Source organism: Paraflavitalea pollutisoli (genome assembly GCF_029360705.1).
Classification (GTDB): Bacteria; Bacteroidota; Bacteroidia; order Chitinophagales; family Chitinophagaceae; genus Paraflavitalea; species Paraflavitalea pollutisoli.
This window is the reverse complement of record NZ_JARKMX010000008.1, coordinates 3,883,178-3,940,848: the sequence shown is the minus strand read 5'-3', so window position 1 is coordinate 3,940,848 and position 57,671 is coordinate 3,883,178. Positions and strand designations below refer to the sequence as shown.

Sequence of the window (57,671 nt, the reverse complement as noted above, 5' to 3'; positions counted from 1 at the left end):
AAGGCAAGGAGTACTTCCTCGATGCAACCGAGAAATATGTGCCGTTTGGCGAGAATGCTTACCGTATTCAGGGTAAAGAGGCAATGGTGGCAAATGGCGATAAGTTTGATATCAAGAAAGTGCCGATGACCACGGGTGACGAGCATAAGATATTTACCAAGGCTGATTTTTCACTGGCCAACGACTTGTTGAGCGGAAAAATTCAGGTAACGCTGACCGGCAATGAGCGGAAGGATTTTCACCAGATGTACCAGGATCTGCCCAATACAAGCCGGGAGAAGTTCTTAAATGGCTACCTGGAGTTTGATAATGACAACGTACAGGCTTCCAATGTGAAGACCAGCGATCTCAATAACCGGGATATTCCGATCCAAATATCGGGTAATGTGGAATTGGCCAACTATGTACAGGTGATTGCTGGCGATAAATATGTAAACCTCGATTTCTTCCCCAAGACGCTCAGTCGGTACATGCCGGATGAAAAAAGGAAGAGTGGGTATGACTTCGATTATGTATTGAGCTTTGAAGATGAGTTTTCGCTGACCATCCCATCGGGCAAGTTTGCGGATATTCCGGAAAAGCTGGAGCTAAAGTTCGACGGTTATGAATTCCGGGGGCAATACGTTGTAACCGGTAATAAGATCGTTCTGAAGAAATACCTGGTGTTGAAGAATAGTACGATCCCCCAGTCTGATTTTGCGAACTGGAAGAAGTTCCTGGAGTCCATCAAATCTTTCAGCAGCTATTTCTTCAGCATCACTTCTAAATAACCCGCACCATGACGACCCAACTACTTCGACTATATTTTACTGCTACGCTGGTTTTGTTGTTTTCCTGCATGGCTACGAACCTGCAGGCGCAAAGCTATATCGATGAAGATTTTATCGAGATCCTCGAAAAGAATGCTCGTTTTATGTTGCAGGACGTGCCTGCGGCTTTCAAGGAAACCAATACACCTGCTAAATGGGATAAGGAGTCAGCCGTGCTGATTGGTGTGTCGCGCAATGTGGTATTTGACCGGAAAAGCAGTGGTGGTTTCTTCACCCGCCGCGAACGGAGCCTTTACTTTTTCGAGAAGAGCCGCATGCGGGTAAAGCTCAATGACAACAACGCGGTGAAGGCTTTTTCGGAGATCTATTTCCGGTACGGCTCCAAGGAAGACGGATTTATTGCCCGCATCATCAAGCCCGGGGATACGGCCATCAATATCGATCTGAAGAGTGCGGTGGCGGTGGAGCGGGGGACTGATATTCCAGACCTTTTTAATAGTTTTTTCGATCAGGTTGCCGGTGCGGGTTACCAATATTACAAAGTGCCCGTGAGCGACCTGGAACCGGGCGATATCCTGGAGTATGTTACGACCACCAAAAGCAAACTGGATGTTACGCGTTCCGGGTATGTTGAGTTCAGTCCTATTTATGAGGTTTGCAGTAAACATTATCCTGTCCTGCACAATGAGATTGCGATAGAGACGGACGATAAATCGTTCTTTAAATCGCTTTCGCTGAACGGTGCACCCATCTTTAAAAAAGAACCGGCATCTGACGGTTTTTTCCGGTATGTATTTGTCGACAAGAACCGGGATACGGAAAAGGATATCAATTTCATCAGTCCTTTTATTCAATACCCCATTGTGAAGTTTCAGGTTATCTATTCCAACAATGACCAGGCCAAGGGGGCATTGATCGGGGAGAAGGGAGAACTGAAAAGCAGTTTTAGCAAAGAAGAGCTGGCCCGCAAGGCCTGGGAGGATTATGAGCAGGTGAGTAGTGCTCCTTTTGCCGGATCGCAGTTCTTTACGGTACAGCAATTTATCGATGGTTGCTATTCCGAACTGGTGAAACTGGGTGCCAAGAGCTGGAATGAGCAGGAGTATATCAATAAGGCTTACTACCTGGTACGTAATAAGATCCTTTTTCAGCAGGGGTATTTAAGTGATAAGAAGTTTGCCCATATTTTCGGTTCGCTGCTCTACCAGCGCGATATCAAATCGGAGATAATCATTACAGCATCGAACAATATCGGGCGTTTGAAGGATATCCTGTTTGAAGAAGAGATCAGGTATATCATCAAGATTGGCGATAAATTGTATTTCAATGTGACCGACTATTCAAATCCGGGAGAGCTGGATGAAAGCCTGATCGACAATGAGGCCTATATCATTTACGCACCGGCAAAAAAAGGAGGCGCGCAGGAGATCAAGCCGTTTACCCTGCCGGGTACAGTAGCGCTTGATAACAGTTCATTGTACCAGTACACTACCGAGCTGACGCCTGATATGAAAGGGTTGAAGGTGAGCAGGACCTCCCATTATAAAGGGATTCAAAAGGCGAAGAATACGGTGAATGCCTTGCGGTATACAACTTTTATGCTCGACGATTATAAAAACTATGGCGGTAACAACCCTACGGATAAAATGAAGGCGCGGGAGTCGGAGGAGTATGATAAGTCTGTGCGTTCGCTGACCGATGAGTTCAAAAAGCAGAAGCCGGAGTATGTAAAAGACAGGTTGGAGTCGGAGTTTGAGCAGCCTGTGAACAATGTCAAATTTACGCTGGTGACCGATGGTCGTACGCAAAAGAAAAATGTGTTGAGCTTCCGCGAAGAGTTTGAACTGCCTGATTTTGTCCGGAAGGCGGGAAAAAAATACCTGGTCAACCTGACTGGCCTGGTGGGATCACAATTGCAGATCAAGAAGGAAGAACGAGAACGTAAAAATGATATCGACAATCGTTATCCCCGCACGTTTACCTGGAGCATTCAGTTCAAAATACCAGATGGATACAAGGCCGAGGGCTTGACTGAGCTGAACAAGATGGTCGACAATGAAACTGGCGCCTTCAAGTTAATCGCCAAGGAGGAAAATGGGATGGTGCTGATCGATATTCAGAAGGTCTACAAACTAAAAGGTTTTTCCGCTGCCAAGTGGAGTGATATGCTTGCCTTTATCGATGCGGCTTACAACAATACGTACAAGTATATCCTGTTAACCCCTAAACAATAATAGCTCTTCATGAAAAAGTTTTCATTCACCCTATTACTGTTCACGTTGTATGCGGGCACATTTGCGCAGTACAAGAAGGCCAGTTTCTTCGAGAAGGCAGGCCGTACGTATGCCCTGGGTTCCCGACTGAATGCGCTGGGTGACGGCAAAGGCGGCCCCATAGGATTTTACATTTCTTTTGGCCGTGACCAGGATGGCAAACGTTTGTTTACCAATTGGGATTTGCAATACATTCCGGGGTTTAAATTCTCCAAGAACGTTTTGGATGAAGATAAGGCTGTGCGCACGATTCGGGGAAAGTCCAGGGCTCAGTTTATCTATGGATACAACTGGGGTTATCACCTGATCAAGGGAGAAGGAGAGACGCCCAGGATCCAGCCATACCTGACTGCTGGTTTCAATTTTGTGATCAGCGGTGGCGTTAAGGAATGGGATGATTATTATACCAACACCGATCCTTATATTTCCGAACGGTCGTTTGGTGTAGGTATAGGCGGTGGTGCCGGAGCGGTATTTAATCTTAGCTCCTGGTTTGGTCTCAACCTGGCTGCCGGATATAATTTACAGGGCAATATTGCCACCGATGGTGACTATGCCCAGAAGGCTTATCACATGTATACAAGCCATCCCTATGTATCGGCGGGTGTGCGCTTCAGGATATCCAGCGATGACTAGTACAAGATGAACTTTTGATAGAAAAGCCAGGTGCAAGCCTGGCTTTTTTGTGTGCGGTTTGATCAGCTGAGGTACTGGCCAATTGGTGTACAGGGTATTTCTCGTGTAAGTGCTTAGTTGCCAGTAGTTTGACTTGAGCGGCGGGGTTAATTATCTGTTAAATGCCCTGGCTTTCAATCAATTCCCGCTCATATGTTGTTATATGGATGTCAGCGCCGAAATGGCAGCCGGAAGATCAAGTAGGAGCCACTATTATTAGCAAAATACCGCCCGGGATGTAATGCGATTTAATCCTGATATGACATTTATTCTTCTCTAATCTCCAGTTTAGCGCTGCCTGGAATCTTATTTTGAGCCCTATGTAATATTATGTACTTGAATTACATTTGCAGCTTAGCATTCAAAACGAACATTGTATGAGTCTTTACAACGAATATCTTAAGGAAATCGAAGAAAGAAGAGTTCAGGACCTTCATCCAAAGCCGATCGACGGTGCCGAATTGCTTAGCGAAATCATCGCACAGATCAAAGATGTCAAGCATATAGACAGGAAGGAATCCCTTCATTTCTTCATTTACAATGTGTTGCCAGGTACTACCCCTGCTGCCGGCGTGAAAGCTACTTTTTTAAAGGAAATTATCCAGGGTACGGCTGTCGTGGCGGAAATCACGCCAGCTTTTGCTTTTGAACTGTTGTCGCATATGAAGGGTGGTCCGTCGATTGGCGTACTGCTGGATCTGGCGCTGGGTAATGACGCGGTGATTGCGCAGCAAGCCGCAGAAGTACTGAAAACACAGGTGTTCCTGTATGATGCAGACACCGATCGTTTGAAAGAAGCTTTCAAGAACGACAATGTAATCGCCAGGGAAATATTTGAAAGTTACGCGCAGGCTGAGTTTTTTACGAAACTTCCCGACCTGCCAGAAGAAATAAAGATCGTTACGTTTATCGCCGGCGAAGGCGATATCTCTACTGATTTGCTTTCTCCGGGTAATCAGGCGCACTCCAGGTCTGACCGTGAGCTGCATGGTAAATGTATGATCACGCCTCAGGCACAAGCCGAGATCAGGGCTTTGCAGGCGCAGCATCCTGATAAGAGCGTGATGCTGATTGCCGAGAAGGGTACCATGGGCGTAGGTTCTTCCCGGATGTCTGGTGTCAACAATGTGGCGCTGTGGACAGGTAAACAGGCCAGCCCCTATATTCCCTTCGTCAACATTGCGCCTATCGTAGGTGGTACCAATGGTATTTCCCCCATTTTTCTGACTACTGTCGATGTTACCGGTGGTATCGGTATCGACCTGAAGAACTGGGTGAAGAAGGTGGATGAAAATGGCAAGGTGATCCGCAACGAAAGTGGTGAGCCCATTCTTGAGGAAGTGTATTCCGTAGCTACTGGCACAGTGCTTACGATCAATACCAAGACGAAGAAACTTTATCATGGTGACAAGGAGTTGATCGATATTTCTAAGGCACTTACGCCGCAGAAAAAAGAATTCATCAGAGCTGGTGGATCTTATGCGATCGTATTTGGTAAAAAGATCCAGACGATCGCTGCCAAGGTGCTCAACATCGAGCCTGCTCCGGTATTTGCGCCTTCGAAAGAGATTTCAAATGAAGGACAGGGGCTTACTGCTGTCGAGAAGATATTTAACAAAAATGCTGTTGGCGCTACACCCGGTAAGGTATTACATGCCGGTTCGGATGTGCGTGTTGAAGTAAATATTGTAGGATCTCAGGATACTACCGGCCTGATGACTGCCCAGGAGCTGGAGTCGATGGCTGCTACCGTCATTTCTCCCATTGTGGACGGTGCCTACCAATCTGGTTGTCACACCGCTTCTGTATGGGACAAAAAGGCGCAGGCGAATATTCCCAAGCTCATGAAATTCATGAACGAGTTTGGTCTGATCACTGCCCGTGACCCGCTGGGTGAATATCATTCCATGACCGACGTGATTCACAAGGTACTCAACGATATTACGGTAGATGAGTGGGCCATCATCATTGGTGGTGACTCGCATACCCGGATGTCGAAAGGTGTTGCGTTTGGTGCGGATTCTGGTACCGTTGCGTTGGCACTTGCCACCGGTGAAGCTTCTATGCCGATCCCTGAATCGGTGAAAGTGACCTTCAAAGGTTCTATGAAGGATCACATGGATTTCCGGGATGTAGTACATGCTACCCAGGCACAGATGCTACAGAAATTCGGTGGCGAGAATGTTTTCCAGGGTAGGGTGATCGAAGTGCACATTGGTACGCTTCCCGCCGACCAGGCTTTCACGTTTACTGACTGGACGGCTGAAATGAAAGCCAAGGCTTCCATCAATATCTCTGAAGATGATACCCTGATCGAATCGCTGGAAATTGCGAAAGGCAGGATTCAGATCATGATCGACAAGGGCATGGATAACCACAAGCAGGTACTGCAGGGGTTGATCAACAGGGCCGACAAGCGGATCGCTGAGATCAAATCTGGTGAAAAGCCCGCCTTGACGCCAGATGCGAATGCGAAGTACTATGCTGAAGTAGTGATCGACCTGGATGTGATCGAGGAGCCCATGATCGCAGATCCTGATGTCAACAATGAAGATGTTTCCAAACGATATACCCACGATACCATTCGGACGCTTTCTTACTACGGCGACGAGAAGAAAGTAGACCTTGGTTTTGTTGGCTCCTGTATGGTACACAAGGGCGATTTGAAGATTGTATCACAAATGCTCCGTAACCTGGAAAAACAGCAGGGTAAAGTAGAGTTCCACGCACCGCTGGTAGTGGCAGCGCCAACTTACAATATCATCGATGAGCTGAAAGCGGAAGGTGACTGGGAAATTCTGCAGAAGTATTCCGGTTTTGAATTTGATGATGCGGCTCCGAAGTCTGCTGCACGTACGCAATACGAGAATATGATGTACCTCGAGCGCCCCGGTTGTAACCTCTGTATGGGTAACCAGGAGAAGGCTGCAAAAGGTGATACCGTACTGGCTACTTCCACCCGTTTGTTTCAGGGTAGGGTGGTAGAAGATTCTGATCGTAAAAAAGGAGAATCTCTGTTGGCCTCAACACCAGTAGTGGTGCTGTCCGCCATCCTGGGAAGAATTCCTAATATGACTGAATACAAGGATGCGGTTGAAGGTATCAACCTGACCAAGTTTGCGCCTCCGCTAAAGAACCTGACTACAGCGCGGAAGGATAATGTTTCTTACTAGAAGTTTTATTTAGCGTAAATAGCAATGGCTTCGCCGATCGGCGAAGCCATTACTATTTATATGATGTTGGGTGACCGTGCGATGTGGGCTACCTACCCTTGATCTTCGCTTTTCCGGATCTTTATCTCGAATGTATGCTGCGGCTGTTTTATGTCTACTTCCTGCGTCGCATTGAATTGCAGCACAACGCCAGCATCGTCTTTGACAGTGAAAGCAGTTTTCATCGTATATGTGCCGAACGGAATATCTTTTCCGGTAAAGTTGTGGCCCTTATCGTCGGTCGGCGCAACCAGTGTGATATCATTGCCGCCTGCCTTCGGCGTCAACGTGATCGTTGCCTGTTTAAAACCTGCCTGGGCAATATCCTTTTGCTGCTGATCTGTGAGGCCGGTGGGATCGAGCAAGAGATTGACGCCGACTGCTGCGACCTTGGAACCCTTACCGGATTTTGTGGAAATTTTGCTCTCAGATTCAATGCCCGGTAGTAAAAACTCTTTCAGCCGGTCGAGGAAGTTCATGGTACGGCCAGAATAGAAGCCGGCCAGGAAAGCAAATACGATCATGCCTTTACCGGCATCGATGTCTACCAGGTTTTCCCCGGCAATCATGCTGTAACCCAACACAAGCACCAGTGTCGCCAGCGGCGCGTAGAACATTTTAGCCTTCTGATACGGGATTTGGGCTGGGTCAAATTCTTCATCTTTTTTTCTTTCGGCATCGCTCACATAGTACAGTAAGCTGGCCAGCACCCCGAACAGTGACCAGAAGATCACCTCGAGATAAACGAGCGGTCCCGCGAGATAGAAGAATGCATCGACTTTGTAGCGGGTATCTGTCAGGAATGCGACGATCTCACGCGGTTCATTGCGGAACTGGCAGATGTAATTTTTTATGTCTCTCTCCTGGGTAGCGGCTAATGCCCCTATTTCTATGCGTAGAAAACTGATAACGGGATTCTCAGAGTCGCAAATCTCCTCTTCTATAGGTTTTCGGGTCTCGCTGCCCTTTGGGGTAGTGTCGGTTTTTATAGGCGGTCTTACTATTACCCCAGTATCAGCTGTCGCCGAATCACCATTCTTATTATCGGGGGATGTTTTTTGGGGCTTTTTGCCTTTGTGGTCTTCGGTTGTTTTTTTAGACAGCGCGTCTTTTTTAGTCGTGTCGGCAGATAGCAATAGGCTGCTTATGCGCTGTACTTGTTTTGCATTCAACTTGAAATATTCCTGTCCTTTGTTGTGGATAAGGTGCAGGACTACGTAGACAAGTATTATGCTAAGTAGAATGTAGGTAAGGCGTTTCAGCCATTGTTCTGCTGTCCAGGAATCGGCAGAGGGAGTAGCAGGGGTAGTGTCATTTCCCATATAGAAACAAGCATTAGGTTGTTAATAAATAAGTGCGTACCTGTTCACTGGCAGTAAGACATATTCTTGACCATGCTGTTGTTTCATTGGATGCCCTTTTAGTTGGCGTCGGACGGTGGGAGTGTCACTGCCATTGAAAGATTAAATGTAGACTGGTGGCCGATTTTGTAAAAGGGTCAATACACCTATTTTGAAACGGTGTAAAACCGAAACCATTTGCTACGGTTGCATCCGATGGTCGATTGGTACAGGGCGCGTGGAAGTTAACAATATGATACTATTTGGGTAATGAGTCGAAACGCCTATGCATTTCCTTTGCGGCTTAATACCAGGAAACATGCAAAGAAGAAGTGTACTCAAGACGATTGGTGGCTTCGTGACTACTAGTTCTAAAAAGAGAATATAATGGAAGTCTTCACATTTTTGTGTAGCCTTTTCTTTTTATAGGAGTTGATCAGTCTTCGCAGTTAGCCGCTGACCGCTGGGCAACAAAAAAAGCCCCACATCGCTGCGGAGCTTTTAAAGCTGTGGAGAATACCGGAGTCGAACCGGTGACCTCTTGCATGCCATGCAAGCGCTCTAGCCAACTGAGCTAATTCCCCATCTCACACAAAATCAAATCAGTAGCTGTTTTGATTTCGGACGGCAAAGATAACTGCCTGGTTATTTGCTTCCAAATAAAAATAGAAAAAGAAAGATAATCGCTGCCAGACGATCAGGATAGAGGTGGTAGCATGTCCAAAACCTGCCTTCGATTGACCGCCGCAGCCCGCATCCCACCGCCAGGGAGACAGCATTGACTCTAGCGAGTGCTAGGGTAATAGCTTGAATGTCAGCTCTGCGCCGGGGCCTTGTAAACGATCTGGCGCAAGCCGTACAAAGGCGGATTTGGTAATCATGGAAATTCTTCGCTAATTTCATTGCCGATACCTGAACGACGAAACGATTGCACATGAGCGACACTACCCAACTACTACAGGCCGTTGCTGCTGGCGATGAGCAGGCCTTCAAACTGCTTTTTGACCAGCATTACGGCAAGCTGTTCAATTACCTGCTCCGGGTTACCAAAGCCCGCGAGATCGCCGAAGAGATCGCCATCGATATCTTCGTCAAATTGTGGGTAGGGCGCGAACTCATCCAGGATATCCGCCACCTCGACGCATTTCTGCAAAAAGTAGCCCATAACAAAGCACTCGACTTTTTCAAAGTGGCCGCCCGCGACGCCCGCCTCCATAAACTCGTTCGCAAAGAAATGGAAGCCAGCCGCGAACAGGAAGCCGATCACAAACTCCTCGACAGCGAATACCAGCACCTCATTCACCAGGCCATCGACCAGCTTTCGCCCCAACGCAAAATGGTGTTCTCCATGAGCCGGGTAGAGGGGCTTACCCATGACGAGATCGCCCAGCGGCTGCAACTGTCCCGCAATACTGTCCGCAACACGATTGCCGAATCTCTCAAGTCCATCCGCCAGTTCCTCCAGCACCACGATGTATCGGGTGTTATTGTGCTGGGCCTCCTGATGCAACTGTAAATAGTATCTACTCACCGGCGCCGGAAAAAATATCCGGACCTCCAATAGTACTACCCCCTTTCGGGCGTCGTCTTATATGGTTAACAACGATGCCATATGTCGTCCAATCCCATTCGCTTAAAATACCTGTTTCATAAATACCTCGCCAACAATTGTTCCCGCGAAGAACTGGAAGAGTTCTGGCAACTCATGTCCGAGCTGTCTGAAAATGACCTGGTACACCAGGAACTGCAGGCGCTATGGCACCAGGAAGAAGAACTGCCGTCACCCGCCCAGGAAGAACTCGACCGCGTTTTTGCCCGCGTACAACAACGCGCAGCGCCTTACGAAACCAGTTACCAGCCGCCCGTTCGCCGCATGCGTACCACGATCCGCTATGCCCTGGTGGCCGCCTCCCTGCTATTGTGTGTGGCCCTTGGCTGGTGGTATTTCAGCGGCACCCGTCAACGACCTGCTTCTGAACCTGGTCTGCTGGCCGACAATCAACGCCGCACCATCACGTTGCCCGATGGTTCAGTCGTTGTACTCAACAAGAAGAGTCATCTCGACTACCCGTCTGCATTCAGCGATTCTGTACGGGAAGTATACCTCACGGGAGAAGCTTTTTTCGATATTCAACACAATCCTTCCAAACCTTTCATAGTACATAGCGGCGCTTATGTAACCCGCGTATTGGGTACTGCCTTCAATATCCGGGCGTACGACCGGGACAGCCTTGTTGCCATCACGGTAGAGCGCGGAAAAGTGCAGGTGCAACGATCGGGAGAAGAGAAAGCGCTCAGTGTATTGACTGCCGGTGACCAATTGGTGATCGATAAAAAAACGACTGCACCGCATATGGCCAAAGCGGATGTGAAGATGGTGACCCAATGGAAAACCAGTGACCTGGTATTTGATGACCTACGGTTTGAAGAAGCGGCTGCGATCATCAACCGTCAGTTCAATATCACCTTGCTGTTTGACCAGGAAGCCCTGCGCAACTGCCGGTTTACGGTAGATGTGACCGGGAAAGAGCTGGATGAAATGCTCGATATTCTTACGCAGTTGACCAGGTCGAAATGGATACAGCTTGATGAGCATACGATCAGGCTGGAAGGAGAAGGATGTAAAAATTAAGAAATACACCACTGTATGATAAAAGTGGCTGCCCTAAGTAGAAGTTAGAGCAGCCTGGGTCTTAAATATTGCCTAACATTTAAAACTTTCTAAAGGTATGAGATTTCTTGCCAGGAATGGGCGTTTTTGTGCCCGTTACCGACTGACCGTTTCACAAAAATGGCTGTTCATTATGAAACTTAACTGCCTCATCATTGCCACCCTGCTGAGTACCGCCAATCTATTGGTGGCCAGTCCGGGCAATGCGCAAATCCTCAAGGATACCAAGGTGGCTGTTGGCTTGCGCGATGAGTCGCTCAAAAATGCTTTTGCCCAAATCGAAAAGCAAACCTCTTTCCGGTTCGCCTTTGTAGAGTCGCAGATCGCTCCCTATAAAAAGGTAACGATGCCGATGCGCTCACGCTCGTTGCTGACCACCCTCGAAATCTTATTCGACAACACCTTATTGGAATACGCCGTACGCAACAATACCATTATCGTCATGGAAAAGTTGCCCGATGAATTGACTGCCGATGATGTTCCGGTAAAGATCAACTGGCGGCAGGACACCGAGACACCCAAACAAGACCTGACCGTAAACGGTATTGTGACCGACGCTAAAAAACAACCCCTTGCCGGTGTCACCATCGTAGAAAAAGGCACCGACCATGGCGTGAGTACCAAGGCAGATGGCTCCTTCTCGATACGGATATCCAATGAATCGGCTGTATTGGTGTTCAGTTATATCGGCTTCCGGCCGCTGGAAGAAGCTGTCAACAAAAGGACCTCGTTGTCCATCACCCTGCAGGAAGAAGTGCGTAACCTGAACGAAGTGGTAGTGGTGGGTTATGGTACGGTACGTAAACGAGATCTTACAGGGTCGGTAGCCCAGGTCAGCGGCAAAGAAGTAAATACCTTTCCTACCACCAATGTGATGCAGGCCATGCAGGGCCGCGCCACCGGTGTGCAGGTATTGCAGAATAACGGTTCTCCGGGCGGAAGCGTTAGCGTCCGTATCCGGGGAACCAATTCGATCCTCGGCGGTAATGAACCACTGTATGTGGTAGATGGTTTCCCGGTATCGGGCAATCCTACCTTTCTGCAGAATGCCGATATCGAATCGATCGACGTGTTGAAAGATGCTTCCTCCATTGCGATCTACGGTGCCCGCGGTGCCAACGGTGTGGTGATGATCACTACGCGCAGTGGTAAGAAAGGTGGCAGAACGTACGTAGATTATGAAGCTGCCTATACGCACCAGCAGCCGATCAATAAACTCAAATTGATGAATGCGCAGCAATATGCGCTGTTTTACAATGAGCAGATGCGCAACGACAATCAAACACCTTACTTCACCGATCAGCAGATCGCTGATTTTGGGAAGGCACCTGGCACCAACTGGCAGGACCTGATCATGCGCAATGCGCCCATCTATTCTACTAACCTTAATGTAAGCGGTGGCAATGATAAAACCCAATTCTCCCTGTCTACCGGCGCTTATCTACAGGACGGTATTATCCGCAACAGCGATTTCGATCGCTATTCGGTGCGTACCAATATCAACCATGAGATCAGTAAGATCTTCAGTGTATCGTCCAACCTGTCGTTGGTCAAGATCAAAAGCAACCGGCAGAACTCGGGCCGTGGCAACCGCGGTAGTGACCTCATCTCCGCTATGCTCGGCGCACCGCCCACCTTGTCTCCTTACACCGAGACCGGAGCGTACCGCCGCTTGAACACTGCTTACCCTTTTATATCGAACGCCATCAATAATCCGTTGACGACGATAGACAATGTGACCGATAAGATCGATGCAGACCGCATCCTGGGTAATGTAGCCTTTACCATCAAGCCTTTTAAAGGGCTCAGCGTTAAGATATCCGGGGGCATCGAACGTTCTACCGACCGGGAAGACTACTACGCACGCATCGATACCACCACCAACTATGCCGGCTATGCCCGGGCTAATTCCAATCAGCGTACCAGTTTGTTGAGCGAGAACGTAGCTACCTATACCACTAAATTTGGTATTCACGGTATCACGGCCACCGCCGGCTTTACCTACCAGGACAATGTATATACGACACTTGGCGGTGATGGTACCGGTTTTATCAGTGACGTCACACAGTCTTACAACCTCGGCCTGGCAGAGACACCGGGCATTCCCAGCTCTTATTATGAGAAATGGGCCATGTTGTCGTACCTCGGCCGGGTTAATTATTCGCTGTTGGACAAATACCTGTTGACCGTAAGTTTCAGAGGTGATGGTTCTTCCCGCTTCACCGACAAGTGGGGTTATTTCCCGTCCGCTGCCCTGGCCTGGCGTGTATCGGACGAAGCCTTCTTCCAGCCGGTGAAGTTTGTATCCGACCTGAAATTGCGTGTTAGCTACGGCTCAGTGGGAAATCCTTCCATCAACCCATATGCTACACTCAACCAATTGTTCGGTTCCAAAACCATCTTTGGTGATGCCTTGTACAACGCCCTGGCACCCGGTACCAACCTGCCCGGCAATTTGAAATGGGAGTCGACCAAGCAACTGGATATTGGTTTTGATGCCGGGATCCTCGACAACAGGATCAAGATCACCTTCGATTACTACCGTAAAGAAACCAGTGACCTGCTCAATCGCGTACAATTACCGGCTTCGCTGGGCTACGATGCAGTACTGCGCAATGTAGGACAGGTGGAGAACAAAGGCTTTGAGGTAGGCGTAGATGCCAATATCCTGGAAGGACCTGTGCAGTGGAACGTGTCTGCCAACTTCTCCCGTACCCGCAACAAGGTGTTGAAGCTGTATGGCGGACAGGATATATTCGGCACCAGCCTGTACACGGGCAATATCAACGATGTGATCAACCTCCTCCGCGAAGGTCAGCCCATGGGTATTTTCTACGGTTATCGGGAGATTGGTTACAATGACAAAGGGATGCCCGTGTTTGATGACGTAGACAAGAATGGCAGCATCAGTGCCGCTGATAAAGTATATATCGGTAACCCCAATCCTGATTTTATTTATGGCTTCAACTCCACCGTCGGGTACAAAGGATTTGAATTGTCGCTGTTTATTCAGGGATCACAGGGCAATGATGTGTACAACCTCAATAAGGCTGTAACACTCGATCAGGGCATGGGCCTCAATATGCCTGCTGAAGTGTGGACGAACCACTGGACGCCCACCAACACCAATGCGAAGTATCCCAAGCTGACGCGCACCTTGCCGGGCAATATTACCAGCCGTTTTGTAGAGGATGGTTCTTACCTCCGGTTCAAGAACATTCAATTGGCCTATAACATCACCGGTACCAGCATCCGGGCCAAATGGTTACGTAATATCCAATTGTATGTGAGTGCACAGAACATGATCACGATTACCAATTATTCCTGGCTCGATCCTGAGATGAACGTATATGGTAGTGGCAATTCGATCACCCAGGGGATAGATTATTTTTCCTATCCTACCGCCAAGTCCCTGACGTTTGGCATTCGCTGTGGTTTCTGATCTAATACTTTTAACGATTTCAACTCTTTATATGAAACGGTTTGTTCAACTGATTGCTTTATCACTCTGCCTGGGGTCCTGCTCCAAGACCCTGCAGGAAGATCCCTATTCTATCGCAGAAGAAACATTTTATAATACGCCCGCAGAAGTGGCGGCAGGCGCCAATGCCATGTACAACCCTTTGAAAGGCGTGAGTAGCCTGGGTGGACTGTATACCATCCAGCTGGAATGTTATGCCGACTATATGTATGGCCGCGGAAGCCATGCGCCTTTGAATGACTATGCCGGGCTGGATAATACCAACGTGACGCGGGTAGGGGATATGTGGAAGGCTTTTTACCAGTCAATAAGGAATGCCAACATCATCATCAAACGCGCCCCCGAAGGAACCAAGATCTCTCCGGCCGATGTGGCAAAGTTTGTGGGAGAGGCGAAGTTCATGCGGGCGCTCAATTATTTTCACATGGTGCGCAACTGGGGTGGTGTGCCCTTGCGTACGGAAAAGAATATGCTGGACGTTGATCTGAAGCGCAACACGATCGAGGAGGTGTATGCCTTCATTGTAGCTGATTTGCTGGATGCGGAAACCAACCTGCCAGACGTTGCTCGCCTTGTGGGTGCTCCTTCCAAATGGTCGGCCAAGACCCTGCTGGCCGATGTATACCTCAACCTGGGCAAGTGGGTCGAGGCGCGGGATAAAGCGAATGAAGTTATTTTGTCGGGCAAGCACTCTCTAGTGAATGTTACGGTGGCCGATGATTTTGAACGCATCTTTGGTGCCGATGTGGTTACCACGCCCGAGGAGATCTTTTACCTCAAGTTCTCACGCCTCGGTAACAATATGGGTTTTCACTATGTGATGTATGCACATTATCCCGGTTCCGGTTATTTTCCGCCTGGTGGTTTCTATACCAACTACAGCGATTCGGACGTGATACCCGTGATGAAGAACTGGGATCGTGCTGATCTGCGCTATGTCTATAATTGGTATCCCAAAACGTTCGGTCTCGGTAATACCACCATCCTCAACCGCAAGTTCCGCGACCTCAAGGCTACCGGCCAAAGCAATGCCGGCAACGACTATCCTTTGTATCGTTATGCCGACCTGTTGCTGATCTACGCAGAGGCTGCCAACCGGGCTGCCAACGGCCCCACTGCCGATGCGATGGAAAAGCTCAACATGATCCGTCGCCGGGCCTATGGCGCAAATCCTTCAGTGGCAAATGCGGCTGTCGATTTTAAGTTGTCTGATTATAATTCCATGTCCTCTTTTCTCGACCTCGTAGTACGGGAGCGATTATACGAAACCTGTTATGAAGGCAAGCGTTGGCTCGATCTGAAGAGGTTGGGCATTGTAAAGCAGGTGGTATTCGCTGCCAAGGGAAAAACGGTTGCCGATAAACATCTTTTGTGGCCAATTCCAGTGAATGAATTAAATTACAATCATGCCATCGATCCGATAAAAGATCAGAATCCTGGCTACTAAGAAGTCAAAAAAGTATTGCTATCTACTAAAATTGTATTGCTGTATGTCCATTAAACGTTTCTCCTTTTTTTGCTGCTTCAGTGTTGTCTTCAGTTCCTTCGCGCAAACCACACAATCCGTAGATATTTGTGTCTACGGGGGTAACTCCGCTGGCGTCATTGCGGCGTATACCGCTAAGAGAGCAGGTAAGTCTGTCGTGATCGTCGAGCCCGGCGAACGACTGGGCGGGCTTAGCTCCGGCGGCCTCGGGTTTACTGATATAGGTAATAAATATGCGGTGACTGGCCTTGCCCTGGATTTCTATCGCCGCATTGGTCGTCATTACGGTAAGTTCGAGTCCTGGATCTTTGAACCTTCCGTGGCAGAACAAACTTTTCAACAGTATATTAAAGAAGGTAAAGTGCCGGTGATCTACAATAGCGCTTTGTACAACGTAAAAAAAGAAGGCGGCGAGATTCGCGAGATCGAGGTCAATGATCCGCTGGCGCCCGCACCGCAAAAGCGTAGAACGGTCAAAGCGAAGATGTTTATCGACTGTACGTACGAAGGTGACCTGATGGCGAAAGCCGGGGTCAAGTACTTTGTAGGTCGTGAAGCCAACAGTATGTATAACGAAACCTACAACGGGGTACAGCTGTTGGAGCATCACCAGTTCCCGGATGGTATCGACCCTTACAAAGAACCCGGTAAACCCGAAAGTGGATTGTTGTGGGGTATCAGCAATGGTACGCTGGCTGAGCGTGGCTCGGGCGATAAAAAACTACAGGCTTATAATTACCGAATCTGCCTGAGCAATGATCCACAGAATATGGTGCCCATCACGCAGCCGGAAGGATATGATGCTTCCAAATATGAACTGCTGTTGCGCTTGTTGGCCAAGAAACCAGTGGGTGACCTGTGGGGCTTTCTCAAGTTTGACCTGATGCCCAACCACAAAACGGACATCAACAACAACAATGCTTTTTCTACCGACATGATCGGCATGAACTATGACTATGCGGAGGCCGACTATGCAGCCCGCCGCAAGATCATCAGCGACCATGAAGCCTATAATAAAGGATTGTTGTATTTCATCGGGCACGACCCCAGGATGCCCGAGCACCTGCGCAATATGATGCTGAAGTGGGGATATCCGAAAGATGAGTATGTGAAAACGGGACATTGGTCGCCCCAGCTGTACATCCGCGAAGCACGCCGCATGATTGGTCAGTATGTGATGACACAAGCCAATTGCGTGGGCAAAGAAGTGGTGAAGGATGGTGTGGGCATGGCTGCTTATACGATGGATTCACACAATACACAGCGCCTGGTCGTAAATGGTATGGTGAAGAATGAAGGCGATGTGCAGATAGGAGGTTTTGGTCCGTACCCTATTGCTTATCGCTCCATTGTGCCAAAGCCCGAGGAATGTAAGAACCTGCTTGTGCCGGTATGTTTGTCGGCCACGCACATCGCTTATGGTTCTATTCGTATGGAACCGGTATTTATGGTGCTGGGACAAAGTGCGGCGCTGGCAGCTACGATGGCGATCGATGGCAAGCAATCGATCCAGGACATCGACATCACCCGGTTACAAGCACGTTTGCAACGCGATCCCCTGGTCAATGGTTCCACGCCAGAGATCGTTGTCGACAATGACGACGCTGCCCAGGTAACAACCAGTGGCACCTGGAAAAAGGAACACAATGGTTATGGCGCCTCCATGCTGGTGACGCAGGAAGCGGTGGCTTCCATTACCTTCAAACCAACTATTCAAAAAGCGGGTAATTACGAGCTGTATGTTTACTTGCCCAAAGTCAAGACACCGACGGAGAACATTCCCCTGGAGATTTTTGACGGCACGAAGAAACATTCAGCCAACATTCAGCCTTCTGCTATCCAGGTGGCCGGACAAACTTCCGGTGAATGGGTGAAGATCGGTACGTATAAGCTGCCTGCCGGCAGCAAAGCTTCCGTGCAGTTGCAGTCAGGGGGCACCGCCGGCACTACTGTGGCCGATGCCGTGTTGTTCGTCCCGCGATAAAATCCAGTGAAGTGGTCAACCTTTCATATCGCAGCCCTGGCCTATGGCCGGGGCTGCTGCATTACGGTTCATTGCTTTCCACGAGCCACCCGCGACAATAATTGATCGCCTACCTTGTTACCTTGCAGTACGCCGTTGTCGATCGCATCCATAAAGTGTATACCCCCATAAAAACGGCTGACGGCAGCTTCATCAGCGGCCTGCCGGAAGGAGGTGAAGGACCGCGCTGGCAAACCATAGCTGACTTCCACGCTATCCTTGTATCCAAAATGGTTACCAAAGTAATGACTGAGAATGGTCGCCGACGCGGAGGAGATCACGGAGTGGCCGCTCAGGTATTCCGGAAAGGGAGGCGTTTGCAGGAGTGGCTGCCATTGCGGATCCACCAGCTGACGGATGGCAGATTCCGGTCGTATGCGGTTACTGCGAAACTTTTCATCCCAACAGGTAATAAAGGCATCCATTAATCCCATGGAAACCATCGTGTAGATCTGAAGGCTTTCAGAAAAGCTCTTTTTCTCTTGCAGGCAGGCAATACCGGTGATGCCCAGCCAATGCGCGCCGGGTGATATTTTTTTCAGGCCCGTCACCAGGTGGCCGCCATCCTGTACGGCAAAGGGATTGCAATCCCAGAAAGCGGCGATGACACGGTATTCCTGCGGCATATCTTTCGTGACTGTATAGTTGCGCATCATCAGTGCATAGAAGTCAGATTGCTTGCTGGTGGAGAAAGGGATGGGCCTGGGCGGTATAAACTGACTGGCGGAGTCGAGCATGAATGGACGCACCGTATTGAAGTAGGGTTCTACAGCTGGCATATAGGCAGGGGCTGTAGGAAACCAATAGCCTGGTTCGTTCAGCGGTGTGTAACGTGGAAAATTGCTGATCCGGCTGTAACGATCTCCTTTGGCGTAGGCCAATACCTGTTTGCTGATCCAGCCGGCATACTGCTGTGATCTTTCCAATTCTTCTTCCGACATCCCGATGGCGCGGCAAGAATCCAATAGCTGTTGTTCGTAGGCGCCGATCATTTTACCTGACGGCTGCATCTTTTTGGCGGTCTCCAGCATGGCCAGCAATGCCGACAGCTCCGTATGATAGCCTGCCAGCGAATCGGGCTTCACCAGGGTTGGATATCCATTGATGATAAGAGGTAAGGGAGATATCGTACTATCGTTTTGCGCCAGCACTTCATACCCTGCGAGGCAGGCGTAGGAGAAAAAGCGGGCTGCGAGCGGCGGATTGGTAATGTCGTGTATCATGACGTCCGTCATGCGGGTAATCACCTGGCTGATATGCGTTGAAGCAAAGCTGGTCTTCGTAGTGGCCGGCTGGCAGCTGGCCAATCCCAGCGTGATGCTCAGCAGGAGGATGAAACGGGTAAGCATGGTTATCGGGTTGTATAAGCTTTAAGGGATTGTTGATTGATGCCAAACAGGAGCAGCTTGTCCAGCGCCAGCACGCTGCGTACATCGCCGGTGAGGTGAAAGCCCGATTGTTGCTGTGGTATATAGTTAAACTGTCCTTTGCCATCACCACGCAACAACACGCCGAAGTTGGCGTCGGACTTGCCAAAGCGCAGCCTGGCCCGGTTGACATTGCCGCATAACAAAAGATCTTCTACACCATCCTTGTCGTAGTCGAGCCGGGTGATCGTATAGATGGGCGAAGATTGTACAGTTGCCGGTAATGCCTGCAGGTGTAGTTTGCCATCGGTGCCGCTGGCAAAGTAAGCAGTGGCCAGGTAATTGGCCTGCAGCTTGTTGACGCCGTTCAGTTCTTCTTTGGTGAAGATGGTTTCCATCGTGGCATCTGCATAACTTTTATAATCGACAAAACGCGTACGCATGATACTCATCTGATCGAGCAGTTCATCGCGGGTTACATAAGGATATTCTTTCCCTTGAATGTAAAAACAACAGATGGGGTCGATGGCGCCATTATCGTCGAAATCTTTGTAATACAGGGTAGCAGGCTCCTGGTCGCTCACCCGGCATTGTGTATTGAGACCGTTGTTGCCGGCGATGATATCGGGACGACCGTCTTTGTTGAAGTCGGCGATCAGCAGTTTATTCCACCAGCCACTGTAGGGTTTTTCGAAGTATTGGGTGGTAGCTGGTTGCAGTTGTTTGTTGCCTGCCATGAAAACCTGTATGGGCATCCATTCGCCGGCGATCACAAGGTCGGGCTGTTTGTCGCCATTCATATCGATCCAGGCAGCATCGGTGATCATACCCGCCTTTTGCAGAGCTGGTGCGATGGTGGCCACCTGGTTGGAAAAATGGCCTTTGCCATCATTGATCAACAGGAAGCTTTCGGGCGTTTCGGGATATCGGCCCGGTACTACACGCCCCCCTACAAACAGGTCGGCGGCGCCATCTCCATTGATGTCTTGCACCCGTACGCAACTTTTGCTGACATGCAGGAGGGGCAATGCGTCATTGCTTTTGGTGAACTGCCCTTTGCCATTGTTGAGGTAGAGGCGGTCCTGCAGGATGCCATCGTCGGGCAGGAAGTGGTGATAACCGCCACTGGCCACATACAGATCGATATGGCCATCGCCATTGGCATCGAAGAATACGGCATCGGCATCTTCATGGTTTTTGTCGGCGTCGAAGGCGGATTGCTGGCTACGGGTAAACCGGCCACCTGGTTGCTGCAGGTACAGCCTGGCAGCTTGTCCACCACTGGCACCCGCGTATATATCTTCCAGGCCGTCGCCATTTACATCGCCTTTTACCAGGCAGGGAGTATTGAAGGATTGTGGATTCACCAACAGGGGTTGGCGCTTGAAATCGTTGATGGTATTAGTGGCATACGATTGCTGAACAGGGGAGGTCGTTTCCCGGAAGAAGGGAGCTGGTATAGGCGCTTGTCGTGTTGCAGGCCGGGAGTCTTTTTCGTCAAGGGGCACAACCTGGTCGGCTTTAACCTGCCTCAGCACCTGCTCCTGGCCACCGAGCCAGGTGATGCGCAGCGAGTCGATCGAGTTCGTCTTGCCGAGACCAGCATGTAGAACGGTTGATACCGTCGACAGGTATCCCCGGGTGGGCATTTGTTCCAGCAATTGTTGCTGTCCCTGGTGGTAGAGCGTGAGCCTGGCCCCCAGACCCTGCGTGTTGCCTCCGGCGCCTTTGAGTTTTACCTGCAGGTAGTGTTGGGTGCCATTGGTTTCATTGCGGTACAGGAAGGCAGGCTCATTGATGTTGTTGATCACGAGGTCGAGGTCACCGTCGTTGTCGAGGTCTGCATACGCTGCGCCATTGCTGTTGGAGCTTTTGGTGATGCCCCAGGCCTGCGTTTTATTGGTGAAGTTTCCATCACCGTTGTTGGCAAATACATAGTTGGTAAGGTTGGAGGAGGGGATCTGGTGTACGAGGTCAAGCACGTCTTCCCGCTGCAACCTGCCTTTGCCTTGCAGGTAATCATTCATGTACTTGATGAAATCCATATTGGTGAAATCGCGCAGGTAGCCATTGGTGACGAAGAGGTCCTTCCAGCCATCGTTGTCGTAGTCGGCCAACAAGGGTGCCCAGCTCCAGTCGGTGTTGGACACGCCGGCCTGCTGCGCTGTTTCACGGAAGCTGATGGATCTTTTGTTACCGCTTTGCAGATGGGTACCTGGCGTAGTGCCATTGTTCAGCTGTAGCATATTGCGCATGTACTGGTAGTGAAACCCTGACCGTAGGTTCAGGTCAAACTTCTCATAGTTGTCGGGCGCAAAAAGTAATTTCTGTCGGTGGTTGTCTTCGGGTAGCATGTCGAGGGTGAAGATATCGGGCAGGCCGTCGTTGTTGACATCGGCAATATCATTACCCATCGAGAATTGACTGCTGTGGCCAATGCTTTGGGCAAGCTGATCGGTGAAAGTGCCATTGCCGTTGTTGATGTAGAGATAGTCGGGCACGGCATAATCGTTTGAGACATAGATATCGGGCCATCCATCACCATTGAGATCGGCAATGCCGGCACCCAGTCCATAAGTCAGCGCAGAACTGCTGATACCTGCCTGCCGGGTAATGTCGGTGAAATGATTGTTGTCATTGCGAAACAGGCGTACACCACAGGCAGCATCTTCTTTGGCGAGCACGACAGCTGTTCTGGCTTCGTCGAGCACGGGCAGGTTATCGGGGTTGTGGTTGAGCAGGAAGAGATCGAGGTCATGGTCACGGTCAAAGTCGAAGAAATAACCTTGGGTGCTGAAGCCTGTGTCGGCCAGGCCGTATTGCGCTCCCTGCTCCAGAAAGGTAGGGACGCCCTGTGCATTGTTGCCCTGGTTGATATAGAGCTCATTCTTTCTCTTTTCAGGTCGAACTTTGCCGGAATAACACAGATACAGATCCAGCTTTCCGTCGCCATTTACATCGGCCATCGTAATGCCCGTTTTCCAGGGGCCGGGACGGCCGGCTACACCGGCGGCGAGGGTAATGTCATCAAAGGCAAACTGTCCTTTGTTCAGGTATAGTTGGTTGCTGGTCATGTTGCCAGTGAAATACAGATCTGCCAAACCATCACCGTTGAGATCGCCGGCAGCAACGCCCCCACCATTGTAGAAGTACTCGTACATCAGAATATTGGTATTGAGTGCTTCCGTGAGGTTGTTGGAAAATTGTACATGCGTTTGTTCTGGCGGCAGCAGAGTAAATCGTGGCGGTGCAGCTGAAGTAGTCGCATTTTCTTTGGCGGCATCGTTGCTGGTGCAGCTGGTTGCCAGTATCGCTACGATGGCAAGCAGGCGAAGGCTGTTATTGTTCAGGAGCAATGTTAGCAGGTTTTGGTACTTGAATGTACTGAATTCTTTAAAATAAGTCAGGCCGCCTTTTAAGCGACCTGACGTGGTAAACGATAACAAAAACACCAAACGAAGATCTGGTTTATGGATAGGTGGGTTTAATGGCGGCCTTGTCGGCCTGATAGGTTGGTATCACAGGGTGGGGCCTGTTGACGGCAGGCCCCTGTGTTATCAATATCCCGGATTCTGTACCAGTTTGGTATTGGTATTCATTTCTGTAATGCTGATCGGCCGGAAGTACATCTTGTCGTCCCAACGCCGGTTTTCCAGCGAGTTGACCTCTGTGGGTTTGTAGGTATAGTTATACTTGGTTTCATCGTACTTGTAAGGTTTGGGAGCGGTAGCGCCTGGTTTCAGCATGGCCACCACATCCATGTACACGGTTTTGCGGCCTAGGGTAGCAGGTGCGATCATCCAGCGTCGGGCATCGTGGTAGCGCTGGTCTTCGAACACCATTTCTACCCGGCGCTCATTCTGGTAGCGTGCCACCAGCGCGGCGCCTGATTCGTTCACGGCAGGCATACCGGCACGGGCGCGAATCCTGTTGAGCCAGGTTTTTGCTTCCCCTTCTTCTCCAAGAGCTATACAGGCTTCGATGTAATTGAACACCACTTCCGTATACCGGAAGAAGGGCCAGGGAATGACCTGGCGGGTGTTGTTGTCGACGATCGCAGGATCGGGATCGATGAACTTGCGCATGTAATAACCCGTCCAGGAACCGTTCCAGTCTTCAATGGTGCTGGCGCGCGTGTCGAGGCCCGATTGTAACACACCGCCCCCCATATCATAACGACCGGTCTGGATCTGGCTGGCAGGGTCTACATTGCCGGAAGCTTTGTCCCGTGGCTTCCAATCGGCACCGTCAAACATGACGGAAGCATACATGCGGGGGTCACGGTTCTTGTAAGGAAACTCTTTCTGCGCAGTATTGTTCCAATCGAAGCGGGTTCCATCCATCATTTCATAATCATCCACCAGGGCTTGTATCGGTGTATTACCGGCCCAGTTGTGGTAACCATTGGGACCGTTGTACAGACCCATTTGCATGCCGCCTTCTTCGCGAGCCATCGTAAAGAAACGTCCGAAGAGGATTTCCTTCTTGGCTTCTGCATCGATGCCGGGCGCCTTGCTGGCACCGCCCATAGCGAGGGAGATATAGTTCTTCTTGGCATCTTCGATCGATACAGGTGTCACCAGGTCGAGTTTGTAACCCTTGCCAGGCACCTTGTCCATGATGGCCTTGGCGGCATTCTTCGCAGCCTGCCAGCGGGTAACGCGGCTGCCACTGGGATAGCCGAGTAATTCTGGCTTGGCGAAAGCTGCAATGATAGCAGACTTGGCTTTGGCTGTAGGTATATCGTGCAGGTCACTGGCGGCATACACCAGCATGCGTGATTTGAGGGCCATGGCGGCCAGCTCATTGGCCTTACCATCGGGCATGGTAATGTCCTTCAGTTCGGTAATGGCGCTATCGCAATCTTTGATGATAAAGTTTACGCACTCTTCCCAGGTATTGCGCGCAATAGAGAAGTCGTCATTCAGCCCATACGACTTATCGATGATAGGTACTGCACCGTAATACCGTACCAGCTGGTGATAGTAAAAGGCGCGCAGGAAGTGGGTTTCCCCCTGCAACCTTTTTTTCAATCCGTTGACATCTTCGAAAGTAGCGGTACGCAGGTTCTCGAGCGCCAGGTTGGTATGCCTGATCCTGGCATACATATCATTTTTGCTGGCGTCTTTTCCCCAACGGTAATTCACGTTTTCCCATCCTACGTTGGAGGGGTTGAGAATACCTTCGTTGATCACATTGATGTTACGACCGGCATGGGTAAAGATCGTTTCATCACTGAGTGAGGAAAGCATCTGTTCGTCGAAACCACCCTGGCCGAGGCCAGCGTAAATACCGGTAATGAAAGCTTCGGCCAGTGCTGCGTCTTTCCAGGCGTCTGCAGAAGATACTTTATCGAGCGGTTTGGTATCGAGAAACTCTTGTTTGCAACCTGTTAAGAGCATGCTAGCGACTACCGGGAGTGTTATGTATTTAAGCAATTTCTTCATCGTGTACAGTTTTAAAAGGTTACTCTTGCGCCTACGTTGAGGATCCTCGCCTGCGGATAGTATTGTCCGTTGCCACTGGTGGATTCAGGATCCCAGATCTTCATCTTGTCGAAGGTGAGCAGGTTGATGCCGTTGACATAAACCCGGAAATTGCTCATGCCTATCTTTTGCATGACCTTGCCGGAAAGGTTATAACCTACTTCAAAGTTCTTCAGGCGGAGGTAATTGCTGCTGCGCAGCCAGTACGTGTTGTTGCCAAAAGTACCACTCGAATAGTAGGTGTTGCCCCGGTTGGCCAGGCGTGGATCCACATTGCTGGGATTTTCCACCGACCAGCGATGATCGTAAGAGTATTGCAGGAAGTTGCCGATCGTACCCGACTCGGTACCGAAGAACAACAAACCGCCGGTAGCTCCCTGGAAGAGGATCGTGGCATCGAAACCTTTGTAACCCAGGCTGATGTTGAGGCCGCCGGTGAACAAGGGATCGCGGTTCTTGTCGAGACGTACCCGGTCGTCACCATTGATCTCACCATTGCCATCTACGTCGCGGAATTTCATGTCGCCAGGACGCAGTTTGTTGGTGGCAGCTTTGTAGTCGATCGTGTTCTTGTCGATGTCTGCCTGATCTACGAATACGCCATCGTACTCATACACGAGGTAAGCAACGCCATTGGTACCGAAGGTATGACCTGTCGATAGCTGGTGTGGCTTGAGGCCCGGTGTTTCGGGTAACTTGACCACCTCGTTCTTGGCATAACCACCGTTTACGCTCACGGTGTATTTGAAGTCTTTGCCAATACGGTCGCTATAGCTGAGTTGAAATTCAAAACCCTTGTTCTTGACCTTGCCCAGATTTTGCGGCGGCAACTCCATACCGGCAGAAGCAGGTACCTGGGCCTCGTTGGCCATCAGGATATTGGAACGCACGTTTAAGAAATAATCAAACTCGAGGTTCAGTTTGTTTTGCAGGAATCCGGCTTCTAATCCTACGTTGGCATTGTTGGCCACCTCCCAGGTATACAAGGGGTTGGGTACACTGCTTTCACGCAATGTCTTCAATACGCTGTTGCCGGCTACGTACGAACCGAAGTCATACAAGGACAGGAAACGGTATTCCTGTAATACGCCGTTGAACAGGATATTGTCATTACCCATCTGACCCCAGGAAGCCCGCAGTTTTAGGTTGTCGACAAAAGTGAGGGGCTTCATGAAACCCTCTTCCGACAGGCGCCAGCCTACGAGGATACCCGGGAAGAAACCCCAGCGGTCGGCTTTGGGGAACATATAAGAACCATCATAACGCCAGAGGAATTCTGCAATGTATTTCTCCTGGTAGTTGTAGTTGACGCGGCCAAAATAACTCAAACGGGCACGTTCGAAGGCGCCACCATTGTTGTTCTTTTGTGCATCATCACCACCGGCAAACAACTGGTCGATTGAAGGAGAGATGTAGTTGCGACGGAACGCATTGAAGTTCTGGTTCTCGATCGTCTCGCGCGTGATGGCGGCCAGCAGGTTGATGGTGTGATCGCCAAACGTGCGGTCGTAGTTGAGGAAGGCGTTCAGTGTGATGTTGAGCTGATCTTCCTGCGACTCGGTCAGGCGTGGATCAGTAAAGGTAGAACGCAGGTATTTGTCCAGTTTAGGAGTGACACCATCCGCCTCGTACGATTTCTTATCCCAGTTGTACAGGTACCAGGGCGTTTCCCAACGCTTGGTACGGCGGGTGTATTTATCCAGGGAAGCGAAACCGGTCAGTTTCAGGCCCTGCACACCGGGTATCAATATCTCCACGCGGCCATTGGTTTGAATGTAATCGCGTTTGTCTTTATCGTATCCGGTAGCGTTGGTGGTGATCACGATGGGGTTCTCTCCATTCTCGATATCAGGTCCGGGCAAGCCATTGGGCCATACTTCCGGTTCGATGGGCTTGCCGCGCATCAGCATCCGGAAAATGGGCTGTGCTCCCTTGGTGGGGAAGAAGCGTGATTCCTCGCGGGCTGTCAATCCAATGCTGGTCGAGATATACTTGTTGACCTTGGCATCGAGGTTGAGCCGCATATCGAATTGCTTGTAACCGGTAGCCGAATTCTTGTAGTAGCCATCCTGGTTGTTGTACCCGAGCGAGGCCAGGTATTTCACCGTTTCAGAACCACCGGATATCTGCAGGTTGTGCCGTGATTGGGGCGACCAGTTCTTGAGTGTAGTACCAAACCAGTCGGTATTGGGATAACGCCAGATATCCGATCCATCAGCATGCTTCTGAATCACATCGGGTTGGTAGGTAGCGGTGAGCTTGCTGCCATCGGGTTTGGTGTAGGAACCCGTTGTTTTCAGCGCTGTCCAGGCATCTTTCCAGAGATTGGAGGGCAGGCCGGCATCGAATAACAGCAGCTCATTGATGATGGTAGTATATTCAACGGCATCCGACATTTTAGGAAGACGGGTAGCCTGTGACCAACCCTGGTTGAAGTCGTACGAGAGCAGCGGTTTGCCCGTTTTACCACGTTTGGTGGTGATCAGGATCACACCATTACCCCCGCGCGATCCGTAGATAGCAGCGGCAGCATCTTTCAGGATAGACATACTTTCAATGTCTGACGGGTTCAACCTTTCCAAACCACCCGCACGGTCGGGTACCCCGTCGATAACGATAAGGGCGCCACTGTTGTTGGGCGTATTGGAACCGCGGATGCGGATGGTAGATCCATCATACCCTGGTTCACCGGTAGCCTGAATCGCGGTAACACCTGGCAGGCGGCCAGCGAGTGCGTTGGACAGGTTGACGGTTGGCGCCTTGGCCAGGTCCGACCCCTTTACCTGTGCTACGGCACCGGTTACGGTAACCCGCTTTTGGGTACCATAACCCACCACCACCACATCACTGAGTTGGCCGGCGATAGGCGTCATGGTGACCGATACGCTGGTTTTACCGGAAATATCCACCTCCAGTTGTTGATAGCCAATGTAAGAAATGACCAGTGTAGTAGCGTCGTCTGGTACCTTGATCGTAAAGGCCCCATTGGCATCGGTATTGACGCCCTGGATGGTTCCTTTTACGACAACACTGACGCCCGACAGGGCTACGCCTTTGTCGTCGATGATGGTACCCTTGATCTCTTTTTCGAGACCTTCCAGCACCTCCAATGGTTCATTCTCATCGGTGAGGTTACCCGAGAATTCATTGGCCCCCCGGGGCCTGAAGAGGACGATGCGGTCTTTGACGATCTTAAAACTGACGCCGAAGGGGAGCAGCAGCTCTTCGAGCACTTCTCCCAGTTTTTTGTCCCTGGCTTTGATGGTGACGATCTGGTTGGCTTCGATGGTCCTGGAGCTGAACACAAAACGTGCTCCTGTCTGGTATCTCAAAGTGTTGAATACATCTTTCAGTTGTCCTTTATCTACAGAAAGGGTCACTACTCTGTCCATTACTCCTTGTGCATCAGCGTGATGATCGTAAGCCATGGAAGTCAGAAAAAAGACCAGGAAAACCTGTATGAATGCTATTCTCATTGCAATGGCAGTTAAGGCAACAAGTCGTTGTTTTTTCATAAATTTGATTGTTATTGTTCGCTGAATTTCAAGGCACGACAATAATGTATCCGCCTCCTGGCGGATGCCCGGCTGGCAATGTTGGTAGCATTGTCAGCTTTTATTTTTTTATGGCTGTGCGCGGTTAAGTGCTGTAATTGGAGAGTTTCATATACGCTTAGTTTTGGTTAGTGGATGGTGTTTATATTAGCTGTTATCAATTGTTGTCTGAATCTCCCTTAACCAGTATGCGGGTACCGCGTACTTCATAGGTAGCCTGTACGGCCTGGCAAACGATTTCCAGTTGATCGAATAGGTTTTGTCCTTTTATATCGCCCGAGAACAGGGCTTTTCCCAGCGCCTCGTTTTCGGTAATGATCTCTATATGATAGGCTGATTCCAGTTGCGCCAGTACCCGTGACAGGGCCGTTTCTTCGAATACGAAGTTCAGTTCCGTCACCGTCTCTTCCTGTTGGTTGGCCAGGCTCACCGGCAGTGGCAGATCGACCAGCATGGTGCGGAAATGACCGTTGTTGCGGGTGTAGATCACTTTCTGGTTGGGCTTCAGAATGACGCCGGCAGGGGAAGGCTGAATACGATCACCAGTGGGCAATTCCTTTTCATACACGGCGACTTTACCCGTCCTTACCGATACTTCTACATTGTTGGTGGCGGCATCCGTCTTTACAAAGAAGCTCGTACCCAATACCTGTGTCACAATGTTGTTGCTGTATACATAAAAGGGAGCCTGCGGGTTCTTGGTTACCTCGAAGAAGGCATTGCCTTCGAGGTAGACTTCTCTTTTACCCACCGAAAAGCTATCGGGATAGTATAACCTGGCGCCCGGCTCGAGAATGACGCGGCTGCGGTCGGCGAGTAATACCGTGTCTGGAATCGACCGGGTATTGACCTTACGGGATAGTTGTGGGGTCAGGGTGCCATCTTCTCCGGATTGAAGTCCTTTGCCGGGCTGCATCAACCAGTATAGGCTCAAGCCGATCACGACAATGGCGGCGGCTGCGGCAGACCATCTTACCAGGGCTGGCATTTTCCATACCCGGGGTGCCGGTGCATCTGCAGGTAGTGGCAGTGTTTTCTCTTTGATGACAGGCCATAACCGGTCGACGATCGATTTCACTTCTTCCTCACTCACGGCAGGGTCATGATCATCATCGAGCAACTCGTACCATTGTTCAACAAGTGTTCTTTCTTCCTCCGTACAGGTGCCGTCTGAATACCGTTGCAGTAGATGATAAAAAGCTCTTCGGTTCATGGGAAATAGTTAAATCAGTCGTCTGGTGAATGACCTAACTATTTGTCGGTGAAGCAACCTGCTACCCTAAAACAATCTTTGAAAAAATAATGGCGGGGCAGTGGGGGATTATACGGGGGCTCAGGAGTGCGCGTCCAGCAGAAAACGTGTAAAAGCCCCGATGGCCGTATTGAGCAGGATGAAGTCCCGCAGGTGCAGGCGCATAAATTTAAGAGACTGAGTTACATGGTATTGAACCGCTTTTTCGGAAAGGTTCATCGATTGGGCGATCTCCTTCACCGAACGGTGTTCATAGCGGCTGAGGCGGAAGATCTCCTGTGTTTTTTGTGGAAGTTTTTTGATGGTGTTGTCGATGGCAACACTCAATTCCTGTAACAAAAGCTTTGATTCAGAAGCGCTTTCGTCTACCTGTAGCTGGTCCCTGATAAACTGCGAATAGCGTTCGCGCAATATTTTGGAGCGTATATAATCAATGACCTGGTAGCGGACGGCAGTATGCAGATAGGCGTCCAGTTTGCCGATTTGAGCCTGTTCCCGTTTGGCCCAAAGGCTGATGAAGATATTCTGTACCAGCTCTTCCGCCACTTCTTTCGAACGCACTTTGCGGAAGGCTGCGAGGTAAACCGACTCACTATGCCGCTTATAAATCTCTTCCAGGGCGACTCCGTCACCTGTCTTAAGCAATTTAAGCAGCAGCTCGTCGTCAAAAACTTTGTAATCCATATGGTTGGGCAATGCAGTAGTTTCGAATCGTATGTACAAGGTAAATGAAAAAAATGAAAATAACCAAGAACCGTTTTAGTCGCCCACTACTAACGGACCAGTTATCCGCATATGCATACGTTTGCATAAGTTGTACAGATTTATGCTGCGCATGGCTGGCCGCTGGCAGCCGGATCCAATAAATGACTGTCTGAAAAAGGCAGGCACTTATTTTGCATTACGAAGTGGCAGCCCTGGTGGCTTGTCAGGCTGCTTGCCCATGAAAAGCGTCTGTGTTTAAACAGCGTACGGACGCGTTGTTGTATTTTTGGTCATTGTATAGAACGGATAATCGCTATGGATGTAAGGCCGAAGAACGAATTGACCGAGCAGGAAGTACAAGCCGGTTTAAAATTGGGAATGACCGAAGGGTTGGCCACCGAATCGATGACTACCCTGATCGGCGGTGCCTTTCTGGTAGCCATGGCCCTGTTGCTGGGAGCCAATAACCTGCAGATCGGTATATTAGCTGCCCTACCCACCTTTACCAATATCTTCCAGTTGTTTTCCATCTGGTTGGTACAGCGGTACAATAACCGGCGCGCCATCAGCGTCACCTGCTCCCTGCTCGCCCGCTTTCCCCTCGTCATAGTAGGGGTATTACCGTTTTTTGCCGAAGGGTCGATCCGGTTGCTCATCATTTTTCTTTTCTTCTACTATTTTTTTGCTTCCATTGCCGGGCTTAGCTGGAACTCATGGATGAAAGACCTGGTTCCCGAAAAGCAATTGGGTACTTATTTCTCCCGGCGCAGCGGCAACATGCAAATATTGAATGTCGTACTGAGCCTTTGCCTGGCCTTTCTCATCGACTATATAAAAGATAACTACCCGTTTTATGAGCTCACCACCTATTCGGTGATGTTTATCATCGCGGGGTGCATGGGCATCTTTGGTGCGTTTGTGCTGTCCAAAGTACCGGAACCTACCTTCTTCATGCCACGCGAAAATATCTTTCGCATGTTCAAGCGCCCCTTGCAGGATGGTAATTTCCGCAAGCTGCTGCTCTTCAACTCGGCCTGGGTATTTGCCCTGAACATTGCGATCCCGTTTTTTACAGTGTACATGCTCAAGCACCTCAACCTGTCAATGACTTACGTCATCGGACTGACAGTCGTGAGCCAGCTCGCCAGTATACTCACGATCCGGATGTGGGGCCGTTTTTCGGACAGGTACAGCAACAAGACCATTCTCGCTATTGCCGCACCGGTATATATTCTCTGTATCATCGGCTGGTGCTTCGTGGGTATCTATTCGCGGTTTGCCGTTAACCTCGGGCTGCTGGTACTCATTCATATTTTCACGGGTATCGCTACAGCCGGCATCAACTTGTCGCTGACCAATATTGGGCTCAAACTGGCGCCTCGGGAACATTCCATCATCTACCTGTCGACCAAAAATATCATCACGGCCGTATTCTCCTCGCTGGCGCCGTTGGTGGGTGGTATCCTCGCCGATTATTTTGGTGATCGTGCCTTGATCATCAACGCCGAATGGACAGGCCCCCGGTCCGAAAAAATATTGCACCTCGTGTCACTCCATGATATGAACTTCCTGTTCCTTATTGGCGCCGTGCTAGCCTTTATCTCACTCGAGTTCCTGCTGCGTGTAAAAGAGGTAGGGGAGGTGGAAAGGGATGTGGTGGTACGCATCATGCGCAGCAGCATCAAGAACAATCTCAAAGAGAACTTCCTCATCGGTAGCCTGATCTCCTGGCACGATCAGCTATGGGGCCTTTTCAGAAAGAAACCACAGTAACCATTCTCCGGTGTAGGTGTTGACGCACAACAGGCAAACTAATAGCACCAGTAAACGACTTTTCACCGATGCCAACTCCGGGTACATTTCACGGAATGAATGCGTACGCATCACCGACAGGAGGTATATGCCGGGATGACCTCGTCGTTCATGCAGCCCCGTGTACAGGGTATTATCTTTGTGTTAAGGAATCGTAAAGCTGCATAGCCGGGCTTACTTTAGCGCCCTGAATTGTATGGTGACTATGTATGCTGCCCGTATTTATCGCCCGGTGCTCCCTCCCTTACTGTCGACAGTGATGTTATTGATGGGCGTACTGCCGTTGAAAGCACAACAGCAACAATGGTTGTTTACGTTGGAACATACACAGCAATTAGCCAGTCGTCAACCCGACTCTGCGTACATCGTGCTCAAAGACCTGGTAGTACTAGCTCGCGAAAAGAACGATCCGCTCGTGGAAGGGATTTGTCTGCAGCAGATCGGCCAGGTTTTTTATAATTACAGTAATTTCGCTCAGTCGGTCGACCACCTGCTGCAAGCTGAAAAGATATTCCGTTCCATCAACGAACTGAACCGGCTGGCCACCACGCTGAATTACCTGGGTACCGTGTACTATTCCAACAAACAGGTAGCATTGGCAGGCCAGCAATTTGCCGAAGCACTGCAGATCAATATAGAACGGAAGGATATCAAAGGCCAGGGCCTGACCTATGGCAATATGGGGCACTGGTACGAGAAAAAACTGCTGTACGATACGGCTTATCAATACCAGCAGAAGGCACTGGGGCTCTATCACCAGTTGAGCGATAGCGCCGGGATGGCCAAGATTTTCGAGAACATGGGCAGTATCCTGGAAGACAGGGCCCGCTATGACTCTGCCCGCCTTTGTTTTGAAAAGGCTCTGTCCATCAATCGCCAAAGCAACAACTCCATTGCACAGATCGAGATCCTCAACAACCTGGGCGACGTAGATCGCAAAACGGGGCACTACCGGGAAGGATTGGTGCTGACCCGCCAGGCTTTGCAACTGGCCGCGCAAACCCAATCGCAATACCAGCTGGCCAGTGCCTGCCGGGACATGGCCCGTGGCTTTGAGCTCCTCCAGCAATTCGATAGCGCCTATATATATAATGAACAGTCACGCAGCCTGATCGAAAAGATCTATGCAGCGGCCAACAACCAGCAGATCGCGTTCCTGGAAACGGTCTTTGAAGTGGAGAAGAAGAACAGTGAACTGGTCAGCCTGACCTCGCAAAAGCGGATCAATGTGATCCTGGCCATCGCGGCGGCGCTCGTGGTGGCCCTGTTGGTGGTGTTGGGCGTAGTCGTGATCAGCCGGCAGCGTCTGCGTATCCACAATGAAAAAGCGCTCAATGAGCAAAACAAAGATATCTATGAAAAGAGCCGGGAGCTGATGCAGGCGGAGCTGAAGAACAAGCAGCTGGAAGAAGAAAAGCTGAAAACGACCCTGGAGGTGCGTAGCAACGAACTCTCGGCCCATACCCTACACCTGGTACAGAAGAACCAGTTACTCGAAGAATTGCGCAGCAAACTGCAGGAGATCGTCGACGACGAAAAGAGAGACCAGAAAAAACAGATCCGGCAACTGGTCCAGAAGATCAGCCTCAATTTCAGTCAGGATAATTATTGGGATGATTTTCGCGCCATTTTCGACCAGGTACACCAGACCTTTTTTACCAACCTGAAGCAACATGCCGACAACCTCACCCCCGCCGAATTGAGGTTGGTGGCCCTGCTGCGGATGAACCTCAGTTCGGGTGATATAGCCACCCTGTTGGGCATCTCGCAGGATAGTTTACGAGTTGCCCGTTATCGCCTCAAGAAGAAACTGAATCTGGGTGAAGGCGAGTCGCTCACCGCATTTATTCAGGGATTGTAAGAGCAGCTTGCAGCCGGTAATATCCGGGCATAACATGGTGGTAATACTGGGGTAACAATTCCTTAATGGCTGTTTAGTGAGTGTTCAACTTATTGAAGATGATATATTTAAGGGGCGGTGTAACGGTGTTGTTGCCCCTTTGTTCACGCGGTTTGAAGGCTTGTAGCCGTTTTGTTCACGCCGGTTTTTTCCATTCGGGCCGGTCAGCGATCAAATTTGCGCATCGAACAAAAATCAATTTATGACAACCAAATGGATCGCCTGCTGCTTACTGTTTTTACTTCCAGGATTTGCCTGGGCACAGCAGGCTATTGTAAAAGGAAGCATCAGAGATGCCGTCAATAATGAAGTACTCACAGGTGCCACTATCAGCCTCAAGGGTACCAACAATGTGACAGCCACCGACGTCAATGGAGAATTCCTGCTGTATGCCGGTACCGGCGAACGGCAACTGGTGGTGCGCTACCTGGGCTATCGCGACACGACCATTAGCCTCGACCTTAAACCCAACGAATCCCGCGTACTCCGCATCGAGCTGTTGAGCAGCTATGCCCGGCTGAGTAGCGTACTCGTGATGGGGGCATTGCAGGGACAGGCCAAAGCCCTCAACCAGCAAAAGAATGCCGACAATATCAAGAACATTGTCGCCTCCGACCAGATCGGTCGTTTTCCCGATCCCAATGCGGCAGAAGCCCTGCAACGGGTGCCCGGCGTCAACATCGAACGTGACCAGGGCGAAGGTCGCTATGTATTTGTTCGGGGCCTCGCTCCCCAGTTCACCAACGTCAGTGTGAACGGCGAACAGATCCCCTCGCCCGAAGCTGATGTGCGCTTCGTGGCGCTCGACGCCATCCCAGCCGACCAATTGGCCTCTATTGAAGTCAGTAAATCGCTGACACCCGATATGGACGGTGATGCCGTGGGTGGATCGGTCAACCTGATCACCCGTACGGCGCAGTCAAGCAGGCCGCGCATCAATGCCTCCGTAGCCGGGGGATACAACGACCTCATGCGCAAAGGCAATATCCAGGGCCAGCTGCAATACGGCCAGCGCCTGGGCAAGCAGGAAAAATTTGGTATGCTCTTCAACAGTAGCTACTACCACAACGACCTGGGTTCCGATAACCTCGAGCGTTCTCCGCAAGACAATGAAGTAGAACTGCGCGATTATCAGCTCACCCGCACGCGCCTCGGCCTCAGTACCACGCTCGATTACAAATTCAATCCTCGCCACGAGATCTACCTGCGTGGTTTGTACAGCCGCTTTACCGATCGCGAATGGAGAAGACGGTACGTGTTCAAACCGGAAGAAGAGGAGATCGAGAAAGGCACCAAGGATCGTTTCGAAGCCCAATCGATTACAACGATCAACCTGGGTGCCAAACATAATTTCCGTGCTTTCTACCTCAATTATGAAGCGCAGTATTCCAGTGGCCGGCAGAATACGCCCTACGACAATGAAGTGACTTTCGTAGCAGGCATCCCTTCCACCCTGGGTTACAACAATCCCAAGTATCCCGATATCACCGCCACCAACTTCACCGATAACAAGGAGTATGAATTGGATGAAGCCGGTTTTGGTCATACCCTGGCCAAAGACCGCAACCTGACCGCCAAGTTCGAGATCGGTATTCCTTATAAATGGAGTAACAACAGCGGCCTCATCAAGCTGGGTGGTAAGCTGCGCAGCAAGAAAAAGAGCTATGGTATTACGCAAGACTATTATTCTCCAATTGCAGATGTACCTACACTCGATGCATTTGAAGAAGATCCCATCAAGAAATCCTTTCTGGGTGGTCGCTACAACCTGGGTAAGCCGTTGAATGTAAGTTCCTTTATCAGGTACTTCAATGCGAACCCGTCGGAGTTTGAATCTTCTCCCGAAGACAAAGCCATCGACGAAGCACTCGAGGCGTATGACGCAGAAGAAAATGTATATGCAGCCTTCGCGATGGCAAGGCAGCAATTCAATAAACTGATGGTACTGGCCGGTGTACGTTATGAGCGGACGAAAGTGACCTACAACTCCAAAGACGTAGTGATCAATGGCGAAGGCGACCTCGAAGGCATCGTGCCGGTATCAGATGGCTCTTCCTACGAATTCTTCCTGCCACAGGCAAGCGTACGTTACCAGCTCAGCCGCTATACCAACCTGCGCGCTGCTGCTACCTTCTCGTATGCCCGTCCCAACTTCAGCGAGATCATTCCTGCCCAGGAGATCAACCAGGAAGACAAGGTGGCTACAGCGGGTAACCCCGACCTGAAACCTGTAGGCGCTTTCAACCTCGACCTGCTGGCTGAGCATTACTTTGGTAATGTAGGCGTATTGTCGGGTGGGTTCTTCTACAAGCGCCTCAACAACTTCATCTATCGCCGTGTATTGTTCAACAGCCCTTATCCCCTGACCGGTACCCCCATGATCGATGAGATCGATGTGGTGCAGGCCCAGAATGGCAACAAGGCCAATGTAGCCGGGTTTGAAGTGGCCTTCCAAAACAACCTCAGCTTTTTGCCCGGGGCGTTCAAATACCTGAGCCTCTACGCTAACTATACCTACGCGCACTCTACAGCTACCCTGCAAAGCCGTACCGCTACAGAAAGCAACCCCAATGCGGTGGACAAGCTGCGTCTTCCTGGCCAGGCAGCGCATGTGGGCAATATCTCCCTCGCGTTTGAAAGAAAGAAGTTCAACGCACGCGTATCCTTCAACTTCAATGGTGAATACCTGAGTGAAGTAGGTGGTACGAGTGATGATGACATCTTCGTCAAGAACAGGATCCAGACCGACTTCAGCGCTGGTTACGCGATCAACACACACTGGCGCGTATTTGCCGAGGTGATGAACCTCACCAACCAGCCATTTGAAAGGTATATGGCCAACAAAGATCAATTGATCCAGCGCGAGTACTACCGTCAATGGGGCCGCTTTGGTGTCAAATTCGATTGGTAACAGCAAGCCTCATTCTTATTACCCTTACAAATTATGATGATGAAAAGATCATGGTTATACATCATGCTGGCCGCATTCTTCGCGCCAGCCTGTGATAAAGAAAATGATGACCTGGTGACACCCTTGTCGGCCAATGCATTTCCCCAGATAGTGGTGTTCGATGATGAAGGCGATGGTGGACTGGAAGATGAAGATGCATTCAGTTTCAAGCTCACCCTGCTCGACCGCAACGACAGCACCGGCAAAGAACCGGCAGGCAGGATCATTCCGCTGAAAGAAGCAGTGACTGTCAACTTCAAGGTAATCGATTTCCAAGGTTTCAGCAAGATAGCCGACTATATCAAAGCCGTAAAGGCCTTGTACGAAATCGATGATTGTACCACTTCAGAAGACAAAGGCATCGATGTACCGGTACAGTTTGATGTCACCACCGGAATCGGATCGGTTAGTTTTCCGGCCGGCGTAGAAGAGGTAGAAGTGGAGTTTGAAGTAGATGAAGACCTGTTCGACGACAAGTTGTTCAACACCAAAAAGCGGGAGCTGACTTTCCAGCTGACTGGTATTACCGGCAACAATACGCAGGTGCAGGCCAATAAAACAGCGGCATTTAATTACTCCATTCAGGATGATGAAGGCATTTATGGTGAATGGGAAGTAGACCATAAGAATGCAGCAGAATTCGCCCGCTTCAAGGCGCTCTTCGGCCTGGTGAATGAGGACATCAAAAACCTGCAGGCATCGGAGGTGGATGAGATCGCGGTAGAGTTTGAATATGGCGAAGTGAAGGTAGTGGTCAAACTTGTTGAAGAAGAAGACGTAGAGGAGTGTGGTTCCGTGGAAAGGAAGAACAAGGAGATCGAGATCGAAGCATCGATTGAAGACCTGACAGATGACGAGCTGGAAGGCGATGTGGAGTTTGGTGAAAAACTTGAACTGGACAATAGCTCCATCGCCGAGTTTGTCTACAAGGGCACTTTCAAGGTCACCGGTAAAAAACTGGTTATCGTTCTGAAAGGGGAGCTCGACGACGAAGAGACCTCCAAAGTCACCCTCACACTTGAAAAATAATTATCTAAACATTACTTTACAGACATGCGCATTTTGGCTACGATTGTTTTATTGAGTGTATACATGACCTATACTGCCTGCTCCGGACCCGGTCGCGGACAGCAGTCAACCGCTGATATCATCAAGCCGGTCATCATTACCGATACCACGCAACACGACACCGATGATCCGGCAATCTGGGTCAATCCCGCCAACCCGGCCGAAAGCCTCGTGCTGGGTACGGATAAAGACCAGGATGGCGCTTTGTATGTGTTTGACCTGCAAGGCAGGATAATAAAAGATAAAGTGGTGCGCAACCTGCAACGACCCAATAACGTGGATGTTGAGTACGGACTGGTATTACAAGGCAAACCGACCGATATCGCCGTGGTGACGGAGCGCTTCACGCATAAGCTGCGGATCTATTCGGTGCCCGATATGCGGCCGGTAGATGGGGGCGGACTGCCTGTATTTGAAGGCGAAACAAAACCTGAATACCGCGACCTGATGGGCATTGCGCTGTACAAAGACAAAGCCGGAAAGATCTATGCTATCGTGGGCAGAAAGACCGGGCCTACCAACGGATCCTATCTCTGGCAGTACCTGCTGGAAGACGATGGGCGCGGGGTGGTAAAGGCTACGCTCGTACGTAAGTTTGGTATTTTTAGTGGTAAAAAGGAGATCGAGTCGATCGTCGTGGATGACGCCCTCGGTTACGTCTACTACTCCGACGAAAGATACGGTGTACGCAAGTACTACGCCGACCCGGCCAAAGGCAACGAAGAGCTGGCCAGTTTTGCCCGCAAAGGATTCCGCCAGGACCATGAAGGTATTTCCATCTATCCTACTTCCGATTCCACCGGATACATCCTGGTATCGGACCAGCAACGGAACCACTTCCACCTGTTCACCCGGGAAGGGAGCGCCGGCAATCCGCACCAGCATGCCTTCGTGAAGCAGGTACACCTGGCAACGCTCGAAAGCGATGGTTCGGACGTGGTGGCGGTGCCGCTCAATGCAACCTTTAAAAAGGGACTATTTGTGGCGATGAGTACCGATAAAACCTTCCATTACTATCGCTGGGAAGACCTGATGCCGTAAACCGGGTTCTTCTTGCTACTCAATAGAAAGGGCGTCCATGCGGACGCCCTTTTGTATGCAGGGGTGATGCGTTGTCTAGGCTTGATTTACATACTTCCATTTGAAGCCGTTCCACTGTGAATAGACTCCCTTGGCTACCTGGATGATCTCCTTTTCGCCGATGCCGGTTTGGCGGGAAGCCTCACTGACACTCTCGTACTTGGCGATCAGTTTGCCGCGGTTGGTGTATTGCTTGATCGGCTTGCGACGAGTATAGCCGCCATAGGTCTTCGGCCATTTGGAGCGGTCGGCGATCTTCAGGTAGCTGTCCTGGCGGTCGCGGGTAAATACGCGTTTTTGCTTTTCGCTCTTGGTGACGAGTTGCAGGTTGGTTACTTTATTGTTGTAACCATTGCCATCCTTATTGATCACATACAGGCCGTCTTTCTGGTAATTGATCTTTTTATTGACGAATGTCATATAGATCAGGCGGCGGGTATTGAAGTAGTGTTGTACTCCATCCAGGCTGAGCGATACCCGCAGGTCGATCATCGGGTCGCCGGTCTTGATATTGTTGTTTTCGGCGATCGACTGGCTGAGGATCCTGCCGCTTACGTATTGCTGGCCAAGGCGGGCATGGATAATCGTGCGGTCGAGTGATTTGATACGTCCATAGCTGGAGGCCTGGTAGATGCCTTCAAAGCCGGGGATGTCTTTCCAAACTTCGTTTTTCAGGTTTTTTATGGACTTATTCTGATAATGATACTTTTTCTCGGGCATAGGTAGTCAGCTTAGGTTATACATTTAAACAGTGCTCCTAATTTACCGGCTACCCGACTGGTAACGTTCCGTAGTATTACTTATTTTTTCACGAAGCGCTTGTAGTTAGTTGTTTTTTGTCCTAGATCAATTTTTTAAGGCTGTCCGATAGGGTTATACCTACAAGTTTTCACTTATCATTGTTGATCTCGATCCAATATCCGTCCGGATCCTGAAAATAGATCTGCTTTACACCATCTACCCGGTTGGTAACGGTTTTGGGTTCACCGTTCCAGTTACCCCAGGCTACTTTTGCCTTGTTGAGCCGCTCTATGACATCCTCGATACTGGGCACACTAAAGCAGAGATGCGTGCCCTTCGCGGGTATGATGATACCGTCATCGTATTGAATGAGGTGCAGGTGGCTATGGGCGGCAATGCTGAACCAGGTATGCTTTCCGTCATGAAAAGGCTCGGGAATCGTATCCAGTTGAATGATCTTACTGTAGAAATCCGTACTCCTGGCAAGGTTTTTTACGGATAGTGCCAGGTGGTTCAGGGTAGGTTTGCGGGTTTGGGCTGCTACCATACCGGTGGTGGCGGTGAGGAGCAGCATAGCAAGCAGGCTGGTCGTAATGATCTTTTTCATGCTTCAAGATACTACAAAAATAAGATCGGGATACTACCTGGTACCCCGATCCCGATAACACCTGAAATAACCCTAATAAACCCTGTGTAAACCAAAGTGCTTATTGATAAGCCAGTTTTTTATGATGGGTAGTGGCAAAGTAGACCGCGGCACTGGCCGACAGAAACGCCACTACGGTAAAGATCGCCGATGGATAATGTTGACCGATGCTAAACAGATGATAACCGAAAAATCCGGCAACGATAGCTATGAAAGGCATCAGGATGGTTAAAAGCGTTTTCATAATTGTATATTTAATGTTTTTGGATGCTGTTCGCTGTTTTGTATAGTTAAGACCACCAGCAAGGCATGTCGTTTACTAATGAAATCATAATGTCGGTTGTTATCAACGAGTTAAAACTATTTCTACCATGAACTATCATATACTGGGAAAGTCTACGCTGGAAGTCAGTGCTATTGCGTTTGGAGCCATGTCGCTGGGCACCGATGACGATGTCAACGCTTCCTTGATCCACCGCGCCATCGAGGCAGGCATCAATTATTTCGATACCGCCGATGTGTACCAAAATGGATACAATGAATCCACTTTGGGTAAAGCGATCGCCGGTAAAAGAAAAGATGTGCTGATCGCAACCAAAGCAGGCAATGTAGTGCGGCCGGACGGCAAAGGCTTCGACTGGAATCCGACCAAAGAACATATCCTGGCCGCTTGCGAGGCCAGCCTGCAACGCCTGGGTACCGATTTCATCGACCTGTACCAGTTGCACGGCGGTACCATCGAAGACAATATCGACGAGACCATCGAAGCGTTCGAGCTGTTGCAGCAGCAAGGTAAGATCCGCTACTACGGTATTTCTTCCATCAGGCCCAATGTGATCCGGGAGTATGTGGAGCGATCCAACATCGCCAGTGTCATGATGCAATACAGCCTGCTCGACCGCAGGCCCGAAGAAGACAGCTTAACCATGCTCAAAAACAACGAGGTGAGTGTACTGGCCAGAGGCAGTGTCGCCAAAGGATTGCTGATCGATAAACCGGCTTCTGCTTATCTCAACTATTCCGCTGCAGAAGTCGCCCGGGCAGCCCAGGCTGTACAATCGGTCACCACACCCTTGCGCGGCGCCACACAGGTAGCCTTGCGTTTTGTATTGCAACAACCCGGTGTTACCGCAGCCGTGGTGGGCATCCGTACCCAGGAGCAGTTGGAGGAAGCCATCAAGACCATCGAATCCCCTATTCTGTCGGTGGAAGAACTGGAGGTATTGCGCGCGGCGATACCGGCCAATACCTATGACCAGCACCGGTAGGCAGGATGATACAGCGCGGCCCGGGGCACACCGGATATCCCCGGGCATGCACAATAGAAAGCGGGTGTACCAACGAACTGTTGATACACCCGCTTGTAGATTATAAAGTACTAGTTTGTTTTTTCTGTCGCCAGGCGCGCAAGTTCCGTATCGATATAAGATTGGCTGAGCCAGCGACCCGCCAGTACGACACCGGCAATATCCTGGCTGGCCTCGATCCGTTGCAAAGGATTGCTGTTGAGCAACAACAGATCGGCCCGCGCACCAGGTTTGATCACACCCGCATTGTTGTCCTGGAAAAAACGGGCAGGGTTTACGGTACCGGTACGCAATGCTTCATACGGCGTAAGACCCGCTTTCACCATAAAGCTGAGCTCATGATGCAGGGAGAATCCCGGCACATCGAAGATCTGAGGCGCATCCGAACCCAGTAGCAAACCAACGCCCTGCTGCTGGCAGGCCTTGATGAGTTGGCGGCGCAAAGCCACATACTGTTCTACTTCTGCGGCTACATAACGCGGGTCTTTTTGTAAGCTCTTCTTGGCATTGATCCAGCCAGTCAATGTATTGGGCTGCATATAGACCATCTCCGGTTCCCGGCCAAGTGCTTCGGGTGTTTGTGCGGGCGATATCCATCTTTCTGCCAATGATTGGGTGGGTACCACCCATACTCGTTTTTCCCGCAGTGCTTTGGTTAGCCGCGGTAGCTTCGTCGTGTCGGCCTTCTTGGCAATGAACACACCAAACAGACCCACCTCTTTTTCAGATATGTTTTCGATGCCCGGTACCAGCCCTTCCACAAATCCATCCATATGATCGATCGACGCATAACCCGCTTCGATGGCGCGCCATACGCCCACCCCATACGATACGTGACCCGCGAAAGGGATCTTCACTTCACGCGCCGTTTTTACAATGATATTGAAGTTCTCCAGCGTAAGGCCGGGATGTAGTTTCAGGAAGTCGTACCCGGCAGCTTGTTGTTCCCGCACCATGCGTGCAGCCGTGGCCGGGTCGGCGGCGGTTTGCCCGTTGATGGACGGGCCAGAAGTATACAGGCGTGGCCCGATGATCTCGCCACTTTGCAGTTTGCTGCGTAACTCCAGGTGACGCGGGTGGCCCAGCATACCACGGATCGTTGTTACCCCTTTCAGGGCAAACAGCAATACCACCTTTTTCATCGGTGCAATATCGTCGATCGGCGGCACGTGGGCGTGCATTTCCGTGAGGCCGGGCAGCAGGAATTTGCCAGTGCCATCGATCACCGTAGCATTGGCGCTGTAGCGTATCGTGCGGGCATCACCCACTAAACTGATCTTGCCATCTTTTACCACCACCGTCTGGTTGGGCAACACCTGTTCTTTGTCCATCGGGATGATCGTCACATTCCGGATAACGATCTCCTGTTGGCGGGAGTCGGGCAGGGGCTGCGCCCAGGCAGGCCAGGCGGCAACGAGCAGGCAAACGATCAGTAAGGATCTCATAGTTGGTATTTACTACAATGTAAGCCAAATTCAGGAGCAGGGAGTTGCCATTGGTCAAATACGGTGGATAGCGGGCCAGTGTGCACTTCCCCGCTGCAGCAGTTTACCGTATCAGCGTGATGTCGCCGGTTCGCTTGAGGTGCTTGCCATCCGTGAAGACCACTTCCAGGGTATAGGAGTATACATCCATGGGTTGTAGTTTGCCCTGGAAAGTACCGTCCCAGCCGCTACTGCGGTTGGCCGTCTCAAATACCTTCTGACCCCACCGGTTGAAGATACGCCAGGTCATTTTGTCGATGCCGAAGCCAGCGACCTTCACGATGCTGGAGCGGTTGCCCCTGCCTGGGGTAAAGGCATTGGGCACATCGAGCAATGGATCGATGAGTGCCTCTACCACGAGGGTAGCCGTATCGGTACAATCATATTCGTTGAAGGCGACCAGGTGTACGGTATAGTGGCCGGTAGCATTGTACTGATGTTGTACAGTCGTCAGCCTGTCGTTGGTCACCAGCATATCCCCATCGCCAAAGATCCATTTGTACTTCACCGCATTTTGCGAGGTGTTGAAGAAAGAGGTTGGTTTGTTGGTCTCCGGTATTTTGGGAGTGGCGGTAAAGCCAGCCGTAGGCTTGGGGTTCACGACGATCGTAAAGTCGAAGGTGTCGCGTTTGTTACAGGTATTCGAATCCTCTACGATGAGCCGGATATTGTAACTGCGGATGGCAGTATAGAGATGCGTAGGGCTCATCTCGTGCGAAGTGGTTCCATCACCAAAATCCCAGGTATAGTCATGCCCGCCGAGTGAGGTATTGTTGAAATAGGCATCATAGGGAGCGCAACCCATGCGTGGCGTCTCCACCCTGGCTTCTACATTGGCCACTACACCCAGTTTGAGTGGCTTCCAGTCGCCCTGGTTGCAGTAGTTCGTATCCAGCAGGATCAGGCGTACCGGGTAAGTACCGGGCGCCAGGTATTGGTGTGTAACCGGTGCCGTGCCCGTGGGGGTAATGGGCGTATTGTCGCCAAAATCCCAGGCAAAGCTGTTGGGGCCAAAAGGTTTACCCGGTGGCGGCGGATGCGTGGAAGTATTGGTAAACAGGAAGGCCAGCGATTCACACGGACCATCCTTCAAGGCCGTGAAGTCGATATGCGCAGGATCATCCCGCACACGGATGGTTACATACGCCGTATCCCGCTCATTGCAGGTGCTGGGATCGATGGCGATCAACCTTACCCGGTATGTGCCTACTGCGCCGAAGGTATAGCTGGCATCGAAGGTGGCCGTGTTGAGGTCGTTGACACCATCTCCGTTGAAATCCCATTCGTACGAAGTGGCATTGCGTACCGTGTCTTTGAATTGAACGGTGAAAGGCACACAGCCCATCGTGTCGGGCAGGTTATTGAAATAAGACTTGGGGCCCGAGGCCACACCGGCAAAGTTGAAAGCGATCTTGATGGCGGCCAGGTTACATTCCCGGCTGCCATTGACGGGGCCCCATACGCCCGGTGTAGTCGGGAAGGATTGGCTGATATTGTAATCGCGCGATCCGCCGCAGTTGGCGCACACCGCCTGATATATCGCTCCCTGCTCATCATAACGGCTGGTACCACCATCGACGTGCTCTCCAAATCCACCCGTCTGTCCAAAATAACTTCCATACAGTAAACCCTCTGCATCTTTCTTGATCACGATGAAATAGAAGTCACGGTTGTCGGTCGTTTTCTTGATGGCATCCGGGGTGATGGGCATATTGGCAATGCCATCCATATTGGCACTGTTGGGGTTGGGTACCAGCCAGCCGCCCCATCCGGATATATACACGTTTTCGCAACGGTCTACAAGGAAGGCTACGGGCGAAATATTGGGCTTGGCCGATCCATTGCCAAATACAGTAGAATAGATGAAGCCCGACAGATCAGGCTGCAGCTTCGCGATGAACTGTTTTGAATTGGCGATTTTATAATTGGCATTGATCACGGGCCAGGCACCTTCCGTGACGCCCATGATATAAGGAATATTGTGCCGGTCGAATTTTAGCCCATACACCGCATCAAACGAACCGGTACCCATATAAGTCGTGTTGATGAGCGTAGTACCATCATTGGAGATGCGCGATACAAAACCATCGGTACCCCCTTTTTGGAAAGCAGCCTGGTATACACCGGGCTTGTTGGCCGGCAGCAGGTCTTCGCTCGTAGTAGCGCCGCCTACATAGATGTCCTCGTTGGCCGGGTTGATGGCAATCACAAAAGCGCCATCCGTACCACTGCCGCCCAGGTAACTGCACCAGGTGATATCCGTACAGCTGGGGTTGATCTTGATGATCGTGCCATCCTGCCCGCCGCGGTTGTTGATCTGAAATGCACCCGTGGTAACCGGCATGCCATCATTCGTGCCCGACGATTGGGATTGTGCCGCTACATAAATGTTATTGGCTCTGTCGAGGATCACTTCACTACGCGAATCATCACCGTAAAAGCGAAAAGTGGCATTGGGCGACATCGAGGCACCCAGCTGGTCTTTGATATTGACGCCATCATTACCAGTGCCACCAATGCGCAGCGAACCGATCAGGGCGGTACCGCCAGCATTGAGCTTGGTAACGGCAATATCCGATCCGCCCCCTTTGCCTTTCAGGGTGCCCGGGTAGTTGCTGGAAAAAGTTTTGCCCATAATGACCAGGTTGCCTTGTGGATCACACATCAGGCTATGGGGATAGTCGTTTCCATTGCCACCCAGGTAGGTGGCGTACATGCGTTGGCCATTGGGCGAGAATTTGAAGATGCCCATATCCACGCCTTTACCGCTGCCCGAGCCACCCTGGAAATCCACCTGGTAAGCACCCGTGGTAACAGGAAAGCCTTTGTCGAATACGATGCCGCCAGAGAAGAGGGAGCCATCTGGACCAGGTGTGGCCGTATAACCATACTGGTCAGCGGCACTGCCGGTAAAAGAGCAGAAGACCAGTGTGGGGTCGATGACCAGTGTGCTGTTCTTCGCATAAGCACCTACCTGAAAGCGGATGGTGTTGCCGGATAGCCGGTACGCACAGGCTACTTCTTTCTTCCCTTCTTCCATACTGAACGAATAAGAATAGGGATACAGTTCTTTCAGGTCGCCTACAGAGGTGCGGATGATCAGTTCCTCATTTTTTACCAGCAGCTTGTCTACGCCTTCATAGTTCATGGCGATTTGTGATGGATCGCCCCCGGGACGTACCACCAGGTCGTACTTCAGCTGCCCGTTGTCGGAGTAATAACGGATATCGATATGGGGATAAATGTCTTTATAGACCACTGCCTGGTATACCGGTACGTTGGTGGCCCATTGTGCGGGATCATTGCCAATAAAATAGCTGACCTGGGTGGGTACCTGTTTTTCAGGAATGGCCAGGGCCTGTTCATTGGCACCCAGGAATTGTACCCGGTAGGCATGCGACCGGATAGCAGTGGGGTTGGCCGGTGGAGGCGTGGGCCGGCTGTTGGGCCCCCGGTCGGGGCGTCCGCGGCCATGGGCGGCGTCTTCTCCTACGTGGTTGCGGTCGAAGAAAAAGGAAAGATCATCGCCATTGTGTTGTACCACGGTAAAGCCATTCTGCTGCAGGAAAAAAGCGCCGGTCGAAAGCGTACTCTTGAAGCGTACCTGTGGCTCCCACTGTCCTTTGTTTTCCGTAAACTCAAAGGAAGCCGCACCGCCCTGCGCCATCAGTTGCAGGGTAGCGAGAAGGATGGGAATCACTATAAGCTTTTTCCAGTCCAAGTGGCAATGCTTTAATAGTACACAAAAGAATAACCAATGGCGGGTGCTACCAGCCGTTGATCAAACTATTTGGATAGATCCTGAAACGCCGAATGTTGTGTACGATCCGTTAGAACGTGGGACAAAGCGATTGACGCTTGTCGCCATTGTATTCATCATAAAAGCCCCGGTGTGTCAGCGCAAATTCATACGCACCCCGGCTGCCATTATATTGTTTTAGAGAGGAAGTAGTTGCATCGTAAGTGAATGTAAGCCGAATATTTTTGTATTCAAAGCCGATCATCGGAACAAAGGCATCTCCGGCCCGGTAATACAGCCCGCCCAATACCTGCATGGCACCACCTTCGCCCGACAAATTGTATTGAGCATAGCCGCCTGCCACCAGTTCGTTGGACTTGGCCTGCATGCTGTAATAAGCCATGGGATTGATGATCACATCGTCTGTTACCTTCAGGCTGGCATTGACAAAGCCATTGTAGCGGGGAGAGATCCTGGAGTCATAACCCGTAGGGTCGGTATTGAAAAAAGATTCACGTGGGCGGTTGATGTGCATGGCACTGAGCCCACCATTGATATAGATCTTGTCGGAAGGGAAGAACGCATAGTTCACCCCCAACTGTACATCGAAGTAATTAATATTGGTAGCTTCCGGTATCCCGTCCGACGGGAAGTTGGAGTCGAAGAATTTACCGTCAAACTGATCGGGAAACTTGAGCGCAGCCACATTGATGCGTTTGTTGGCCCAGCCCACATTGAAGCCGGCGGAGATCAAATGTGCAATACCGAGCATCTGGTGATAAGCTGCCGAAGCATAGATCTTGGTTGAGGTCAACTGGCTGGAGCCGGCAACATCACGCAAAATGACACCTCCCAAGCCCAGCCAGCCACTTTCGATGCGGTCGCGGAATACCTGGGCATCGCCCCAAATGCTCATCGTTTTATAAGGTACCGTCATCACAGTAGACCACTGGTTACGGTAATTGGCGCCCAGGCGGTAGTCGGCATCCGGAATAAACCCGGTATTGGCCGGATTGGTCAGCAATGGGGTATTGAACCATTGTGAGAAGTGCAAATCCTGTCCGTGTGCCGTTCGGGCAAAACTTAACCCGCACAACACAAAAAGCAGGGCAGTCCGTAAATAAAATGAAGGAGCCCCGGCAGATTTCTCCGCTACTTCCTGGTGCATCTCACATTGGTCACACATAGTCGTAATTTTTATATATCGAATCCCTGATAGCTGGGCGAAGGCTGTTATCTAATATACGTTTTTATCGGCGGTCGCGGTTGGCTTACCTACGTTTTATTGCCTGTTTTTGTTTACCTGATCAAAGTGATGTCACCGGTTTTGCGCAGCGGTCTGCCATCGGTGAATACCACATCGAGTGTATAGCTGTACACATCCATTGGCTGCAGCTTACCCTGGTAAAAACCATCCCAGCCGGCACGCCGGTCCGTGGTCTCGAATACCTTTTGTCCCCAACGGTTATAAATGCGCCAGGTCATCTTTTCGATACCGAAGCCGAGTACTTTTACGATACTCGTACGGTTGCCCCTACCCGGTGTAAAGGCATTGGGCACATCGAGCAACGGGTCGATGAGCGATTGTACCGTGGCTCGTGCCGTATCGGAACAGCCATCCGCATTATAGGCGATCAGCAATACCTTGAACTCACCGGTTGCGTTGAACTGATGCTGTACATTATCCAGCCGGTTGCGGTTGATCAGCGTATCGCCATCACCAAAATCCCAGCGAAACAGGTTGGCATCGATCGATGAATTATTGATAAAGGTGGTAGGCTTGTTGACCTCGGGTGTTGCCGGGGTGAAACTGAACAGCGCGGTGGGCTTTTGTCGCACCGAAATGGAGAAGTCGAATGTGTCCACCTTGTTACACGTATTGGAATCCCATACGATCAACCGTACATTGTAATCACCTACCTGGTCGTATCGGTGAATAGGGCTCATTTCAGGTGATTTGGGACTGTTATCACCAAAATCCCATAAATAATCATGCCCACCCAGCGAGGTGTTGTTGAAGAAGGCATCATAGGGGGCACAACCCTGTGCCGGTGTTTCAACCCGTGCTTCTACATTGGCCACTACGCCCAGCTTTATTTCTTCCCAGTCGCCGCCATTGCAATAGTTCGTATCGAGCAGTATGAGTTTGATGGGGTAAGAACCAGGAGCCGGGAACAGGTGGGTAACCGGATCGGTACCGGTGATCACCTGCGGACTGCCATCGCCAAAATCCCAGGCAAATGGTGTGGGGCCAAAAGGTTTGGAAGCAGGTGCGGTGGAGTGGTTGATGAACCGGAAGCCAAGCGATTCGCAGGGACCATCCTTCACCGCATCGAAGGCGATCTTGGCTTCGTCATTCCGTACACGGATGGTGACATAAGCGGTATCGCGCTGGTTACAGGTGCTTTCGTCGATCGCAATCAGGCGTACACGGTAATTGCCGATATTGTTGAAGGTATAGGAGGCGTTGTAAGTATCGGTGGTGAGGTCGGTATTGCCGTCCCCGTCAAAATCCCACTCGTATTTGACGGCATTACGTACCGTATCGCGGAAGTCGACGGTAAACGGGGCACAACCTACGGTATCCAACCGGTTGTTGAAATAAGCCCTGGGGCCCGAGGCCACACCGGCAAAGTTGAAAGCGATCTTCACGGCGGCCAGGTTACAATCCCGGCTGCCATTCCTTTCGGCCCACACGCCTGGTGTAGTAGGAAAAGATTGGGTGATATTGCCGGCGCGGGCGCCAAAGCAATTGGCGCAGATGGCCTGGTAGATTACCCCTTGTTCATCGTACCGGCTGGTACCACCGTCCACGTGCTCACCTTCTCCGCCGCTTTGGCCAAAATAGGTGGCATACATCAACTCGGAAGCATCCCGCTTGATAACAATGAAATAGAAATCGCGGTTATCGGTTGTTTTTTTGATGGCATCGGTCGAGAGGGGCATATTGCCCAGGCCGCCCATCTGAAAGGGATCCTGGCCGGCTTGTATCCATCCACCCCATCCGGAGATATAGACATTCTCACAACGGTCTACCAGGAAGGCGACCGGCGAAATATTGGGCGTGGCAGATCCATTGCCAAAGACGGTAGAATACGTGAGGCCCGAAAGGTCGGGACGCATTTTTACAATAAACTGTTTGGAGTTGGCAATGCTGTAAGCGGCGTTCTGTACCGGCCACGCGCCTTCTGTAACGCCCATCGCATAAGGGTTACCAGCCCGGTCGAATTTCAGTCCGTATACGGCATCGAATGAACCGGTGCCCAGGTAAGTCGTGTTGAGCAGTGTACTGCCGTTATTGGAGATGCGGGAGATGAAGCCATCGGCGATACCACCCTGGAAGCCGCTCTGGTAAACGCCTGGTTTATTCGCCGGTGGAAAATTAGTGCTGGTCGTAGCACCGCCCACATACAATTCGTTGTTGACAGGATTCAGCGACAGCACAAAAGCACCGTCGTCACCGCTACCACCCAGGAAGCTCGCCCACAGTACGTTGTTACAGTTGGGGTTGATCTTCATGACCACACCATCTTGCGCGCCGCCGGGATTGGTCTGGAACGCACCGGTAGTTACGGGGAAGCCGCCGGCGCTGCCGGTAGACTGGGTTTGGGCTGCCACGTAAATATTGTTGGCGCCGTCGAGGATCACTTCGCTGCGCGAATCATCGCCATAAAAACGAAAGGTAGCTCCCCGGCTCACGTTACCCTGTATCTGATCGCCGATGTTGATACCATCATTGCCGGTACCACCGATGCGCAGGGCTCCGATGATATTGGTACCGGTGGCGTTCAGCTTGACCAACGCAATATCAGATCCGCCACCAGGACCTACTACACTGCCCATGAAGTTGGTGCTATAGGTTTTACCCATCACCACCAGGTTACCCTGGGGGTCGCAGATAAGACTGTGTGGATAGTCGTTGCGGTTGCCACCCAGGTAGGTGGCGTAGGCACGCCGGCCATTCGGAGTAAACTTGAAGATGCCCATATCGATTCCGCCCAACTCGGAGATGTTGTCGCCGCCACCGAAGCCAGATTGATAGGCGCCCGGGGTAGTAGGAAATCCCTGACCAAATACAATACCGCCGGAATAGAGCGAACCATCGGGGCCTGGCGTGGCTGTATACCCATATTGGTTGGCAGCACTGCCGGTAAAGGAACAGAACACCAGGGTAGGGTCGATCACCAGCGTAGCCGTTTTGGAATAGCTGGTCAGTTTAAACCGTACGGTATTGCCATCGAGTACATACTCGCAGGGAATCTCTTTTTTGCCATTGGTCATGTCGAAGGTGTACGAATAAGGATACATTTCCTTGAGATCACCGACCGATGTTTTGATGATCAGCTCGTTCTTTTTGATCGACAATTTTTCTGCCCCTTCATACCGCATCACGATCTTGCTGGGGTCACCGCCGGGGTGCACGATGATATCATACTTGAGACGTCCATACGCCGAGTAGTAACGGATATCGATATTGGGGTAAATGTCTTTGTACAGGACTGCCTGAAAAACGGGTACATTGACGGCCCATTTGGACGGATCGTTGCCGATGAAATAACTCGTGGTGGTTTGTACCTGTTTATCGGGTTGAAACTGGCTGTTCTCATTGGCCCCTACAAAGTACACCCGGTAAGCATGGGAGCGAATGGGGGTAGGTGGGGGGATGGTAGGTGGGGTGCCTGGCTCGCCAGGTTTGCCCGGCTTGTTGGGACCGCGGTCGGGGCGGCCCGGTTTACCGCTGCCGTCGACGGGGGTAAACAGGTGATGGCGATGGAAGAAATTGTCGAGGTCATCGCCATTGTGCTGTACTACGGTAAAGCCGTTGTTGTGGAGATAGAAGGCACCCGCGGGTACGTCGCCTCTGTACCGAACCTGTTTGTCCCACTGTCCTTTATTTTCCGTGAAGTCGAACGCCTCGTTGCCATCCTGTGCAAAGGTCCGGAGGGTGGCAGCCAACAAAAGCACGGTAACTATCAAACTTTTCCTACCCAAAGAATTATTTTTTACAAATTACTGAATATAATATCATAGCCTGCCGGTCCATGATGGCCGTGTGCATGATTATAATACCATTTTAAGCAGTGTGATCGGTTGATCGGTGGGCTGTGTTAAAGAGTAGCCGTTTTTCATGGAATATTGGTCGTCGGTTATTGATGGTGCCCTGCCGGTAATTTACGAAATTTTGCTCCAGGCTGTTTTGCCGCGCAGCGATTGCAGGTACTCTTTGAGTATGGCATTTTCCGGTGCTTCCAGTTCTGGGTCGTTGTCGGCGATCTTTTCCGCAACGGCCCTGGCTGCTTCAAGCCACTCCCGGTCTTCTACAATGCTGGCCAGTTTAAAGTTCAGCATACCACTTTGTCTCGTTCCTTCTATGTCGCCTGGTCCCCGCAATGCTAAGTCTTTTTCCGCCACTTTGAAACCATCGGTCGTTTCGCACATCGTCTTGATCCGTTCCTTCGCGTCGTTATTGAGTTTCGTGCTTGTTAACAATATGCAAAAGCTCTTTTCGGCTCCCCGGCCTACCCGGCCACGCAACTGGTGCAACTGAGAGAGACCAAATTTCTCGGCGTTTTCGATCACCATCACACTGGCATTCGGCACATTTACCCCCACTTCGATCACCGTGGTGGCGACCATGATCTGAGTGTCGTTGGCCACAAATCGTTGCATGTTGGTATTCTTGACATCCGTGGGTTGGCGGCCATGCACCATGCTGATCCAGTATTTAGGCTCGGGAAAATAGGCCTGCACATTTTCGTATCCTTTCATCAGGTTCTCATAATCGAGCTTCTCCGATTCTTCAATGAGTGGAAATACGATATAACACTGCCGTCCCAGCTCGATCTCTGCCTTGATAAAACCCATCACCTGACTGCGTGCGGTGTCATAACGATGTACGGTTAAAATAGGTTTACGGTTGGGCGGTAATTCGTCCATCACACTGTAATCCAGGTCGCCGTAGGCCGTCATGGCCAGTGTACGCGGGATGGGGGTGGCGGTCATCACCAGGTTGTGCGGTGGTATGGTGGCTTTGGCCCACAATTTGGCCCGTTGTGCCACCCCAAAACGGTGTTGCTCATCGACGATGGATAGCCCCAGGTTATTGAAAACCACGGGGTCTTCCAGCAGGGCATGGGTGCCTACGATGATCTGTATCTCGCCGGAGGCGAGTTTTTTAAAGATGTCGCGCCGTTCGGCGGCTTTGGTGGTACCGGTCAGGATGCGGATGTTGACAGGCAGTCCATCCAACAATTGCTGTAAACCCGCAAAGTGTTGGCGGGCAAGGATCTCGGTAGGCGCCATCAGGCAGCTCTGGTAGCCGTTGTCTGCCGCCAGCAGCATCACAAGTAGCGCCACAATGGTCTTGCCGCTACCTACATCGCCCTGCAGCAGGCGGTTCATCTGGCGGCCGCTGCCGGTATCTTTCCGGATCTCTTTGATCACCCGCTTTTGAGCCCCGGTGAGCTCGAAGGGCAGGTGTTTCTCGTAAAACGTATTGAAGATCTCGCCCACCTGTCGAAATACCACTCCCTGGGAATAGCGGTGGCGTTTGGCTTTCACCAGGTGCATCCTTAACTGGGCGATGAAGAACTCTTCAAATTTCAGGCGGTTCATGGCCTGTTCCCAGGCTTCTACGGAAGGCGGGAAATGGATATGGGTCAAGGCCTGGAACCGGGGTACCAGTTGCAGGGGTTTGGTGACATACTCGGGCAGGTTTTCCGGCAGGTCTTTCTCTTTCACCTGCAGAAAAAGCGCTTTGGTGAGGTTGGCGATCTGCCGGGCGCCAAGGCCGCGGGCTTTCAGCTTTTCGGTGGTGGAATACACCGGCTCCAGGAAGTTGCGGGCGGCCGCCGGGTTTTCTTCCGTCAGCGACTCGATCTCGGGGTGGGTGAGCTGGGGCGTACCCTGAAAAAAGTTCACTTTACCATATACCTGGTAGGCCTGGCCCACCACCAGCATTTTTTGTATCCAGGGAATACCCTGAAACCAGGTCAGTTCTACCGTACCCGAGCGGTCCCGGAGTTCGGCGACCAGCCTTTTGCTGCGTTTTTCGCCCATGATGCCCATACTGGTAATGCGGCCCGCCAGCTGGATAAAGTCAGTCGCCGGGTTGATATCGCGTACCTGGTTGATCTTGGTTTTGTCGATATGACGATAGGGGAAATGCTCCAGCAGGTCCTTAAAGGTGTAGATGCTCAGTTCTTTCTGCAGCATTTCTGCCCGCTGGGGGCCTACGCCTTTCAGGTATTCGATGGGGTTGGCCAGTATATGGGTGCCTCGGCTGCTGATAATAAATTCTTTAGCGCAAAAATAAGCGTCCGGACGGGAATTTCCGGGCGTGTGTCGGGAGATAGACGGTTGAGGGCCGGAAAGGTTGCAGGGACCTGGGCGGATGAAGCATTTTTGACGGCTCGTTCCCGTACGGCGCCGTTACCGCTATAAGGCCGCTCCCATAGCGCTCCCGTACCGCTCCCGTAGTAAAGGCGCATTTTCATAAGTGTTTGCCCCTGGAAATAGTTGACAGGTAAGGGGTTGCCGCCATGCTGCCCCTACAGACCCTTAGGCAGTTGTTATGACCCGGCAGGGCTATTATCAGGGCCTTTCTTCTTTACATGCATGATTGGGTAAATTTAATTGTATATACAGCCTACCCAATACTGTAAAGCGATTTCAGGACGGGACAGTAAATGCGGTCGGAAATAGCTGTTGGTGCCCGGTTGCCGTCCAGTCGACGACCAGCGGGCGGGCTTCGCACGGCCTGTTCGCCTATTTTCCGCCAGGCCTTGTGGGGCGCGAAGTAGCAGGCCGCTGGGCCGGTGACGAGGGGCGGGTGCTGGGTTGCGCCGGCCGGGTGGAAGGCTGGGCTGGTCGCGTGGAAGGACGGGTAGACGGGTTGCTGCCACCACCGGGGTTCACGGGTCGCGTAGTGCCGGGGCGGGTCGTTCCACCGGGATTGACCGGCCGGGTGGTTCCTGGTCGCGGTGTGCCTGGATTGCTGCCACCGCCGGGATTCACAGGGCGCGTTGTGCCACCGGGGTTTACCGGGCGGGTACCCGGTCTTGTCGTACCCGGGTTATTGCCGTCACCCGGATTGACCGGCCGTGTAGTACCGGGACGGGGTGCGGTAGTGCCGCCAGGATTGACCGGCCTGGTGCCGGGGCGTGCATTGCCGCCGGGTCTGGTACTGCCACCACCGGGTCGGGTGATGGGGCGCGTGGTACCACCAGGCCTGGCCGGCCGGGTGATCTGCGGACGACCATTGTTGTCGAAAGAAGGAGGCCGGTTGTTGAAAGAGGGGGCCTTGGGATTGTCTCTCCGGAACCGGTCCCTGCCGGCGCCGGCCAGGTCGGGACGACTATAGCTGCGGTTGTAATAGCCGCGCGAAATATGAACATGTACGATCGGAGCCCGGAAGCGGGGCCCACCCGGGCCTGGACGATAATACCAATGATGCCATCCCGGAAACCGGTAGTAGTTCCACCGGCGAAAATGACCGAAATAATAGAAATCCCAGTAGTAATGATAGCCATAGTACTGGTGCCAGAATACCGGCGCCCAGGGACGCCAGTAGGGTGGATAGTATCCCCAATGCCAGGGCGAACGGTACATCATATACCCGGGTGCATACATGAAGGATACGATGGGCCAGGCTGCTACCTGGTAAGTCGTGGTGTATTGAATATTGACAGCTTGCTGGTCGACGGTAGTAGTGGTCGGTTGCGCATCGGCCCGCGCCTGCTGACCCGCGTAACCCGGGTTGGGTGTTTCGCCGGGATGATTGTCGCTGGAGTAATTGGGTTCTACAATATAATCTTTGCCATACAGGTCTTCATCACCCACGATCTGCACTTTGGCCTCGCCATTGCGGTCACGCTCCACAATAATCACGGCAACGTTCTGTTCCTCCGTCTCGCTCACATACACCTTCAGGATGATGTTGTGGATATCGCCTTCCAGGCTATCGACTACCTGGATGTAATCGATCTTCTCATCACCATCGAGATCGAGGTTGTTGATATTGGCCGAATCGGAGTTCAACGCGCGCTCAAATTGCTCGAGGGTGGGCGATTCCTGGAAAAGCTTCAGTACCGCATACAGGTTGAGGTTGTCGCCCGGCAGGTCCAGCCGTTCCTGTTCGGGATTTTGCGCAGTGGCGGGAAGGCTGCACAGTAGGAGCAGCAGGATACAGGCTGAGAACAGGTACTTCATTGAGTGCGTTTGTAATAAATATACGAAATATATCGGGGGCGGTGGAAACCACACTTGCTCTGAAATATAAAACGGGTAGCAGGTGGATCAAAGGGCCCGGGATCCAGAAATGCCGACGGGGCACCGGTTTCCGGCCTGTAATCGTCCGCCGGCACCAGTTGGTGGCCGCTCGCCCGGTACCTGTCAATAGCGCCGTAAAACGCGAATCGCCGGGCCATGGCCCGGCGATTCGTATTGAACGATACACTTATTTTAATCAGGGTTTAACGTAGACCTCTACCCAGGCGCTGGAGCTTGGCTTGCGTGGCGCTGTAAAAGAATCCACTTTCCGGTAATTGGCCTGCAAGGCTTCCCGCACTTTGAAGGGATAGAAATTGTTGAGGTAAGGAATGTATTCAAACAACACCAGGTCATAATGCTTGTCCTGGATACGCTTTACGAACATGTCCGTTTCCTTGTCAAACATGCCCACGCCTTTATGGAACCAAAGCGGGTACTCGGGGCCGGTTTCCAACGCAAAAGGTATCTCGGCAGCCAGCGGTGTCAGCTCCGACATGTTCAGCACCTTCAGGTTCTTGTTGTTCTTGACCAGGTCCATATTCATCAACCGTTCGATGCCATCTACCGTTGGGTTGGGCATCATGATCCTTTCGAAAGATTTCAGTTTGGGTACCCGCCACTGATCGAGGGGAATATCCGTAGAATCCTGGTGGATCATATACGTATTACGGTTCACCACATTGGCATACACCAGGCCTTCGTGGGTCATGGTAGTATACGTCTCTCCGCCCGACTTCAAAATGAAGCGGTCGATATAACGCCAGTACACATGGCTCCACCACAACAATACCACAGCCGTCGTGATGAGCACCGGTTTCCAGGTATCGAAGGAAATCGGCAGCAGCATGGCCAGCAAGGACAGTAAGAAGGCAAAAGCAAAGCTGTGGAAGAAGATATTGTTGTCGACCGGAACATAGCTCGTCACCTGGAAGATGGTGGCCTGGGCCAGCATACCGAAGGTCAGCAGGGTGAAGATCATTTTTTGCTTATCGAGCCAAAATTCTTTCCAGTTCTTGATGCCAACCATCAGCAGCAACACGATCAACAGAATGTAAAACTTGATCCATTGCGAAGCGCCGAGAAAATCGCCCAGGATATCGCCCATCGACATACGGGAGCTATGCGGCGGCTGGCCATGGTTGAACCAATAGCCGAAGCTGCCGGTTACAGGGAGTATGAGCGCCAGGCCCGTCACCAGCACCGAACCGAGGAAGATCATCAAGGGCATCCATTGCTTTTGGGCCAGGGCCAGGTAACCCAGCAGGGCCGTAGCGATCAGGAAGCCCAGGGCGCCTCCATCCTGCTTGGTAAAGAAAGAGCAGAAGATAAAGAAGCCCGACGCCACCAGCAGTAAGTATTTCCACTTGCCGGCTGCGTTC

Annotated in this window: 32 protein-coding genes and 1 tRNA gene (2 of these 33 running past the window's edge); 15 read left to right on the top strand and 18 right to left on the bottom strand. The window is 51.1% G+C overall.

Translation table 11 applies throughout. The features are described 5' to 3' along the window. The 4 genes from P2W70_RS29320 to P2W70_RS29305 form a co-directional block, all read left to right on the top strand. Positions 1-770 carry the end of a transglutaminase-like domain-containing protein gene (locus P2W70_RS29320; protein ID WP_276485137.1) on the top strand. It extends 1,147 nt beyond the left edge of the window, so the window shows 770 of its 1,917 coding nt (coding positions 1,148-1,917); the start codon falls outside the window, past its left edge; it ends in the stop codon at positions 768-770. A gap of 8 nt (positions 771-778) precedes the next feature. Next, entirely contained in the window at positions 779-3,004 is a 2,226-nt protein-coding gene (locus tag P2W70_RS29315) for a hypothetical protein (RefSeq protein WP_276485136.1), read from the top strand. A 9-nt stretch (positions 3,005-3,013) separates the two neighbouring features. Beyond that, positions 3,014-3,679 (top strand): hypothetical protein, encoded by a 666-nt coding sequence (locus P2W70_RS29310; protein ID WP_276485135.1) that lies wholly within the window; start codon positions 3,014-3,016, stop codon positions 3,677-3,679. 416 nt (positions 3,680-4,095) lie between these two features. Continuing rightward, on the top strand, positions 4,096-6,891 hold the full coding sequence (locus P2W70_RS29305; RefSeq protein ID WP_276485134.1) for a bifunctional aconitate hydratase 2/2-methylisocitrate dehydratase: 2,796 nt from the start codon (positions 4,096-4,098) through the stop codon (positions 6,889-6,891). A gap of 92 nt (positions 6,892-6,983) precedes the next feature. Here P2W70_RS29305 and P2W70_RS29300 read toward each other — a convergent pair whose 3' ends face one another. Together P2W70_RS29300 and P2W70_RS29295 are read right to left on the bottom strand one after the other, a co-directional pair. After that, entirely contained in the window at positions 6,984-8,252 is a 1,269-nt protein-coding gene (locus tag P2W70_RS29300) for a hypothetical protein (RefSeq protein WP_276485133.1), read from the bottom strand. A 528-nt stretch (positions 8,253-8,780) separates the two neighbouring features. Then, positions 8,781-8,854 (bottom strand) — tRNA-Ala (locus P2W70_RS29295). Between the two features lie 350 nt (positions 8,855-9,204). Between P2W70_RS29295 and P2W70_RS29290 the strand changes: the two genes are divergently transcribed. The 5 genes from P2W70_RS29290 (at position 9,205) to P2W70_RS29270 (ending at position 17,892) form a co-directional block, all read left to right on the top strand. Then, complete coding sequence (locus tag P2W70_RS29290) at positions 9,205-9,786, top strand: RNA polymerase sigma factor (protein ID WP_276485132.1); 582 nt, start codon at positions 9,205-9,207, stop codon at positions 9,784-9,786. 96 nt (positions 9,787-9,882) lie between these two features. Continuing rightward, positions 9,883-10,902 carry a FecR family protein gene (locus tag P2W70_RS29285; RefSeq protein ID WP_276485131.1) on the top strand — a complete coding sequence of 340 codons (1,020 nt, stop codon included), beginning with the start codon at positions 9,883-9,885 and terminating at the stop codon, positions 10,900-10,902. Between the two features lie 172 nt (positions 10,903-11,074). Beyond that, complete coding sequence (locus tag P2W70_RS29280; protein WP_276485130.1) at positions 11,075-14,383, top strand: SusC/RagA family TonB-linked outer membrane protein; 3,309 nt, start codon at positions 11,075-11,077, stop codon at positions 14,381-14,383. A 31-nt stretch (positions 14,384-14,414) separates the two neighbouring features. Next, positions 14,415-15,869, top strand: coding sequence for a RagB/SusD family nutrient uptake outer membrane protein (locus P2W70_RS29275; RefSeq protein ID WP_276485129.1), 1,455 nt, complete (start codon positions 14,415-14,417; stop codon positions 15,867-15,869). Positions 15,870-15,912: 43 nt separating this feature from the next. Next, positions 15,913-17,892: an FAD-dependent oxidoreductase gene (locus P2W70_RS29270; protein WP_276485128.1), complete on the top strand. Its 1,980-nt coding sequence runs from the start codon at positions 15,913-15,915 to the stop codon at positions 17,890-17,892. A 68-nt stretch (positions 17,893-17,960) separates the two neighbouring features. On the opposite strand, the gene P2W70_RS29265 is transcribed toward P2W70_RS29270, so the two are convergent. The 6 genes from P2W70_RS29265 to P2W70_RS29240 form a co-directional block, all read right to left on the bottom strand. After that, positions 17,961-19,280, bottom strand: coding sequence for a vanadium-dependent haloperoxidase (locus tag P2W70_RS29265; RefSeq protein ID WP_276485127.1), 1,320 nt, complete (start codon positions 19,278-19,280; stop codon positions 17,961-17,963). A 2-nt stretch (positions 19,281-19,282) separates the two neighbouring features. Continuing rightward, a complete protein-coding gene (locus P2W70_RS29260) occupies positions 19,283-22,750 on the bottom strand; it encodes a VCBS repeat-containing protein (RefSeq protein ID WP_276485394.1) in 3,468 nt (1,155 codons plus the stop codon). Between the two features lie 105 nt (positions 22,751-22,855). Then, on the bottom strand, positions 22,856-24,745 hold the full coding sequence (locus P2W70_RS29255; protein ID WP_276485126.1) for a RagB/SusD family nutrient uptake outer membrane protein: 1,890 nt from the start codon (positions 24,743-24,745) through the stop codon (positions 22,856-22,858). A gap of 11 nt (positions 24,746-24,756) precedes the next feature. Further along, a complete protein-coding gene (locus tag P2W70_RS29250; protein WP_276485125.1) occupies positions 24,757-28,260 on the bottom strand; it encodes a SusC/RagA family TonB-linked outer membrane protein in 3,504 nt (1,167 codons plus the stop codon). A gap of 235 nt (positions 28,261-28,495) precedes the next feature. Then, the gene (locus P2W70_RS29245; protein WP_276485124.1) at positions 28,496-29,551 is read right to left on the bottom strand and encodes a FecR family protein; all 1,056 of its coding nucleotides are present in this window, start codon (positions 29,549-29,551) and stop codon (positions 28,496-28,498) included. A 120-nt stretch (positions 29,552-29,671) separates the two neighbouring features. Next, on the bottom strand, positions 29,672-30,274 hold the full coding sequence (locus P2W70_RS29240) for an RNA polymerase sigma-70 factor (protein WP_276485123.1): 603 nt from the start codon (positions 30,272-30,274) through the stop codon (positions 29,672-29,674). Between the two features lie 336 nt (positions 30,275-30,610). Here P2W70_RS29240 and P2W70_RS29235 point away from each other — a divergent pair, with 336 nt between their 5' ends. The 5 genes from P2W70_RS29235 to P2W70_RS29215 all read left to right on the top strand — a co-directional run bounded on the left by P2W70_RS29235 (position 30,611) and on the right by P2W70_RS29215 (position 39,066). After that, positions 30,611-32,068: an MFS transporter gene (locus P2W70_RS29235; RefSeq protein ID WP_276485122.1), complete on the top strand. Its 1,458-nt coding sequence runs from the start codon at positions 30,611-30,613 to the stop codon at positions 32,066-32,068. A gap of 235 nt (positions 32,069-32,303) precedes the next feature. After that, positions 32,304-33,968 (top strand): tetratricopeptide repeat protein, encoded by a 1,665-nt coding sequence (locus P2W70_RS29230; protein WP_276485121.1) that lies wholly within the window; start codon positions 32,304-32,306, stop codon positions 33,966-33,968. Positions 33,969-34,209: 241 nt separating this feature from the next. Further along, positions 34,210-36,918, top strand: a complete 2,709-nt coding sequence (locus P2W70_RS29225) for a TonB-dependent receptor (protein ID WP_276485120.1) — start codon at positions 34,210-34,212, stop codon at positions 36,916-36,918. Positions 36,919-36,957: 39 nt separating this feature from the next. Next, a complete protein-coding gene (locus tag P2W70_RS29220; protein WP_276485119.1) occupies positions 36,958-37,986 on the top strand; it encodes a hypothetical protein in 1,029 nt (342 codons plus the stop codon). Positions 37,987-38,010: 24 nt separating this feature from the next. Continuing rightward, positions 38,011-39,066 carry a phytase gene (locus P2W70_RS29215; protein ID WP_276485118.1) on the top strand — a complete coding sequence of 352 codons (1,056 nt, stop codon included), beginning with the start codon at positions 38,011-38,013 and terminating at the stop codon, positions 39,064-39,066. Between the two features lie 75 nt (positions 39,067-39,141). Here the strand turns inward: P2W70_RS29215 and P2W70_RS29210 are convergent, their stop codons facing one another. From P2W70_RS29210 to P2W70_RS29200, 3 genes are all read right to left on the bottom strand, one after another. Then, positions 39,142-39,825 (bottom strand): NUMOD4 domain-containing protein, encoded by a 684-nt coding sequence (locus P2W70_RS29210; RefSeq protein ID WP_276485117.1) that lies wholly within the window; start codon positions 39,823-39,825, stop codon positions 39,142-39,144. A gap of 169 nt (positions 39,826-39,994) precedes the next feature. Further along, positions 39,995-40,453, bottom strand: coding sequence for a VOC family protein (locus P2W70_RS29205; protein ID WP_276485116.1), 459 nt, complete (start codon positions 40,451-40,453; stop codon positions 39,995-39,997). A gap of 100 nt (positions 40,454-40,553) precedes the next feature. Then, complete coding sequence (locus P2W70_RS29200; RefSeq protein ID WP_276485115.1) at positions 40,554-40,736, bottom strand: hypothetical protein; 183 nt, start codon at positions 40,734-40,736, stop codon at positions 40,554-40,556. A 127-nt stretch (positions 40,737-40,863) separates the two neighbouring features. Here P2W70_RS29200 and P2W70_RS29195 point away from each other — a divergent pair, with 127 nt between their 5' ends. Continuing rightward, positions 40,864-41,760 (top strand): aldo/keto reductase, encoded by an 897-nt coding sequence (locus tag P2W70_RS29195; protein WP_276485114.1) that lies wholly within the window; start codon positions 40,864-40,866, stop codon positions 41,758-41,760. 110 nt (positions 41,761-41,870) lie between these two features. On the opposite strand, the gene P2W70_RS29190 is transcribed toward P2W70_RS29195, so the two are convergent. The 7 genes from P2W70_RS29190 to P2W70_RS29160 form a co-directional block, all read right to left on the bottom strand. Beyond that, positions 41,871-43,244, bottom strand: a complete 1,374-nt coding sequence (locus P2W70_RS29190) for an amidohydrolase family protein (protein WP_276485113.1) — start codon at positions 43,242-43,244, stop codon at positions 41,871-41,873. Positions 43,245-43,347: 103 nt separating this feature from the next. Beyond that, the gene (locus P2W70_RS29185; protein WP_276485112.1) at positions 43,348-46,983 is read right to left on the bottom strand and encodes a DUF7948 domain-containing protein; all 3,636 of its coding nucleotides are present in this window, start codon (positions 46,981-46,983) and stop codon (positions 43,348-43,350) included. A gap of 130 nt (positions 46,984-47,113) precedes the next feature. Beyond that, on the bottom strand, positions 47,114-48,208 hold the full coding sequence (locus P2W70_RS29180) for a PorP/SprF family type IX secretion system membrane protein (RefSeq protein ID WP_276485111.1): 1,095 nt from the start codon (positions 48,206-48,208) through the stop codon (positions 47,114-47,116). A gap of 113 nt (positions 48,209-48,321) precedes the next feature. Then, complete coding sequence (locus P2W70_RS29175; RefSeq protein ID WP_276485110.1) at positions 48,322-52,014, bottom strand: DUF7948 domain-containing protein; 3,693 nt, start codon at positions 52,012-52,014, stop codon at positions 48,322-48,324. A gap of 180 nt (positions 52,015-52,194) precedes the next feature. Further along, positions 52,195-54,288 (bottom strand): ATP-dependent DNA helicase RecG, encoded by a 2,094-nt coding sequence (gene recG, locus P2W70_RS29170; RefSeq protein ID WP_276485393.1) that lies wholly within the window; start codon positions 54,286-54,288, stop codon positions 52,195-52,197. Positions 54,289-54,789: 501 nt separating this feature from the next. Beyond that, positions 54,790-56,232 carry a hypothetical protein gene (locus P2W70_RS29165; protein WP_276485109.1) on the bottom strand — a complete coding sequence of 481 codons (1,443 nt, stop codon included), beginning with the start codon at positions 56,230-56,232 and terminating at the stop codon, positions 54,790-54,792. Between the two features lie 256 nt (positions 56,233-56,488). Further along, positions 56,489-57,671, bottom strand: the 3' portion of a protein-coding gene (locus tag P2W70_RS29160; protein ID WP_276485108.1) for a hypothetical protein. It continues 440 nt past the right edge of the window; 1,183 of the gene's 1,623 nt are visible here — the last part of the coding sequence; its start codon lies off the right edge, out of view; it ends in the stop codon at positions 56,489-56,491.

Coding starts and splice junctions, on each gene's coding strand:
- P2W70_RS29280 (WP_276485130.1), top strand. CDS start 11,075: ATGAAACTTAACTGCCTCATCATTGCCACCCTGCTGAGTACCGCCAAT.
- P2W70_RS29285 (WP_276485131.1), top strand. CDS start 9,883: ATGTCGTCCAATCCCATTCGCTTAAAATACCTGTTTCATAAATACCTC.
- P2W70_RS29265 (WP_276485127.1), bottom strand. CDS start 19,280: ATGCTTACCCGTTTCATCCTCCTGCTGAGCATCACGCTGGGATTGGCC.
- P2W70_RS29305 (WP_276485134.1), top strand. CDS start 4,096: ATGAGTCTTTACAACGAATATCTTAAGGAAATCGAAGAAAGAAGAGTT.
- P2W70_RS29275 (WP_276485129.1), top strand. CDS start 14,415: ATGAAACGGTTTGTTCAACTGATTGCTTTATCACTCTGCCTGGGGTCC.
- P2W70_RS29225 (WP_276485120.1), top strand. CDS start 34,210: ATGACAACCAAATGGATCGCCTGCTGCTTACTGTTTTTACTTCCAGGA.
- P2W70_RS29240 (WP_276485123.1), bottom strand. CDS start 30,274: ATGGATTACAAAGTTTTTGACGACGAGCTGCTGCTTAAATTGCTTAAG.
- P2W70_RS29255 (WP_276485126.1), bottom strand. CDS start 24,745: ATGAAGAAATTGCTTAAATACATAACACTCCCGGTAGTCGCTAGCATG.
- P2W70_RS29180 (WP_276485111.1), bottom strand. CDS start 48,208: ATGTGTGACCAATGTGAGATGCACCAGGAAGTAGCGGAGAAATCTGCC.
- P2W70_RS29210 (WP_276485117.1), bottom strand. CDS start 39,825: ATGCCCGAGAAAAAGTATCATTATCAGAATAAGTCCATAAAAAACCTG.
- P2W70_RS29270 (WP_276485128.1), top strand. CDS start 15,913: ATGTCCATTAAACGTTTCTCCTTTTTTTGCTGCTTCAGTGTTGTCTTC.
- P2W70_RS29300 (WP_276485133.1), bottom strand. CDS start 8,252: ATGGGAAATGACACTACCCCTGCTACTCCCTCTGCCGATTCCTGGACA.
- P2W70_RS29165 (WP_276485109.1), bottom strand. CDS start 56,232: ATGAAGTACCTGTTCTCAGCCTGTATCCTGCTGCTCCTACTGTGCAGC.
- P2W70_RS29195 (WP_276485114.1), top strand. CDS start 40,864: ATGAACTATCATATACTGGGAAAGTCTACGCTGGAAGTCAGTGCTATT.
- P2W70_RS29205 (WP_276485116.1), bottom strand. CDS start 40,453: ATGAAAAAGATCATTACGACCAGCCTGCTTGCTATGCTGCTCCTCACC.
- P2W70_RS29245 (WP_276485124.1), bottom strand. CDS start 29,551: ATGAACCGAAGAGCTTTTTATCATCTACTGCAACGGTATTCAGACGGC.
- P2W70_RS29290 (WP_276485132.1), top strand. CDS start 9,205: ATGAGCGACACTACCCAACTACTACAGGCCGTTGCTGCTGGCGATGAG.
- P2W70_RS29190 (WP_276485113.1), bottom strand. CDS start 43,244: ATGAGATCCTTACTGATCGTTTGCCTGCTCGTTGCCGCCTGGCCTGCC.
- P2W70_RS29215 (WP_276485118.1), top strand. CDS start 38,011: ATGCGCATTTTGGCTACGATTGTTTTATTGAGTGTATACATGACCTAT.
- P2W70_RS29310 (WP_276485135.1), top strand. CDS start 3,014: ATGAAAAAGTTTTCATTCACCCTATTACTGTTCACGTTGTATGCGGGC.
- P2W70_RS29230 (WP_276485121.1), top strand. CDS start 32,304: ATGGTGACTATGTATGCTGCCCGTATTTATCGCCCGGTGCTCCCTCCC.
- P2W70_RS29315 (WP_276485136.1), top strand. CDS start 779: ATGACGACCCAACTACTTCGACTATATTTTACTGCTACGCTGGTTTTG.
- P2W70_RS29220 (WP_276485119.1), top strand. CDS start 36,958: ATGAAAAGATCATGGTTATACATCATGCTGGCCGCATTCTTCGCGCCA.
- P2W70_RS29200 (WP_276485115.1), bottom strand. CDS start 40,736: ATGAAAACGCTTTTAACCATCCTGATGCCTTTCATAGCTATCGTTGCC.
- P2W70_RS29235 (WP_276485122.1), top strand. CDS start 30,611: ATGGATGTAAGGCCGAAGAACGAATTGACCGAGCAGGAAGTACAAGCC.
- P2W70_RS29250 (WP_276485125.1), bottom strand. CDS start 28,260: ATGAGAATAGCATTCATACAGGTTTTCCTGGTCTTTTTTCTGACTTCC.